The following is a 56630-nucleotide window of genomic DNA, read 5'->3' on the forward strand; positions in this document are numbered from 1 at the left end:
CGGCCCTTAGGCCGCCCTGCTCACGAGACTGGTCGTTGATCCGGCGCGTGCCGGTCAGTGCCCCGGAAGGTAATAGAACTTGAAGACGAACACGACGGCAATGATCCACACCATCACCGGCACGCTGCGCGCGCGTCCCGTCAGCAGCTTGAGCGCCGCATAGCTGATAAACCCGAACGCCACGCCGTTGGCGACGGAATAGGTGAAGGGCATGCCCAGCGCCGTCATCACCGCGGGCACCACCTCGGTGACGTCATTCCAGTCGATCTCCAGCAGTTCGCGCAACATCAGGCACGACACATACAGCAGCGCCGGCGCGGTGGCATAGGCCGGCACCGTTCCCGCCAGCGGCGCGATGAACAGTGCCGCGAGAAACAGCACGGCCACCGTCACCGCGGTCAGGCCGGTACGTCCGCCCGCCTGCACGCCCGAGGCGCTTTCGATATACGCGGTGGTGGACGAGGTGCCGAGGAACGAGCCCGCCATGATGGCGGTGCTGTCGGCCATCAGCGCCTTGTTGAGCCGGTCCATCTTGCCGGCCTTGAGCAGTCCCGCGCGGTTGGCCACGCCCATCAGCGTGCCGGTCGCATCGAACAGCTCGACCAGGAAGAACACCAGCACCACGTTGATGATGCCGATCGACAAGGCCGCGGTGATATCGAGCTTGAACAGCGTCGGGCTCAGCGACGGCGGCGCGGAAAAGACACCGTGGAAGGTGTTGCCGGCGAAGGCGAAGCTCAGCAGCGTGGTGAGCAGGATGCCGATCAGGATGGCCCCCTTCACGCGCAGGTGGTCCAGCGCCACGATCACGAAGAAGCCGACGATCGCCAGCACCGCCGAAGGCTGGTGCAGGTCACCGATGGTCACCAGCGTGGCCGGGCTCGCGGTGACGATGCCGGCGTTCTTCAGCGCAACGATGGCCAGGAATAGGCCGATGCCCGCGGTGATCGCCACGCGGATCGAATGCGGAATGCCATTGACGATCATCTCGCGCACGCGGAACAGCGTCACCAGCAAAAACAGGCAGCCCGAGATAAAGACCGCGCCCAGTGCCGCTTCCCACGGGAAGCCCATGCCCTTGACCACGGTGTACGCAAAATACGCGTTCAGGCCCATGCCGGGCGCCAGCGCGATCGGATAGTTGGCGTAGAAGCCCATGATCAGCGTGCCGATCGCCGCGGCCACGCAGGTGGCAACGAACACCGCGTCCTTGGGCATGCCCGCATCGCCGAGGATGGAGGGATTGACGAAGATGATGTACGCCATCGTCAGGAACGTGGTGATGCCGGCCAGGATCTCGGTACGGATATTGGTATGGTGCTCGCGCAGCCTGAATACCCGCTCGAGCAGCGACGGTGCGGCGTGGGGCGCTGCGGGGGTGGACGTGCCCGGCTTGGAAGCGGGATCCGGCATCGACATGAATGGTCTCCTGGTGTCTTATCGTGTCCGCGGCAACTGGACCCCGTGGGTCAGTCCCGGCGCCGGTCGGGGCTGGGGCTGGCGCGGCGCCTGCCCCGAGCGGCAAGCGTACTCTGTACCGCCCGGCCCGGCGCCGTCACGGCGGTCACGAATAAGCAACATGCAAAAGGCGTGATGATCCCACGACGCGCACGCGGCGGGCCAGTCCGGCACGCGCGCGGGCGGCAGGGCATGGGGCCGCCCCCATCTTGACGCTGACCGCAATCCCCCGTATAAACGCGCCTAGATTCAAGCGACGAGGCAACAGTTCATTCGTTAGCCACCGTCTGGTACTTCGGTTGTCCATGGTGTCCTTTCCTTGAGTTCCCCGTGTCGGATGACGGGTTCGTCATGCGATCTTTTTTGTCCTTTTTCTGGAAAGCAAATCATGCAAACCGGTATCGTCAAGTGGTTCAACGACGCCAAGGGCTTCGGCTTCATCAAGCCGGACGCGGGTGGTGACGACCTCTTCGCTCACTTCTCGGAAATCCGTGCCGACGGCTTCAAGTCGCTGCAGGAAAACCAGCGCGTGCAGTTCGAAGTCAAGAATGGCCCGAAGGGCCTGCAGGCCGCGAACATCACCCCGCTGTAAGCCTTGACGCCACGGCGCACCTGGTGTGCGCCACACAGCGTAAGAACCCCGCCCCTGGCGGGGTTTTTTGTTTTCTGTCGCATCACGGGCCGGCCCCGGTTCCCCTTCCCCATCCCCTTCACCCACCGCTTTCTCGTCCTTTCACGCGTCTCGCACTGATGGGTACGCAGCGCTTCGCCGCGTATCCCCTTTCGCAGAAACGGGTACGCAATATTGCAGCGCAGGGCGACAGGCCCTTGACCAGCGCACGCAGAAACGGGTACGGGCTATCCCCCTGAGCCTCACCTCTTCCGCCGAATAATCACGCAGAAACGGGTACGCACTCGCCGGCTGGCCCACCCTGGGCGTCCCTGCAGTACGCAGAAACGGGTACGCGGTGAAAATTTTTTGTGCCCCCGTCGACCCTTCCCAACGCCGTCCAACCCCTGACCTATCCACATCCCAGGCTCCGGCGAGCCGCCGCAGAAACGGGTACGCGCCGTGTTGCAGCGCAGAACCGGGCCTTTGGTGCCTCCCGCTGACGGCAGTTCGCAGAAACGGGTACGGATTTGAGCCGATGGGCTGGCAGACGCCTTCGCAGAATCAGGTACGCACCGACGCAGCGTTTTCGTGGGGCAAGTCGCGGAGGGCAGGACGCCCTTCACCGGAGCCGCAGAATTGGGTACGCCGCTGCCAAGCCCCTCGCATCACGTATACGTTGGGTGTGAGTACTAGCTTTTGTTGTAGCGCTCATGTATAATGGAAACTTGGTGGAAGATGCGCCCGAATCCTGGGCAGAGTTGGCGCAGAATCGGGTACGCCCTGCCGGGCCGCTTCAACATCCGGGCACGCAGAAACAGGTACGCTGGCGATAAGTACCGGGCGCGAAGCTCCGATCGCAGAAATGGGTACGCCGCAGAAACAGGTACGCGAGCGAATCCAGAAGCTGGCGACCTGAGGTCGGCGCAGAAACGGGTACGCTTTGGCAGGGGTTTTCGCAGAAATGGGTACGCGGGCTCGGTTCGAGGTGCCGGTTGTGCACCGGCGCGCGAACCTGTTTCTGCGTGGATAACCGCCTGGCGGCGCAGTTATCCACCGTTTTCGGGCGGGAACCGGCGCTCCAGCGCACGTGGGGGCCGGGGACGTCGCAGAATCGGGTACGCTTTGCAGCGTCTGGCCTGTGGAGAAGCCTGTGGGCGACGGCGGTTATCCCCGCAGAATCCGGTTCGCGCCGGCCGCAGATACAGGTTCGGGTAGTCGCAGATACGGGTTCGGCCCTTCGCTGAATCGGGTACGGATCGCCGCAGAATCGGGTTCGCGGGGCGGTGATTTCCCCTTACGAATCAATGGGCTTGGCTTCACGTATACGGTTTACAAGTAGTTAACCCGTATCGGTATCGTTTACTGGTAGCTGATGGCTGGCGAACCGTGGACAACCCTGCCGGGTTGCCCACCGTCCGCCACCATGCGACCAGCCATTAGATCCTCCCGGCTGGCAAGAACCCCGCTGGCAATGCGGTCGCTTGTGTACCTGTTTCTGCGTGACAAGCTTTGCGGCTTCGAGTACAAAGGCGGGTAATCCGAAGCAAGCCACTATGCCCATCAAACGCTCCCCGGCCGCCACGGGGGATCGAAGCGTCCTCGACCTGGACGCCGAACCCTCCCGCATCATTGTTCCCGGCAACGAGAACAACCTGGTTCCGTCCGAGAAATTCCAGCGCCTGTTCGACGAAGCGCAGGCCATGGAGCGCGAAGACGCCTGGCAAAGCGGCGAGGTCGGCTTCCTCAGCCGCGCCAGCGTCCAGGTCACGCTGCCATACCGCGCGCCCAAGGGCGCGCCGCCGGTCTGGACCCGCACCAGCGGCAATATCTCGCTGATGATCCAGCCGGGCTATTTCACGCAGCAACGCTCCGAGCGCGCCGCCAATGGCCGCCAGAAGCTGGTGTCGGAGACGGTGTCGCTGGGATACCCGTATGGCTCCTATCCGCGCCTGATGCTGGCCTGGATCGGCAAGGAGATCATGGCGAAGAAAAAGCGCGGCGAATTCACCGGCACGGTGGAAGACCGACGTATCTCGCTTGGCAATTCGCTGTCGGAGTTCATGTACAACCTCGGCATCCCGATGGCCACCGGGGGCAAGCGCGGCACCATGACGCTGGTACGCCAGCAGATGATCCGCCTGTTCTCGGCGACCATTGCCATCGTGCAGAACAAGTCCACGCCGAGCCAGAACCAGAATCCCAACCACGAGCCGCTCTCGATCGATCGCGTGGGCTACCTGCTGGCCGACCAGCTGTCGACCTGGTGGGATCCGATGCAGCCCGGACAAGGATCGATGTTCGAGAGCTTCGTGGTGCTGTCCGAGCCGTTCTTCAACGAGCTGGTCAACCGGCCGGTGCCGGTGGACATGCGCGCGCTGAAGGCCCTCAAGCAGTCTCCCTTCGCGCTCGACGTGTATTCGTGGCTGACTTATCGGTTCTTTACGATTCAGCGCCGCACCGAGATCCCGTGGGAAGCCCTGCAGATGCAGTTCGGCACGGAAACCGAAAGCGAACGCAAGTTCCGGGCACTGTTCCGCAAGGCGCTGAAAGACGTGCTGGTGGTCTACCCCGGTGCCAAGGTGGACGCCGATTCGTCCAAGGCGCTGATCCTGCAGCCGTCGCGCACGAGCGTGCGCAAGCTGGGCTGATTCGCACACGGGCGGACCGGCCCGGACGCAAAAAAGGCAAGCGTGAAACGCTTGCCTTTTTTGTTACCCGTCGCGAACGCGTCGCGGCGGGCGAGGGGTCAGCCGAGGCTGGATCAGGCCGGCTTGATGGCCGAAGCCTGCAGGCCCTTCGGGCCTTGCTTGACTTCAAACGTCACGCGCTGCCCGTCCTTCAGGGTCTTGAAGCCCGAGCCCTGGATCTCCGAGAAGTGCGCGAACAGATCTGCACCACCGTCGTCCGGGGTAATGAAGCCAAAGCCCTTGGTCTCGTTGAACCACTTGACCGTACCGGTTGCCATAGGAATTTCCTTTTCGAAGCAAGTTCTTGTACACAACGCAAACAACCGTTCAAGCACGTTGAGTTCTCGTAGATACCGAACGGAAGCCGACGAGGTGACACGACTTGACTCGACTGTAGCGCGCATCATAACCACTTTGGATTACGGTGTCATGTGCGGCGTAATGCGCACTACAGATACTTTAGGCACATTCCGGTCCGATTTTCAAGCAATTTTACCGACTTGCGTGATTTCCCCCGTCTTAAGGACAGTTCCCCGCCCACAGTCAGGAAACACATTTTTTGTTAAATTGGAAAACGGTTGATGCGTCACCTGGTTTTGGCTAAAGTTGCGCCTTAAGAAACAACCGCGCTTTCAGCGCTGAAAGAGAGGTCGCAGTGCCAGCCAAAATCATTACGGTCTTCAACCAGAAGGGCGGTTGCGGCAAGACGACGGTCAGCATGCATCTTGCCGGCACGCTGGGTCTGCGCGGTGCGCGTTCGATGCTGGTCGACATGGACGAGCAAGGCACGGCCACCCGATGGGCGGCCCAGGCCAGCGACGAGCGGCCATTCCCGGCCTCGGTCATCGGGCTGGCGCCCTCCGGCGGCGCCATGCACCGCGAGGTTCGCAAATTCGTCCAGGATTATGACTACATCGTTGTGGATTGCCCGCCGGCAGTCCATTCGGCGGCGCCATCCAGCGCGTTGCTGATTTCCGACCTCGCCATCATTCCGGTCGTGCCGTCGCCGCCCGACCTGTGGGCGGCGGTGGCCGCCAAGACGCTGGCCCAGCACGCGCAGGTCCAGAACGAATCGCTGCTGATCCGCGTCATGGCCAATATGGTCCAGCGCCGGGTGTCTATTGCCCGCCAGGCGATCGAAATTCTTGGCGATGATGGCGACGTCCCGCTGTTGAATTCGATGATCGGCTCGCGTTCGGCATTTCGCGAATGCCAGGCGATCGGCTGCACCGTCCATGGCGTGGCTGGTGCGCGCGAGGCGGTGCAGGAGGTCGACATGATGGTCGATGAAGTGTTGTCTTTGATTGAGCAATAGGCATGGCTACCAAACTAAAAAGCCTGAAGGCCGGCATGCTTGCCGGCATGGCGGCCGAGAAGAGCCGGAACGATACGATGGACCGCTTCGCGCGGGCGGAAGCGGCCATTTCCCAGCATCCCAACGGCCTGCTGCAGGGCAGGGGGGCTGCCGAAACGCCGCCCGGTTTCAGCGCTGAAAGTCTCGACGACGTCGCCGCGGGCCGGCAGCTGATCCGGATTCCACTGACGCAGCTGCATGACAATCCGCTGAATGCGCGCCGCATCTACGATCCTGCCGTTGTGCAGGAGCGGGCCGCGTCCATCGCCACGCATGGCCAGAAGACGCCGGGCCTGGCGGCGCCGGATCCGGCGCGCCCGGGCCACTACATCCTGATCGACGGTCATTACCGCAAGCGAGCCCTGGCATCCGCCGGCAAGCTCGAAATGGAATGTTTTGTCGAGAACGACCTGAGTGACCTGGATTTCTACCGCCTGTCGTTCATGCTGAACGAGCAGCGCTCGGACCAGTCCGCGCTCGACAATGCCATTGCCTGGCGCCAGCTGCTCGATGAAGGCAAAGTCCAGAAGGAAGAGGAGATCTGCGAGCTGACCGGCATTTCCGCGGGCACCGTGAACAAGACCCTCGCGTTGCTGCGCCTGCCGGAGTCGGTGCTGGGCGTGATGCGTGAATGCCCGAGCGCGATCGGCATCGCCGCGGGCTACGAGCTGACGCTGTACTTCAAGCTGGCGGGGGAAGAGCGGACCCGCGAACTGGCGGGACGCATCATCCACGACGGGCTGTCCAGCCGCGAGGTCGAGGCGATCCGCAAGCAGGCGCAGGAAGGCAAGGCACGCAAGGTCAAGGAGATCAGCCGCCAGTACAAGATCCGCACTGACAGCGGCCAGCTGCTCGGCACGATCAAGGAATGGGATTCCGGACGCGTGATGCTGGACGTGCAACTGACCGACCGCAGTGCGCGCGAGGCGCTGGTTGAAGCTTTGAAGTCTCGCTTCGGACTCGACAAGACGTTGCTTTGATACTCTGAAACGGGTGGCCGCCGGTTCGCCGCCGCGGTGACGCGGGCGCCGACATGCCAGGCGGACAGTATGCGGGGGCAGTGGCGACACTGCCCCCCATTGTTTTCAGGCCATCAGATCCCGTGGCGAACGTGCCGCGAATGCCGGATCACAGCGCTTGCGATAGCGCTCCAGCATGGCCGACAGCAAGGCATGCAGGCCGCGCACCGAATACCCGCCCAGCGGTTGTGCCGCGCGCTTGCGGCGGGCTCGCCCGGTGGGCGGCGCTGTCGCCGGGCCGATCAGGCATGCGTCTGCCATGCCTGGTCCCTCCCATTGCAGATTGCGGTCCTGCCAGTGGCGCGCCAGCGCCGTCCGTGTCGCGGGCGCAAGGCCGTTGCCCGGGCAGGGCGCGTGCGCGTGATCGCCGAAGGTTGATGATTCGATGGCCATGCCGTCTGCGGGTCCGGCTAAGGACAGCGATCGCAGCGTCGCCGATGACAACTGATCCAGGCTGAGCCCTTGCTCGCGCAACAGCAGGATGGCGGCGTGCGCGGCGCGGTAGCGCTGGCCGTCGCTGGCCTCGGCTTGCGATGCCAGCCATGACAGGAAGGCGGCGGCGCTGTCTTCCGGCAGCGGAGCGCGGACGGACGGCGTAGCCGCCTCTGCGTCCGGGGCCGTCGCCATTTCGGCCCCGATCTGTGCCGGCCAGCGCGCCGCGCAAGGGTAGCCGTTATCGTGCATCCACCGGAACAACGCGGCCAGCACGCGCAGACTGTGGCGCTGGCTGGCCGCGCCCAGCGGGCCCGTCAGCGGCCGCCAAGCGGCCTGGTTTCGAGGCGCGCGCGGCCCGCACCAGCGGCTCGCGGGTTCGGGGCTGGCCAGGAACCCCAGGTAGGCCTGGCGGTCATCCAGGTCCAGTTGCGACAGTCCCTTGCCGCGCTCCAGCGCCGCCCACAGCAACAGCCGCTCCGCCTCCTTGCGATACGCGGCAAAGGTGCTGCCCTGGCCGTCGGTGGTATCGCGCAGCCAGGCCTTGACCACCGTTACGCCGTGGCTGTACGGACAGGCATCATCGGGGCCGGCAGCCGCCGGCGCCTCGCTCAGCCACTCGAGCGGCAACGGCTGGCGCAGCGCCGGACTCAGCGCCGCCGCTTGCAGCGGCGCCCGGTTGCCGACGTGCGCGCGCAGCAGCGGCGCGCCATCCGCACCCTTGAAAACCGTGCGCTGCTCGCCCAGCCAGCGGTTGATGGTGGTGCCGGCGAGCGCGCCAATGCGCGGCACGCCTCGCCACCAGGCGGTACCGCGCTGATTGGCCAGATCCAAAAGAGATTTAAGCGTCACAATATTGGCATTGCGCAGACGCCGCGCCAGTGCCGGAGCAAACCACAGTTCCACACTGTGCTGGGCCTGCGGAGCCGCCGTGCCCAGTCTTTCGAGTTCGCCGAGCGCCTCCACCCGACGATCCATGCCGCGGTTCGAGCGCCCGGGGCCGGCCAGCAGCAGTTCGGCCAGGTCCGCGCGCCCGTGCAAATGGGCCAGCTGGACCATGCGATCGCGCAAGGCCAGCAGGATGCGCAGTGCCGACTCGGCGCCGGCGTCATCGTCATCCGTGTCGTCGGCGAGATAGCGGGGCACCACCATCGCGGCTGGCATGCCCTGGACATAGGCACGCACGGCGGCGAATTCGCTTCGGGTCAGGCTGACAGAGGGCGAGGCAGGAATCATTCGACAGCTTGCGCAGTATCGCTAACTTATTGATTTATAAGGCACTCGGGCGGAGGCAGAAATCGTCCGACCCGAAATGCATAGCAAAATGCAATGCCGATAATTCTATGCGCGATGACGCAAGCTGCACAGGCCCGCGAGCACGGTTTCATCCATATGCTGCAATCAGCCGGCATCAGACCGGCGGGCGTGGCGCAAAGCGCCGGTTGGGGATTACCCGCTGCAGCGCACCATTACCTTGCATTCGCGGGGCACGTTTCATATGCTGCAGCTCAGGAGTTATAAATACTTAGATCAGACTTCAGCCGAATCTAAGGCTCTTGCAACAGAAGCGTTTCACACGCACACCGGGGCGATCCGGTATCTCCAGGGAAAGGATGACCTGCAGCCAGACGGGAAGGCTGTGCGGCGTCCCCGGAGCACTGGCGGATCGTAGGGAGGTGCAACCGCAGGATAGCGGGGCACGTCCGACAAGCAAGCACGGATTTTCGCGGGGTCCGCGCTTGCCGCAATAATAAGAGAGCGGCCATGGCCACCATCCTCTTGATCGAGCCTCACCCCCTCCTGCGCCTGGGTCTGCGCCACCTGCTGGCCCAAGCACACCTCCACGGCGACCTGCTGGACCTCGATCCGCTGGCGCCCATCGATTCCGACCTGTGGCTCAACGATGCCGACCTGATGGTCTACGGACTGCCGTCCGACCAGGCCAGCGGCTGGTCCATGCTGGAAGAACTGTGCCAGCGGCTGCGGCCACAGCGGGTGCTGATCCTCAGCGAGCAGGCGATGCCGGCGCTGCCCGAGGGCGGCCTGCCGGAGCCGGTGCGCGGCTGCGTGCCCAAGCATTGCAGTGCCGACGCGCTGGATGCGGCGGTGCGGCTGGTGCTGGCCGGCGGCGAATGCTTCCCGGCGTCGAGCCAGCCGTTGCCGGGCCGGCACGCCGGCACGGACGCTGCCGCGGCACGCCTCGCGCCGGCGGCTCCGGGCGATGCCAGGGTGGTGACGCTGCGCCCCGGTGTGGACGATGCCGGTCACGACAGCGCGGCGCCGGTGGCGCAACGCCAGTTCGCCGCGCACGCCACCGCGTACGAAACGCCCTCGGCCGGCGCGCACCTGCTCAACATCACCGAGCGCCAGTACGAAGTGCTGGCATTGCTGGCGCGCGGCTATCCGATCAAGACCGTCAGCCGCATGCTGAATATCTCGATCGCCACCGCCAAGACGCATGCCTGCACCCTGTATCAGCGCCTCCATGTGCGCAACAAGGGCGAAGCGGTCTACGTGGCGCTGCAAAGGGGGGCCACGCTCAACTGGGCGGGACCGGACCCGGCTGCCGCGCCGGCGCGCATGCCGCCGGTAGGCCAGGCGGCCTGAGCCGGTGGCGCGCGCCCGTGCGCCTCATCCTTCTGCTGCGTGATGCTCCGCCAAAAGCATGAGGCAGGGGTGGCAGCGGCTTGCTACCTTCTGAGGGAAGACATCCGCACAGACCGACGCCGGCGGTTGGCGCTGGTGCGATGTCCTCCGCGCCGGGCCGCCCGCAGCCCGGCTCCGACCGCGCGGCCGATGCCATGGCCGCCCGGGTTGCCGCCGGATCGAGTCAATGCCGACCTACCTGATCGCCAGCAATGAAATGATGTGCCGGGTGCTGGCACGACGCCTGCACGCGCTCGACCTGCCCAGGCCGATCAACTGCCGCACGCCGCAATGGCTGCGGGCCCCGGCGCACGCCCCGTCATCGGCTGCGCCGGCGCAGACCGCAACGCACGACCTCCAGGCCGATCCCGGCCATACGTCCACGCAGGCTGGCGCGCAGCTGCCGCCGGATCCTGCGGATATTGCCGTGATCGATTGCAGCGGCCTCGAAGGCGATCCGCGCGCATGGCTGGACCAGCTGCACGCGCGCCTGGCGCCGCGGCGCTGGCTGGTGTTGTCGGACCGCCTCGATCCCGCGCTGATCCTGCATGCCGCGCTGCTCGGCGCCAGCGGCTGTCTCGCGTTGCCCGCGGCGATGGACCTGGTGTGCGCGGCCACCGCGCTGGTGTGGGCCGGCGGCCAGTGTTTTCCGCGCATGGCGTTGTCGCTGGGCGGGGCGCGTGCGCCTGCGCCCTCCCTCCTTTGTGCGACCCGTCCTACAACCACCGGATGAGGGCGCAATATTGCTGATGGCCTATGCTTGATTCGCCCGGAGGCAGAAGCTGGCCCTCATTTGCAGGCTGGCCGTCCCGGGAAGAAGGGGGTCGTATGGAGGCCGGACTTGAGTTCCTCGTGGTGCGCGGCTTTGCGGTGCGCGAGGGCCGGGGAAAGTGGGCGTGCTGCTTCGAGATCAGGCTCGCCGCCCATCATGAGCAAGGTTGCGGCGCGGATGGCGCCGCCGGCAGCGATGAGCCGCTGCTGTACCGGGGAGAACTGCACGGGCGCCAGTTCGATTGCGAGCTGGCCGCCGCCGATGCCGCGCGCGCGGCCGGCGAGCGCGAGGCCTTGCTGCGTGTGGAAAGCCTCAAGGCGCTGATCATCGCGCAGCATCGGCACCGCGTGCCGCCGTCACTGGTGAGCTGAACCTGCAGGCACGCGCAGCTGTTGTGCAGCGGCACCCGGCGCGAGCGCCCGGTGCCGCTGTGCGTTTGTGCGTTTGTGCGGGTCGCATTGGGTTGGCGGCATCGGTTGGCGGCATCGATTGGCGGCACGGACGGGCAGCACGGATGAGCCGCATTGCCTGGGCCGCATGGGTGTCGTCCGCATGATCTCGCCGCTGCTGCCGCCGTCTCGATCATGCCTTCCCGGCGGGCAAAAAAAGAAGCCCGCCGACCGGGGGACCATGCGGGCTTTGAAAACGCTGCCCCGATGATGCAAGGGCAGCGATCCCGATTGAACATATCGAATTGCGCAAAGACTCTCTATCCACCAGACGGCCAATGCAGTCATGCACTCTCAACCTGTCTGCACCCCGACCGGCGCCGGCCGGGGCCGCGTTGCGCGCGCGGGCGGCGCTGGACCAAGCGGTCGATGCCGCCACGCGCGAGGCGGTGGTACCCTGCCGCACCAGACCCTGACGCTTACCGCATGCGCCTGCCCATGAGCCACTGGCATCTCGTATCCCTGTTCGGCGAATCCGCGTACCTGCTGCCTTGCGCCGTGTTCCTGGCGTTGTGGCTGTACTGGCGCGGCGCGCCCGGCAGCGCGCGCCACTGGGGGCTGGCGTTCGCCGCGGCCGCGCTGCTGGTGCTGGCGTCCAAGCTCGCGTTCATGGGCTGGGGCATCGGCAGTGCGGCGCTCAACTTCACCGGCTTCTCCGGCCACGCGATGATGGCGGCGTCGGTGCTGCCGGTGCTGCTCTACCTGGCGGTGCCGGCCGCGTGGCGGCGCCTGGGCTGGCTGGCGGCGGCCGCGGGCGTGGGCCTGGCGTTGCTGGTGGGGGTGTCGCGTCTGGCGCTGCATGCGCACTCGGTGTCTGAGGTGGCGGGCGGCCTGGGCGTGGGCCTGTGCGTGAGCCTGCCGTTCATCCTGCGGCGCACCACCCCGCACGGTCCGCTGGCGATGGTGCTGGCGAGCGTGGTGCTGGCCACCGCGCTGGTGATGCCGATGACCGGCACCGTGGGCGCCTCGCACGGCCTGATCCAGCAGCTTGCCATGCTGCTGTCCGGCCGCGACCGCCCCTTCCAGCGCGGCGAATGGGCCATGCACGGACGCGCGACCGGGTACGCCAAGGTGCACGCCGGCCCCTCCCTGAGCGCGGCCGCGCGCTGATTTCCCTGCCACAGGCTGTGTGCGCCCGCCAACAGACACTGGCGGGCGGCTCGGCAACCATCGCTGCATCGAGTATTGCATTCGCGGTGGGCAGCCATGGCATCCAGTTCGACCTTTGCGGCAGAGCGCCACACGGCGCTGCACTTGTTGTACCGGCTGGCCGACGCGGTGCTGGTCGGCGTGTGCGCGGTGATGATCGGTGCGCTGTACTTTCCCGAGGGCATCCGCGGCGCCGCGCCGGTGCACGGCTTTCTTGCCGCGCTGTGTTCGATCGGGGTGCTGGCGGTGTTTCCCGCCTTCGGCATCTATGAATCGTGGCGCGGCCGCAGCCGTGCGGCGCTGGTGCTGCGCCTGCTGGCCGCGTGGGCCACGGTGTTTATCGTCGGGCTGATGACGGCGTTCCTGATGCACCAGATCGCCGCGGTGTCGCGGGTCTGGTCGCTGGGCTGGTTCGGTTCCAGCCTGCTGGCGCTGGCAGGGGTGCGCGCCGTCATGTTCCGCATGCTCGGCAATGTGCGCGAGCAGGGCATCAACGCCAAGCGCGTGGTGATCTTCGGCTACGGGCCGCTCGGGCGCGAGATGTACCTGCGCGTGGACCAGATCCGCGCCGCGGGCTATCGCGTGGTCGGCATCTACCATGAAGAGCCGATCGCGGTGCCCGACGGCGTGGTCTCGCTGCGCACCATGGAAGAGGTCAACCTGTTCGTGCGCAGCCAGGCGGTCAGGGAGATCTGGCTGACGCTGCCGATGGTGGCGTGCCGCGACCTTTACGACGTGGTGCGGCAGTTCCGCAACGAGTTGATCGACATCCGCTGGATCCCCGACGTGATGTCGGTGGAGCTGCTCGGCCATCGCTTCAGCGAGTTCCTGGGCCTGCCCGTGATCGACCTCAACAGCCCGCCGGTGTCGGGCATCACCGGCCTGCTCAAGGCCAGCTTCGACCGCGCCTTCGCGCTGGCCGCGCTGATCGGACTGGCGCCGCTGCTGCTGGTGGTGGCGGTGCTGGTGAAGCTGTCGTCGCCCGGGCCGGTGCTGTTCCGACAGCGGCGGCTGGGCATGGACGGGCGCCCGTTCGACGTCTTCAAGTTCCGCACCATGCGCCAGCACGCCGACGTGGGCGTGACGCAGGCGGTACGCGGCGATGCGCGCGTGACGCGGATCGGCGCCTTCCTGCGCCGCACCAGCCTGGACGAGCTGCCCCAGTTCTTCAATGTGCTGCGCGGCGAGATGTCGGTGGTGGGACCGCGCCCCCATGCGATGGAGCACAACGAGCTCTACAAGGAGCTGATCGACCGCTACATGCTGCGGCACCGGGTCAAGCCGGGCATCACCGGCTGGGCCCAGATCAACGGCCTGCGCGGCCAGACCGATACCGTCGAGAAGATGCGCCGGCGTATCGAGTTCGACATCTACTACATCCAGCACTGGTCGTTCCAGCTCGACCTGCAGATCATCCTGCGCACCGCGCTGCACGGCTGGACCGGCGCCAGTGCGTATTGAGGGCAGCTGCGGCGGTGCCGGGGGGCGCATGGATTGGTGCGCAAACGTACCGAAGCCGCAGCCGGTTAAGCGTGCAATAGGCCGCACTCATAAAAACCGGAGGTGTTCCATGAAAGCAACCATCCGCAGCATCCTGGGCGAAGTTGCCCGGCTCGATGTGCCGCTCGCCGACCTGGCAGACAGCGATGACCTGTATGCCGCCGGCCTGTCGTCGCTGGCCACCGTGCACGTGATGCTCGCGCTCGAGAACGCTTTCGACATCGAGATCCCGGACCAGATGCTGACGCGCCAGCTGTTCCGCAGCATCGATTCCCTGGCCGCCGCGGTCGAGCAGATCCGGCAGCAGCAGGAGGCCGCATGATCCCCGTGGCCAGGGTGGCACTGGCGCATTCCAGCGCGGGCGCCGTGCGCGCGCGCGCCGACGCGCTGCTCGCCGCCGCCGAGGCCGCTGCCGCGGTTGCGCAGGCGCACGCCGACGCCGTCGACCGCGACGCACGCTTTCCGCAGGAAGCCTTAGAAAGCCTGCGCGAGCACGGCCTGATCGGTGCCATGGTGCCGGCCGCCCAGGGCGGTGCCGGCGCCTCGCTGGCGACGGTGGCGGCGATCTGCCGCGTGCTCGGCGCGGCGTGCGCGTCGACCGGGATGATCTACGCCATGCACCAGATCCAGGTGGCCTGCGTGCTCGAACACGGCACCGCCAGCCCCTGGCACCAGGGCCTGCTCGCGCGCATTGCCGCCGAGCAGCTGCTGCTGGCTTCGGCCACGTCCGAGGAAGCCATCGGCGGCGCACTGCGCAGCAGCGGCTGCGCGCTCAACGTCGACGGCGAACGCTTTCACCTGCTCAAGATGGCGCCGACGATTTCGTATGGCGCGCATGCCGACGGCATCCTGATCACCTCGCGCCGCCATGCCGACGCCGGGCCCTCGGACCAGGTGCTGGTGTGCGCGCTCAAGCCGGACTACACGCTGCAGAGCCTGAACACGTGGGACACGCTGGGCATGCGCGGCACCTGCAGCAACGGCTTCCGGCTCGAGGCCAGTGGCGCAATGGCGCAGGTGCTGCCGGTGCCGTTCGGCGAGATCGCCGACGCCACCATGACACCGGTGTCGCACATCCTGTGGAGTGCGCTGTGGCTCGGCATCTGCAGCGATGCGGTGGCGCGCGCCAAGACCTACTTCCAGGGGCAGGCACGCGCGCGGCCAGGCGCGCTGCCGCCGTCGGCGGCGCGCGTGGCCGAAGCGGTCAGCCTGCTGCAGCTGATCGAAGGACGGCTGGAGCTGGCGCTGGAGCAACAGCGTCGGCGCCATGCCGAGCCGCCGGTGGCGAGCGCGTTCGCGCTGGCCGCGGGCATGAACGGGCTCAAGACCGCGGTGTCCATGCTGGCGCTGGAGGCGGTGCAGCAGGCCATGCTGGTGTGCGGCATGGCGGGGTACAAGCACGGCACGCCGTTCAGCCTGGGCCGCCACTTGCGCGATCTGTGGTCGGCGCCGCTGATGATCAACAACGATCGCATCCTGACCAACACGGCCAATCTGTTGCTGGCCGATCGTTCCTGAGGGAGATCGCATGGACCTCCATACCCTGACCGACGGCACCGCCCAGGGTGGCGCCGCGGCCGAGCCCGGCCCCGCCACGCGGCACGGCAAGCCGGCGCCGCACGCATCGGGCCCCACGTTCCTCGAGCAGCTGGTGGCCGAGGGCCTGATGATTCCGACCGGCGTGCCCGGTCTGTATGGCCGCAACACCACCTTCGAATCGATCTGCGAAGGCATGAACAACGTCATGACGCACCTGGGCCAAGGCCTGGGCGCGGAAACGCTGCACTTCCCGCCGGCCATGGGCCAGGCGGATTTCGAAACCAGCGGCTACATGAAGAGCTTTCCGCAGCTGGCGGGCACCATCCACAGCTTCTGCGGCGACGACAAGGGCCACCGCCGCCTGCTCGCGCGTCTGGAGGACAAGGACGACTGGACCGACCAGCAGCAGCCGACCGGCGTGGTGCTGACCCCGGCGGCGTGCTATCCAGTCTACCCGGTGATCGCGCGGCGCGGCCTGCTGCCCGAGGACGGCAAGGTGGTCGACGTAATGTCCTACTGCTTCCGCCATGAGTCCTCGCTCGAGCCGACGCGCATGCAGCTGTTCCGTCAGCGCGAATATGTCTGCCTGGGAACCCCGCAGCGCATCGCCGCGTTCCGCGAGCAATGGCTCGAGCGCGTGCCCGAGCTGGCCACGGCGCTGCAGCTGCCGGTGGAGATCGACGTCGCCAACGATCCGTTCTTCGGGCGCGGCGGCAAGCTCGTCGCCGAAAGCCAGCGCGAGCTCAGGCTCAAGTTCGAGCTGCTGATCCCCATCAACGACGGCGCGCCGCCCTCGGCGTGCATGAGCTTCAACTACCACATGGACCACTTCGGCCATATGTGGGACCTGCGCAGCGCGGACGGCGCCACTGCGCACACGGGCTGTGTCGGCATCGGCGTCGAGCGCATGGCGCTGGCGCTGCTGCGCCACCACGGGCTGGATCCGGCACGCTGGCCCAAAACCGTCCGCGACACGCTGTGGGGGGGGTAAATGTACGGCGACGGCAGGGCCAGGGTTCGCGCAGGCCGCTCCACCTGGCATGGCGGCAATCCGGTCTGGTCTCATGCGAACCAGCAGATCGACCTGTGGGTCGAGCTGCTGCAGGGCTGGGACCTGGAACCCATTGCCGCGCTGCCGTTCACCGTGGCGCAGGATTTCGAAGGCGACCAGTTCACGCTCTCGGCCTTCCCCGCCAACGACCTCGAGCGCCTGTACGGCATCGTCACGCACGAGCTGTCGATGTATGACCGGCTCGAGGCGCACGTGGCCACCCAGACCGCGCGCGGCAACGTGGTGCTGCTCGAAGTCGACAGCTACCAGTTGCCGCAGCCGGCCGGCACCTACCGCCGCCAGCATATGCGCTCGTGCATCGGCATCGACGTGCTGGTGCCCGAGGCGGCCGCCGTCGGCTATTTCCATGGCGACGGCTACCACACCGCCAGCGGCGAGGACTATGCCGCCATCTTCCGCCCGGCGACCGTGGGCTATGGCGAGGTGGCCGCGTTTCCGCATGCGTCGGTGGCGCGGCGGCGCTTTGCCGCGCTGACCGATGCCGCGCTGATGCGGACCTCGCTGGAGCTGCTGCGCCATCACCTGTCGCGCCGCCCGCAGCACAACCCGATCAGCGTGTTCCGCATGGCGTTCCCGGGGCATCTCGAACACCTGATGGCGCGCGGCGAGCCCAACTTCCAGGTTTATGCGGCCAGCGTGCTGCGCCAGCTGGGCGTCAATTTCGAGCTGCTCGGCCGCTACCTGCGCTGGCTCGTGCTGCACGGGCACTCGCTGCCCGATTGCATCGGCGAGGCCTGCTACACCATGGCCTCCGAAGCCATGGTGATGCAGTTCCGGCTGATGCGCGCGGTGATCAGCCGCAAGTCCGACCCCTGCCAGGACTGCCTGGACCAGCTCGAGCAGGCCTACCAGGGCACGGTGCCGGCGCTGGCCTCGCACTTCGGCGCGAGCGTGGCATGAGCGCGCGCGACCCGGCGGCACTGGCGCCAGGCCAGGCCGCGGGAATGCCCGGTGCCAACGCCGCCGCCCCATCCCTTGCCGCCGCCTCGACCGACCTGGCGCTGGCTCCCGGCGTGGCCGTGGGCCCGTGCGCCCTCGCCGGCGAATGGTGCTGGCTGGAAACGCTCGCGGGCGCGGCACGGGCGCCGGCCGACCTGTCGCCCGATGCGCCATGGCTGCCCGCGCCCGTGCCAGGCACCGTGGCCGCAGCCATGCGGGCGGCGGGCCGCTGGGACGACAGCGCGCCGCCGCCGCTGCACCGGCACGACTACTGGTACCGCGTGCGCTTTGCCGGCAGCGGCGTGCGCATGCTGCGCTGCAATGGCCTGGCGACGCTGGCCGAGGTGTGGCTCAACGGGGTGCTGGTGCTGACCACGCGCCATATGTTCGCCGCCCACCAGGTGGCGGTGCAGCTGGCCGGCGACAACACCCTGCACCTGTGCTTTCGCGCCTTGCACCCGTGGCTGCGCACGCAGCGCGGCCGGGCCCGCTGGAAGCCGCGCATGATCGTGCCGCCGACGCTGCGCGCGGTCCGCACCACGCTGCTGGGCCATATGCCGGGCTGGTGTCCGCCGGTCCATGCGGTCGGTCCGTGGCGCAGCATCGAACTGCTCGATCCGGCCAGCGCCGATCCGCTGCACGGCGTGCGCGCCGAGGTCAGCACGCAACTGGACGGCCCCGACGGCATCATCGCGCTGGCGCTGCATTTCCCGGGGCCCGCGCCGGCGCAGGCGCGCTGGCTGGCAGCGCATGGCGACAATGAAACCTGGGGCAGCCTGGCGCGCACGTCGGAGCAGGTGCTGGCCGGCACGCTGCGCGTGCCGCACGCGCGCCTGTGGTGGCCGCATACGCATGGCGAGCCCGCACTGTACCGGGTCGAGGCCCGCCTCGGCACACGGGCGCTGCAATGCGCGCAAGTGGGCTTTCGCACCGTCGAGCAAGACCGCGACGCCGAGCCCGGCGCCTTTGCGCTGCGCGTCAACGGCGAGCGCATCTTCTGCCGCGGCGCCTGCGTGTCCAGCCATGACCTGCCCGGACTGGCCGACAGCGACGAGGCCGTGGGCCGCTGGCTGCGGCTGGCGCGCGACGCGGGCATGAACATGGTGCGGGTCAGCGGCGTCACCTGCTACCCCGGCGAAGCCTTCTACCGCGGCTGCGACGCGCTGGGCCTGCTGGTGTGGCAGGACTTCATGTTCGCCAATTTCGACTACGGCGCGGACGGGCAAGCGTCGCGGGGCCTGATGGACGATGCCGCGCGCGAAGTCGGCCAGTGGCTGCAATCGACGCGCGCGCATCCGGCCATCGCGGTGCTGTGCGGCGGCAGCGAAGCCGAGCAGCAGGCGGCCATGCTGGGCACGCCGCGCGGCGACTGGCGCCAGCCGCTGTTCGACGAGCTGATCCCCGGCCTGGTGGCGCGGCACCGCGCCGACGTGGTCTATGTGCGCAACTCGCCCAGCGCAGGCGCGTGGCCGTTCCAGCCCGACACCGGCGTCACCCATTACTACGGCGTCGGTGCCTACCAGCGCCCGCTGGCGGATGCGCGCCTGGCCAATGTGCGCTTTGCTTCCGAATGCCTGGCCTTTGCCAACGTGCCGTGCGCGCGCACGCTGCGCGAATACGGCCTGACCCAGCCGCTGCACGATCCGCGCTGGAAGGCGCGGGTGCCGCGCGATGCCGGCACGGCGTGGGATTTCGAGGATATCCGCGACTTCTACCTGCGCGCGCTGTACCAGGTCGATCCGCCGCGCCTGCGCTATGAACGCCCGGCGCGCTACCTGGCGCTGTCACGCGCGGTGGTGGCCGAGCTTATGACCGAGGTCTTCAGCGAGTGGCGCCGCGTGGGCTCGACCTGCGCCGGCGGGCTGGTGTGGCTGTTGCAGGATCTGCTGCCCGGGGCGGGCTGGGGCATCGTCGACGCGTGCGGGCGCCCCAAGTCGCCTTGGCATGCCTTGCGCGCGGTGTGGCAGCCGCTGCAGGTGCTGCTGACCGACGAGGGCCTGAACGGCCTGCATGTGCATGTCATCAATGAAACCGCGCAGCCGCGCACGGTGCGTCTGACGCTGCGCTGCCTGCGCGACGGCGAGGTGGTGGCGGCGCAGGCCCAGCAGGTGCTGACGCTGCATCCGCGCGAATCGTGCCGGATCGCGGCGGCGGCGATGCTCGACCGGTTCTTCGATTTCACCTACGCCTACCGATTCGGGCCGCCCGCTCACGACGTGGTGCTGGCCACGCTGCATGCCGATGACGACAGCACCGGCACGCCGCTGAGCCAGGCGGTCTACCTGCCTGACCGCAGCGCCGCCGCGCTGCCGGCGCCCGAGCTGCATGGCAGCGTCGAATGCGTGCAGGGCCAGTGGTGGCTGCACGTGGCCACGCGCCGCTTTGCGCGCTGGGTGCATATCGAGGATCACGCCTTCCTGCCGGACCAGGACTGGTTCCACCTTGGCCCCGGTGAAACGAGGCTCATCCGCCTGATGCATGAGAGCGGCGCGGCCACGGCGGCCGGCGCCATCCCTTCGGGCGAGATCTACGCCATCAACGCCGACCGGCCCGCCAGCTACGACGCACCGTCCGCATAGGGCGTACAGGCCCCACCAGCCCCCACCGCCGACCGGTTCCTCCGTTGTCATGACTAGCCTGGCAGCGTGTCGCCGCCTGGCCGACGCCGGCATGCCGGCGCCCGGCTACTTGCATTCGCCGCCAGCCGCGGGCGCCACGCCGGCCTGCTACCAACCAACCAAAGGATGAACGAGTACCAACCGTCTGCCTACTGTCGCTTCAGTGCGCCATAGCACTTAATACAGTCAAACGACGAGGCAGGCACACAGCGCACCGCAGGGCTTGCGCGTCGGGACGGAAAGCGGATCGTGGCCGTCATCAGTCAGTCATATGCGGTGTCAACAAGTCGGTAAGCATCAGTCACGGGTGGAGCGGTACAGCCGGGCTTTGCACCACGCAGCCAGTGCGCGAGCGGCGGCCCAGTGCCGGTCCCGGGTCAACGGGGAGAATCAGCATGATCACGCAACGGTCGGACCTGCATGTCAATCATCTGCTCAATGCCCTGCCGCGGCAGGAATGGGAAACGCTGTCGCGCCACTTTGAACTGGTCCGGCTGCGTGCCGGCGAACTGCTGACTGACACCAGCCAGCGCATCGTGCATGTGTATTTCCCCACCACCTCGGTGGTGTCGCTGCTGTCGCTGCTCGAGGACGGCGCCACGGTCGAGTTCGCCGCGGTGGGCAATGAAGGCCTGGTCGGCATTCCGGTGGTGACGGGCGGCGATACCATGCCCAGCCGCGTCGAAGTGCGCAGCCCGGGCTTCGCCTACCGCATTCCCGCGCGCGCGCTGCGCGCCGAGCTGTCCTATCTGCCCACCCTGCAGCGCGTCACGCTGCTGTATGTGCAGGCGGTGCTGACGCAGATCGCGCAGACCGCGGCATGCAACCGCCACCATTCGCTGAACAAGCAACTGTGCCGCTGGCTGCTGCTGGCGCGCGACCGCATGAACTCCAACGAGCTGGTCATCACCCAGCAGGTCATCGCCAACATGCTGGGCGTGCGCCGCGAAGGCGTTACCGAAGCGGCCGGCAAGCTGGAAAACCTGGGGCTGATCCACCACAGCCGCGGCCATATCACCATCCTCGATCATTGCGGGCTCGAGAAGCATTCCTGCGAATGCTACAAGCTGGTCAAGCGCGAGTACGACCGCCTGCTGCCTGCGCTGGCACACGCCTGAAGCGCCACGGGCGCGCGGCCCGGCAGCGGCCGTGCGCCAGCGGCGCTTGCCGTTGGCGTCAGGCACGGGCCGGCTGTGCGGGATCGGTGGCGCCGAACGACGACAGCAGGCCGGCGATGACCGTTTCATAAGCGGACTCCATGGTGTCCAGGCACTCGCTGCAGCGGTCCGGACGGCCGCGCGCGGTGGCCCGGGCCAGGCGGAACTGCAGCACCTTGCTTTCCGCGGCGATGCCGTTGGCCGCCCGTGCGACGCGCGCAGGCACATCGTAACCATGCTCGCCGAACCAAGCGAGGCAGTGATGCAGCATCTCGAAGTTCGCCCCCAGCTGGCGCGGCAGGTTGAAGCCGTAGTGCTGGAAGTAGGCATCGCCGCGCGCCAGTATCACCGCGAGATGCTGGTCGAAGTCGGCGCGCCAGCGCGTGACCGGGTTCAGCGCGGGACGGCGGCCCAGGTGGTGGCGCATCAGTGCCGCGGCGGCATCTGCCGCGGCCGCACCCCGCAGCGGCGCGCGCACGCGCTTGGCGTATTCGGCGTACGGGAACAGGATGTTGCCGTCGCGCAGTTCGGGCGTCAGCCGCAGCAGGCCGCGATAGTCGTCGCCGGCGGCGGTGTGGTAGCCGAGGCTGTGGTAGTAGCACAGCCGCTGCGCCGCGGGGTCGATCCGGTCGATGGCAACGGTGGTCTTCACGTGCGCCTGGCGGTAGGCGGTGGCGCGCGTGTCGGGCAGGTAGTAGCTGTCCATCTCGACCAGCACCGCATGGCCGCGCCCGACCTGTTCGACCAGGTGGGCCTGGAGCGTGTCGTAGACCGCCATCTCCTGCACCACCGTGCCGTACAGCAGCTCGATGTCCGCCGGGGGGTACTTGAAGAAGGTGAAATGGTCGCCCTCGTAGTCCTGCGCCACGGTGAACGCCAGCGCCGCGCGCGGGTCGAGCCCCCAGCCGTACAGCAGCTCGATCCACAGGTCCATGTAGCAATTGCTCTCCTGCCAGACCGAGGCTTCATCGTGCAGCCGTCGCTGCACCGGCCTGGCCACGCGGCACGGCGACTGGCGCGTGTAGTGGTAGCCGCCGCGGTCGGTGGCCGTGGTCGCCGTGCTCGTTGCCATTGGCGCGATCGTCGCCGTCGTTGCCACCGCCCGCTCCATGTCGTTCCTCCGCAGTGCGCGCATGCCGCCGGGCCGCGATCGCAGGCGCTGCGCCTGCACGGCCCACTGTATTGCAACGCCGGCGGCCGTGGCTATCGGTGCGTTCTCCAACAGAGTGCGCGCGATCGCAAGCTAGTGCGGCACGCCTGCGCGCGGCCTGCCGCGGCGGCGCAAGTAGCGTGTGCGGAATCGAACAGATTGCGCCAGAGCGCCTGCCTAGACTGGCTGGCATCCCCGTCATGGCGGTCAGGGACCGCTGCCGGGCGTACCCGTTTCTGCGAGACCGCCGCGGTGGTTGCACAGGGCCGGGCCTCACGCGCGGGTAGCGCGGGAAACTTGGAACCGCCGACACGCCAGGAGGCATGATGCGAATTCGGACCCGGGAAGAGAACCAGACGCCGCCGCCGGTCAACGGCGAAATCCATGCAGCGCTGCAAGGGCTGGGCGACAGGGCGGCGCATTGCGCCGCGTTGCCGGTGGTGCAGCCCGTGATCCTCGCCGGCGGCGCCGGTACGCGCCTGTGGCCGCTGTCGCGCGAGCAGTTCCCGAAGCAGCTGCTGAACCTGATCGCCGAAGACACGCTGCTGGAAGCCACCGCCAACCGCCTCGCCGGCGTGGCCGCGCTCGCGGGCCGCCCCGACGGCATGGAAGCGGCGCAGATCGTGGTCTGCGGCGAAGAGCACCGCTTCATGATCACCGACATGATGAAGCGCGCCGGCAAGCCGGCGCGCGTGCTGTCCGAGCCGTGCGGGCGCAATACCGCGCCGGCGCTGACGGTGGCCGCGCTGCATGCGCTGGCGGCTGCGGGCGAGGGTGGCGATGCGGTGCTGGTGGTGACGCCGGCCGACCACAGCGTGGCCGACGTCGCGGCCTTCCGCGAGGCCATCGCCACGGCGATCCAGCATGCGGACCACGGTGCCATCGTCACGCTCGGCGTGAAGCCGGTGGCGCCCGAGACCGGCTTCGGCTACATCCGCGCGGCCGGCGGCGCCGACCAGGGCGCCTTCATGCTGGACCGCTTCGTCGAGAAGCCGCATCTGGAGCTGGCCAAGCACTATGTCGAGTCCGGCGAGTTCTGGTGGAACAGCGGCATCTTCGTGGTGCGCGCCTCGGTGTGGCTGCGCGCGGTGGCCGAGCTGCAGCCCGAGATGGCGCGTCAATGCCGCGCCGCCTACGCGGCAAGCGAACACGCCGCCTGCGCCGGCGAGGTGCTGTGCCTGGGCAAGGAAGCGTTCCACGCGTGCCCGTCCGACTCGATCGACTACGCCGTGATGGAGAAGCTCGAGACCCTGCCGGATATCGCCGGCATGCTGGTGCCGCTGGACGCCGGCTGGTCCGACGTCGGCTCATGGGCGGCGATCTGGGATATCGCACCCAAGGACGCCAGCGGCAATGCCGGGCGCGGACGCGTGCTGTTCGACGGCGCGAGCTCTTGCCTGGCGCATTCCGAAGGCCGCCTGATCGCGTGCGTCGGGGTGCAGGACGTGGTGGTGGTCGAAACCGCCGACGCGGTGCTGGTGGTGGACAAGGCCCACGTGCAGGACGTGAAGAACATCGTCCAGCGCATCCGCTCCGAGCATGGCAATGAAGTGGTGAACCATCGCAAGGTGCGCCGGCCCTGGGGCTGCTATGACTCGATCGACCGCGGCGACCGCTTCCAGGTCAAGCGCATCGTGGTCGAGCCCGGCGCCAGCCTGTCGCTGCAGATGCACTACCACCGCGCCGAGCACTGGGTGGTGGTGCGCGGCACCGCGCGCGTGACCTGCGGCGACAACATCAGCATTCTTTCGGAAAACCAGTCGACCTATATCCCCATCGGCACCCTGCACCGGCTCGAGAACCCGGGCAAGACGCCGCTGGAGATCATCGAGGTGCAGTCGGGCGCTTATCTGGGCGAAGACGACATCGTGAGGTTCGAAGACAACTACGGGCGCAAGTAAGGGGTCGGCGGCCAGTGCAGGCAAGCGGGCGCCGGCAGGCGCGCGGGGGCACGCACCGGCCGCTGCATGACGGGTGTGAGGCAGCGTTTGGCGGGAGAGATGTCGTGAGCAGAATGTCATTTGCCGGAGCCGTACCGGTACCCGACCAGGTGTCGCCGCGCAGCGGCGCGAACGCGCGCGTGCTGCTGGACCACGCAGGCTGGATCCTTGCCGCCGGGCTGACCGGCGCGGCCCTTGCCTGGCTGGCGTGGTTGTCCACCCCTGACATGTACCGTGCCAAATCGCTGGTGCAGCTGCAGACCCGCGACGCCGCCGGCCGCCTGGCCACGCCGCAGCTCGACCTGGGCATGCTGAAGAGCCGCGCCGTGGTCGGCCCGGTGGTCGAGCGCCTGCACCTGGACATCGAGATCCAGCCGCTGCGCGCGCCGCTGCTGGGCAGCCTGGTCAACCACTTTGCCGAGCCCGGCAAGCTGCGCGGGCCGTGGCCGGCGGAGCTGGGCTATGCGTGGGGCGGCGAGCGCGTGGCGGTGGAGCGCCTGAACGTGCCGGCGCGCCTGCTCAACGTGCCGCTGACGCTGGAGATCCTGCCCGACAACGGCTTCCGGCTGAGCGGGCCGGACGCGCAGCTCGAGGGCCGCGCCGGCCAGGTCGCCGAGGCCGGTGGCATCTCGGTTCTGGTGGGACGGATCGAGGCGCGCCCGGGCACGCGCTTCCTGGTCACAAGGCGCGACCTGACGCTGACCGTCGATGCGGTCACGCGCGAACTGCGCGTCGACAGCGAATCGAGCGAAGCCACCACGCTGCGCATCAGCTGGCAGAACCGCGACCCGGCCACCGCGGCCGCGCTCGTCAACGGCATTGCCGATTCCTATATCAAGGGCCAGGCCGAGCAGCGCCAGGACGACACCGCGGCGACGCTAGCCTTCCTGTCGGGCGAACTGCCGCGCGTGAAGGCCGAGCTCGAGCGCGCCGAGAGCGCGCTGACACGCTACCGCTCGCGCTCGGGCTCGCTGGCGCCGAGCCAGGACGTGCAGTCCTACCTGAACGGCAGCATGGAATACCAGCGCCAGATCGCGCTGCTGCGGCTGGAGCGCACCAAGCTGCTGCAGCGCTTCACCACCGAAGCCAACGAGGTCCGCACCGTCGACAGCCAGATCCTTCAGCTTACGCGCGAGCGCCAGGAGATGGATGCGCGCATGCAGAACCTGTCGGCGTCCGAGCGTGAATCCGTGGCGCTGACGCGCGACGTCAAGGTGGCCGAGGACATGTACATGACGCTGCGCAACAAGGTCGAGCAGCTGTCGCTGGCGCAGCTCGACCGCACCGGGCAGGTGCGCATCGTCGACAACGCGCTCACGCCCACCGTGCCGGTCGGGCTGGGGCCATGGACGCCGGCCGCGGGCGGCGGCGTGCTGGGCATGCTGCTGGCGGTCGGGGCGCTGACGCTGCGCCAGCGCGTGCGGCCCACCGTGGCCAGCGCCAATGACGCCGAGGACAAGCTCGGCATCACCATGCTGGGCGACATTGCCTTCAGCCGCGAACAGGCCGCGCTCGAGCGCATGGTGTCGGCCAAGGCTTTGCTGGGCGTGGCCGCGGGCTACGCCGCGCCGCCGTCGGCGCGCCTGGAGCGGCCGCGGCCGTCGAGCGCGGTGATCGACGTGTCAGACCTGGAGGATGACAGCGCCGAGCGGATGCTGCGGCTTGGCCTGCACGACCAGTTCCTGCTGGCGCGCAACGCGCCGCACTCGCTGGCGGTGGAAGGGCTGCGCAATATCCGCGCCGCGGTGCATTTCGCGCTGCGCAGCGCGCCCGACCATGTCATCGCCGTTACCAGCCCGGCCCCTGGCGCGGGCAAGACCTTTGCATCGGTCAACCTGGCCGTGCTGTTCGCGGAAGCCGGCCAGCGCGTGCTGCTGATCGATGCCGACCTGCGCCGCGGCCGCGTGGCGAGCTGGTTCGACCAGCCCGCCGAATCCGGGCTGGCCGAACTGCTGACCGGGCATGTGCCGCTGTCCGCCGCGGTGCGGCCGACGGTGGTCAACGGCCTGTCGATCCTGCCGGCGGGTTTGCCGCCGCCGAATCCTTCCGAACTGCTGATGCGCCCGGGCATGGCCGAAGCGCTGCGCCAGTGCGCGGCCCGCTTCGACCTGGTGCTGATCGACACGCCACCGGTGCTTGCGGTGGCCGACGCCAGCCTGGTCGCGAACCTGGCCGGTTCGACCCTGGTGGTGCTGCGTGCCGATACGACGCTGCCCGGCCAGGTCGATGAAACGCTCAAGCGTCTGCAACGGGCCGATGCGCGCCTGCTCGGCGGCATCCTCAACTGTGTGATTGCCAAGCGCAGCAACCGGGCCGAGTTCAACAGCGTGAATCCTTACCTTGGCATGCCGGCGACGGCACCGATTTCGCGCCGGATCGGGCAGGCGCTGCACCGCGAAGAGAAAAAAGAATAAGGGGGACGCGGAAGCGGGCAGCGCCGCCTGAGCGTACCCGTTTCTGCGTGCAAAGGCGGGTCTGGCTCCAGCCGCTCGGCGGCTGGCCATCCGCTCGCCAGGAGGCGACATGAGGCGGCTTATGTTTGAAGGCTGTGCCGGCTGGCTGCACGAGGCACAAGGAAAGACCGGGGTGGTACTGTGCGCCCCGCTGGGCCACGAGGCGATGTGGTCGCACCGGGCATGGCGGCATCTTGCCGACGATCTCGCCGCGGCCGGCATGCCGGTGCTGCGCTTTGATTATCCCTGCACCGGCGATTCCGCCGGCGCCTGCGAGGCCGCGCATTTCCTGGGCCGCGCCGCCTCGAGCATCGTCGCCGCGGCCGCGCAGCTGCGCGCGCTGGCCGGCGTGGAGCGCATCGTGCTGTGCGGGCTGCGCGCCGGCGCCAGCCTCGCGGTGCAGGCCGCCGAGGCGATGCGCTCGCATCCGGCATGGCAGGGCGGCGTTGCCGCGCTGGTGCTGCTCGCGCCCGTGGTCAACGGCCGCGCCTACTTGCGCGAGCTGCGCGCGCTGCATCTGAACTGGCTCAACAGCGTCGGGCCGACCGAGACGCCGCCACCGCCGCCGGCCGGCGCGCTCGACGTGCTGGCCTTCCGCTTCAGCGCCGACACCGTGCGCGACCTCGAGGCGCTGCGGCTCGACCGCGGCGCCAACTGCCCCGCGCCGCGCGTGCTGGTGCTCGACCCCTGGCCGGGCTCCGCCTCCGCGGCCGGCGCGCTGGCGCAGTACTACACCGATGGCGGCGCGAAGGTCGATGCGGCCGCGTTTCCCGACTACGCCGACATGATGCAATCGGCCGAGTTTGCCGGGGTGCCGGCGCAGACGTGGCGGCAGCTGGTGCAGTGGCTGGCGCCGACACCCGCAGCGGCCGCGCTGTCGGCCGCATTGCCGGCGGCGCGCCGGCACCTGCCCGGTGCTGCGTCGCTGCGCGTGGCGGTCGATGGCGTGGTCGAAGAGTCGGTCTGGCTCGGCGCGCGGCGCCAGTTCGGCATCCTCTGCCTGCCGCGCGACGAGGCGCCCGCGCCGGTCGCGGTGATCTTCCCGAATACCGGCGGCAACCACCATGTCGGCGATGGCCGCATGTTCGTCACGCTGTCGCGACGGCTGGCAAGACTGGGCGTGGTGTCGCTGCGGCTGGACGTGTCCGCGCTCGGCGACAGCCCACGCGCGCCACGCAGCATGAGCATTTCCAAGATCTACTCGCCGGGGCCGCGCGCGGACGTAAGCGCCGCGGTCGACTGGATGCGCGCGCGCGGCTTCCGTTGCATCGTGCTGGCGGGGGTTTGCTCCGGCGCGTTCCTGAGCCTGCACGCCGCGCTGGCCAACCCCGGCGTGAACGGCCTGGTGCTCGCCAACCTGGTGAAATTCCGCTGGGACCGCGCCGACGACCGGAGCGCGGGCAAGGGCGCACGCTCGTGGCAAGGCTGGCTCTCGGCCGCGCGCCGCGGCGGCAACTGGCAGCGGGTATTGCAGGGGCAGGTGCGGATCGCCCCGCTCGCCGCGGCCATGGCGCGCCATGCATACCGGCACGCCACCGAACGCGTGGCGTTCCGCTTGACGCGGCTGCGCGGAGGCGAAGACCTGGCCTCAGCCACGGCTTACGCACGGGCCGCGATGCGGAGCCTGAATGAGCGCGGGGTGCGGACGGACATGCTGTACGGGTCCGAGGACATGGGGCTCGATGAGGCTCAGCTGCGCTTTGGCAGGGATCTGGAAGCGCTGGCGGCGTTCACGCATATCACCGTGCATCGGCATGCGTGTATGGACCATGCGTTGTTTCTGGCGGAGGGGAGGCAGGTTTTTTGTGACCAGGTGGTCAAGCATGTGGTGGCGAGATTGGGGGCGATGGAGGCGGTGGGGGAGGGATTGTTGCGGGGGGTTAAGGTGTGTTGAGGGGGTTTTTGGTTGGGCGCTGTTGGTGACATGCTGTCGGCTGTTGAACCGCGTGGTTCCGCCCTGCTGGGCGGGTCACTTTTTGGCCGAGCGCCAAAACGTAACCAAAAAGCGCGTTTACTGCCCTGCGGGCGGCATGTCTTATCGTAGTGTGCCCGGGGCCTGTCAGTTTTTTTGTGTGCAGGGCAGGTAAGGCTCACCGCTAATTCGACGGTGAACCAGCATTATCTCAGCGATGCGGATGGATGAAGCGTTCCTCATAGAGGATCGCAAACTGGTTCATGGCAGCCTTCCAATCGTGCGTGGAACTGCCCCACTTACCGGTGATGTTGCGCAGGGCCAGCCACAGTAGCTTGGTTGCTGCCTCATCACTGGGAAAGTGCCCTCGCGTCTTGATGATCTTGCGCAGCTGCGCATTGATACTCTCGATCGAATTTGTTGTGTAGATGATCTTGCGGATCGCCGGCGGGAACGTAAAGAATGGGATCACTTGATCCCAGGCGCGATGCCAGGACGCGGCGATCGGCTTGTACTGCTGCCCCCATTTTCCTTGCTCGAAGGCCGCCAGCTCGGCCAGCGCTGCCTCCACGGTGGGCGCCGTGTACACGGGCTTAAGCGCCGCGGCTACCTCCCGGCGCTCCTTCCAGCTGACGTACTCCAGGCTGTTCCGGATCAGATGCACGATGCAGGTCTGCAGCGTCGTGTGCGGGAACACCGCGTTCAGGGCTTGCTCCATGCCCTTGAGCCCATCGGTTACCGCGATCAGAATGTCCTGCGTGCCGCGGGTCTTCAGGTCATTGAACACCTTCATCCAGAACTTGGCGCCTTCGGTGTTCTCGATCCACAGGCCCAGGATGTCGCGGGTGCCGTCCGGCAGCACGCCCAGCGCCAGGTAGACGGCCTTGTTGCGTACCACCCCATCCTCACGCATCTTGACCCGCAGCGCATCGAAGAACACCACCGGGTACATCACCTCCAGCGGGCGGGCCTGCCAGGCAGTGACCTCGTCCATCACGGCATCCGTCACCGAACTGATGAACTCGGGTGAGACTTCGGTGCCGTACTGCTCGGCCAGAAACGCCTGGATCTCGCGCACGGTCATGCCACGGGCGTACATGGCGATGATCTTGTCATCGAACCCGGTGAAGCGCCGTTCGTGCTTGGGGATCAGGATTGGCGCGAAGCTGCCGTCGCGGTCGCGCGGGATGTCCACCCGCAGCGGACCGTCCTCAGTCAGGACGGTCTTGGCGCTCTTGCCGTTGCGCTGGTTGGCCGTGCCGGCCGGGCGCTCGGCACCCGGCTGGTAGCCCAGATGATGACCGAGCTCAGCGCCCAGGGCGCGCTCGATCAGCGCCTTCTTGAACGCCATCGAGGCGTCCTGAACCGCCTCGGCGGTCATCGGACCCTTAACGAAATGGGCGATCAGGTCCTCGGGAATGGCCGGCAGTTCACGGTCTGCGGCTTGGCTGGTCTTCGTCTTGCGTGGCATACATGCTCCTTGGCGACATGTTATGCCCTAAATACAAAATTTATGACAGGCCCGTGTGCCCGGGGGTTTTCGTACGGGGCTGGGCTTCCTCGCATAGCGGGACTGCCTGCCGCAGGGTGCACCACGGTGGCGGGGGCGTTGAAGTGGTGATTGAACGAGCCCAGAGCGCGGAGTGGTCCCTGCTGCGGGCCTTACCGTAGGAACGCCTACGGCTGCGCTTCGCGCCGGCCCTATCGCGCGGCGTGGGCCCTGGCACTGGACGCATCGCTGCGCTCGCTTGGCCCATGCGGTGCGCGCACGTGATTCCGATTCCCGTGGTGTGTGTAGGCCAGCCGCCAACATCAACCCGGGACGCCTGCAGATGGATTACGCCGGTTGCACGTGGCTTACGGAATTCAGAATCCGACGGGCGTGGTCCCTGCAGCGCCGAGCGAGCGCAGCGACGCGTTCAGTGCCGGTGCCCAAGCTCCGCGATAGGGCCGGCGCGCAGCGCAGCCGAAGGCGTTCCTACGACAAAGCCAGCAGCAGGGACCACTCCGCGCTCTGGGCTCGTTCAACCATCATTCCAACGCCCCACCCACGGTGGTGCCCCCCGCGGCAGGCAGTCCAGCTATGTGAGGAAGCCCAGCCCCGTACGAAAACCCCCGGGCACACTACGATAAGACATGCCGCCCGCAGGGCAGTAAACGCGCTTTTTGGTTACGTTTTGGCGCTCGGCCAAAAAGTGACCCGCCCAGCAGGGCGGAACCACGCGGTTCAACAGCCGACAGCATGTCACCAACAGCGACCAGCCCAACAGGCCCCAACAACAACAACAACGACCACCTCATGCCCTCTTAGAACTAGCCCCCCCATACTGATTCATATACCGATACTTCCCAAAGTGATAATGCGCCCGATACCACCGCCCCTCCACCTTCAGGCCATTGAATATCACCCCCTTGATATCACTCCCCGCCTGCACGATCGCGCGCCGCGTGGCCTTGAGTTCTGATGCGGTACTGGCATCGGCCCGCGCCACCAGGAACACCGCCCCGGCCTTGGTCGCGAGCACGCCGGCGTCGGACGTTGCCAGCACCGGCGGCGTGTCGAGCAGCACCACGTCGTAGCGGTTCCTGAGCGTGGCCAGCAGCGTATCCATGCCGCGCGTCTGCAGCAGGTCGGCAGCCAGCGGCGGTTCCGAGCCGGTGGCGATGAAGTCGAGTCCCGGCACCACGTCGCGCTGCAGCACCTGCTCCAGCGGCGTGCCGGTCAGCAGCTCGGTCAGTCCCGGCACGCGCGGCTTGCCGAAATGGTGGTTGAGTCCGCCGCGGCGCAGGTCGGCGTCAACCAGCACCACGCGACGGCCGGCGGTGGCCAGCACCGTGGCGAAGTTGGCCGAGATGAAGGACTTGCCGACTTCGGGCGCCGGCCCGGTGATCACCACCACGTTGTTGCTGTCGCTGTTGAGCAGCGCGAACTGCAGCGAGGTGCGGAAGCTGCGCAGGCTTTCCACCGCCGGGTCGTCCGGCATGCGCCTGGCGAGCAGCTTGTCGATATCGCGCCCGCCGCGCAGGCGCGACTGCGCAGCGCTGTAGGGCACCGTCGCGTACACCGTCATGCCGGTCTCGCGCTCGATCTCGTCCGCGTCGGCGACGCCGCCATCGAACAGCCGGCGCAGCACCACCACCGCCGTGCCGGCCAGCAGGCCCAGCAGCACCGAGGCCGCGGCGATCAGCTTGCGGTTGGGCTTGACCGGGCGGATCGGCACCTCGGCCGGGTCCACCAGGCGCGCCGTGCCGATCTTGCTGGCCTTGACCAGCCTGAGCTGCTGCACGTCGTTCAGCAGCGACTGGTACATCTCGGTGCTGACCCGGACGTCGCGCATCAGCCGCAGCACGTTCTGCTCGATATCCGGCAGGCGCTGGATCTTGCCGCCGACGGTGCCGATCTCGGCGTTCACGTCGGCGATCTGCTTGTCCATGATCTCGATTGCCGGATGGTTGGGCGTGAAGCGCGCAATCAGTTCCTGGCGCCGCTGGCGCAGGTCCGCCAGCTTGGTCTGGGCAGCCACGGACTGCGCCAGCACCAGCCGCGATTCTTCGTTTAGGTCGATGGTGCCGCGCTGGTTGCGCATGGCGTTGTAGCGCGACTCGGCGCTTTCCAGCTGCTGCTTGAGCTGCGGCAGCTGCGCTTCCAGGAAGGCCAGCGACTTCTCGGCCTCGGCGGCCTTGCGGCGCAGGTTCTGCTCGACATACTCGTTGCCGATCTCGTTCAGGATGGCGGCGGTCTTTTCTGCCGAAGTCCCCTCCAGCGCCACGCCGATCACGCCGCTCTGCTTGCCGCGCTCGGTGATCATCAGCTGGCTCTGCAGGTCGGCAATGGCCACCGCGCGCGGCACGCGCGAGACATGGAACACCGCGCCGGGTCGGCCTTCGAGCTGGCTCAGCTCGATCGTGACCTTGCCGCTGCGGGTCGCCACCGTCAACGGCACGCCGACGCGGCCTTCGGCCACGGCATCGTCGCTGGCGAAGGCCAGCCGGTACTTGTCATTGCCCTGCGCGGTCACCGTGATCAGCCGGCGCTCCATCGCGGGCGGCACCTCCAGGCGCGATACCGCGATCGCTTCGCTGCCCCACGCATAGCCGCCCCGGCCGAACAGCCCCGGCTGCGACAGCTCGCGGTTAAAGCCGGCCACGGCCCCGCCGATCACCGGGAAATAGTATGGCGACGCGGATATGTCCAGTTGCAGCGCGTCGACCGCCTTGCCCACCACCATGCGCGAGCGCAGCAGCTCGATCTCGGTGGAAGGGGCGGGCCTGGCGTCGTATACCGGCGACACCGTGGCGGTGGGCTTGTTGGTATTGTTGACGTTGCCGGCGTTCTGGTCCTCTACCTGCACCAGGATGTCGGCGCGGTAGACCGGCTTGGACAGCAACGCGAACAGCAGGCCCACGGCCATCACCGCCGCGGCGACCGCGAGGAAGGTCCAGCGGTAACGGATCAGCACGTCGACATACGAAGTCAGGTCCGACGACTGCTCGTCGCCTTCGGGGGCCTGGGCCTCGTAGTCACGCAGGTTCTTGATGTTGCTCATGTTGCCTCCCCGTAGCGGGTTGCCTGTGCTTCGGATTGAATCTGTGCCGCCCATGCCTGCACGCCCTCGCGGATCAACCCCAGCACGATCAGGAACATCGCCTGCGAGCCGCCGTAGGGATCGGGAATATCCGCCTGCGCGGCCTCGCACAGCCGGAAGGTCTTGCCGCGCGCGCGCGGGTAGCGCTGCTCCAGCCATTCGCGCTGCTCGCTGTCCATCACCAGCACCAGGTCCGCGTCGTCGACCATGTCGTCATCGAGTTCGCGCGCGCGGTGCGCGGCCAGGTCCAGCCCGTCCTTGGCCAGCAGCCGGATCACGCGCGGATCGGCGCCGGCGCCGACTGGCGGCGCCAGCCCCGCGGAACCGATGCGGCAGTCGGGCAAGGCCTGGCGCAGCAGGTCGGCGGCCATCGGACTGCGGCAGCGGTTGCCCAGGCACACCACCAGGATCGAGCGAATCATCGCGGCTTCATCGGAAATCAGGGTCGGCGCCGGCAGCATGGCTCAAGGTCGGGTAGCGAGACTGTTGACGCCCACCAGCGGGCTCACCACCAGGGTCATGACGCGGCTCCACCGCACCACTTCGCGGGCATCCACGTAGACCACGTCCTTGGGCTCCAGCTCGAAGCCTTCGGCAATCGCCAGCGCCACTGGCGAGGTGCCGTCGAGGTGGAACACCTTCGGCGCATCGCTGGCGGTCTTGCGGATCACGTAGATCTGCTCGGCGTTGGCGGAGTTGGGGTTCACGCCGCCGGCGTCGCCGAGCGCCTCGTTCAGCGTCATGCGCCCGTTGCGCATCAGCAGCGAGGTCGGCCTGACCACTTCCCCGGTGACGAAGACCTTGCTGTCTTCGCGCTGCTCGACGCGCACGATGTCGCCCGAGCGCAGCAGGATGCGTGACGGGTCGACGCCTCTGGCCAGCAGCGCGGGGATGTTCACGTACCAGCTGCGCTCGCCGCGGGTCACGCGCACGCGGCTGTTGTCGCCGGTGTTGTTGAGCACGCCGCCGGCGCGGTTGAGCGCCTCGACCAGCGTCATCGGCGCGTCGTCGATGGCGAGCATGCCGGGGGTGCGCACTTCGCCGTCGACATAGACGCGCTGGCTGCGGAAGCCCAGCACGCGCACCGTCATCTGCGGATTGCGCACCACGCGCGAGAGCACGCGCGCCATTTCGTCGCGCACCTGGTTGGCGGTCTTGCCGGAGACCTTCATCACGCCGGCATACGGGAACTGGATGTCGCCATTGGGGCTGACCACATAACCGGGCATGTTGGAGCCGCCGGTGGACGCGGGGACCTCGAAGCCCGCGCCGATGCTGTAGGTCTGCGTCGGGAACACCAGTTCCGGGTGGTCCCACACCACCACCGAGATGATGTCGCCGGGGCCGATCACATAGGGCTTGGGCGTGGCGAACAGTTCTTCGACGCGGTCATTGGTGGGCTTGCTCTTGGCGCGCAGGTCGCGCACCAGGTCCATGGTGATGGGGGTGATGTCCGGCTTGGCGTCCGGGCCGACGGCGTCGACGTTCGCGGTCGGGCTGAAGTGCATCCCCGGCGACGCGGCGCAGCCGCCCAGCAGCAGGACGGCGCCGAGCGCGCACAGGCCTGGCAGCGAGCGCCGGCGCGAGCGGCGAGTGCGATCGGTAGGGCAAGCGGTGCGGCATTGACTGGTTTCCACGACATTGCTCCTGCGTATTTGGCTGGGCCGGCGCCGGGACGGCAGGCCCCTGATGCTCCCAGCCTAGGGCGGCGGGTAGCGTGAATCGGTGCGCTCTCGCACACTGCCATGGGCGCCTTGGGTGGCCTGCCGCGCACTGGTCGAATGCGCCGCGGGCATGTTGTCCGACGCCTGGCTCATGGCTGCGGACGGCGCTGGCCGATGGGCCGCGCGGGCGTTCCGCCATACACCGTCCACGCCTCGCGCAGCGGTTTGGTGACCACCGTGCGCGGCGCAATCACCGCGCCTTCGGGCAAGGTCACGCCTGGCGAGATGAACGCTTCGGCGCACACCCACACATGGCGTTCCAGCGTGATCGGCGACGCAATCAGCTGGAAGGTTTCGCTGTTGTAATCGTGCGAGCCCGTGCACAGGTGCGAGCCTTGTGACACGATGGCGTAGTCGCCGAGCGTGATCGGACTGATGTTGTAGAGGGTCACGCCGTCGGCGACGGCGGTGTGCTCGCCCATCACCAGGTTCCACGGCGCCCAGACCCGTGCCGCGGGGTAGACTCGCGCATCGCGGCCGAGGCGGGCGCCGAACAGCCGCAGCAGTGCGGCGCGCCAGGCATGCATCGGGCGCAGGCTGGGGCGGAACAGCCACAGCCATACCCAGTTCCATAGCTGCCGACGCACGCGGTTGGACAGCGAAAACGACGGGCCGGAGGTGCGGTGGGTGTGCTGAATGATCATACGGAGCGTTTCCGGGACGGCGGACATTGCGGCGATGCTCGCGCGAAGCCGTGCCGGGTATCGGTGCGCCGCGCCACAGAAGCCGGGCGAGAAGCTCCGCTACTTGCCGCGGCCGCCATCACGCTCCACACAGGTGCGCCAGCGCACGGAGCGGCACCCGGTGCTGGCGCATGCTGCAGGCAGGACGCCGTGTGCACAGATCTGCTTGCACGCGGTGCGACCGGAGCCATGACGCGATGATGCATCCCTCGCAGCTGCGCGAGCCCCCTGCGCCGCTGCCCAGCATCCTGATCTACAGCGCCCCCTTCCATCCGTTGATCGGCGGCATGGAGCGCTTCGCCGAGGAGTTGGCGAGCGGGCTGACGGAGCTGGGCTATCCGGTCGAAGTGGCCACGCGCACGCCGGCCGCGCCGGGCGACGCCACGACCTTCCCGTTCACCGTGACCCGGGTCAGCGGCAAGCTGCAGCTGGCGCGCGCCATGCTGCGCCATCGGCGCGTGCTGTTCGTCGGCCTGACTTTTTACGACGTCATGCTGGCCAGCGCGCTGCGCCGTCGCATCGTGCTGACGCACCATGGCCCCTACGTGGTCCATGGCCACAAGCGCGGCACCTGGACCGGTCCGATCAAGCGCTGGCTGTCGCGCTTCTACGACGGCATCTGCGTCAGCCACTACCTGGCCGGCTGGCTGCCAGGCCAGCCACTGGTGATCCACAACGGCTATCGCGACGAACTGTTCGCGGCGGCGCCGCCCGCCGACGCGCGGCCGCCGGGCAGCTTTATCTTCGTCGGGCGGCTGGTGTCCGAAAAAGGCGTGGACCTGCTGGTGCGCAGCTTCGCGCGCCTGCACGCGCGCGAGCCGCATGCGCGCCTCACGATTGTTGGCGACGGGCCCGAGCGCGAAGCCTTGGCACGGCTGGCCGACAGGCTTGGCTGCGCGGCCGCGGTGCACTTTGCCGGCTGCCAGTGCGCCGCCGGCGTGGCGGCGCTGCTGGGCCGGCATCGATGCCTGGTGGCGCCGTCGCTGGGCTATGAGTCGTTTGGCATCGTCGCGCTGGAAGGCCTGGCGGCGGGCTGCGAAGTGATCGTCAGCCAGCGCGGCGGCCTGCCCGAAGCGGTCGGCGACTTCGGCTGGGTCGTGGAGCCGGCGCCCGAGCCGCTGCACGCGGCCATGGCCGCGGTGCTGGGCGGCGCGTCGCGCCGGGACGAAGCCGGCACGCGCCAGTTCCTGCGCGAGCACGAACGCAAGGCGGTGGCGCAGCGCTATGCCGAGGCCATCGCGCGCTTCACGCAGCATCCCAGCGAGCCGCGCGAGCCCGTGCCGTTCAACCCCGAGCAGCAGGGTTCCGAGGCTGGCCGCTAGGCTTCGCGCCAGCGGTCCTCGTGCGCGGTCAGGCATTTGCGCAGGAAGCCGAACATGCCGGTGGCGCAATAGACGCTGACGCGGGGCAGGCCGAACGGGTCGTCGCTGGCGCGGGCCAGCCCGCGCGCCGTGATGGTGGCGTTGGCGTAGCCGGCCTCGCGCACCATTTCCCGGTGCGCGGCGTCCTGGCTGCCGTAGGGATAGCAGAAGGCGGTCACCGGTACGCCGAGCCACTGTTCCAGCTCGTCCTTGGACGCGGCGATCTGCCGGCGCGCCTCATGCGGCGCCATGCGGCGCAGGTCGACATGGTCCAGCGTATGCGAGCCGACCTCGTGCCCGCCCTGGTGCCATGCGCGCATCTGCGCCACGCTCATCAGCGCCGCGGGGCGGATGCCAAGATCCCGGTCCCAGACATTGCTGCCCGACAGCTGGCGCGAGACAAAGTAATTGGTGGCGGTGAAACCGAGCGCGTCCAGCGCGGGCATGGCGTGCTCGAACACGTTGCGGAAGCCGTCGTCGAAGGTGATGCCGAACACCTTGCCGCTGCGCTCGCCGTGCAGGTACGGCATCAGGTCGCGCATGCTCAGGCCGCGATAGCCAAGCCGGTGCATCAGGCGCATCTGGCGGCGAAAGCGCGCGGGCGGCACCCACAGCCCGCGCCCTGGCGAGCGGCGTGGCGGCGGCGCGTCGATCTGGTGGTACATCAGGATCGGAATCGGCATGGCAGGGACCAGGTGCGCGCCATGCAAATGGCGCCGGTGCGGACCATTCTGGTGCGCTGCGGGGGCCGGCTCGGTGCGCTGGTCCACATTGGCCCGGCGGCGCCGGCACTGGCCGGCGCGGGTGTGTGGCAGCGAACAGAGGCCGCGGGCGCGCTGGCTCATGCTGCGGGCACGAGGACGTAGGGCCCCGCTTGCCAATGGCGCCAGCCGGGGAACCAGTGCCAGGCACACAGCGGGCACGACGCGCGGATTCCGGAGATCGCCCTGCACCATGAGATTGCTGCACGTCATACCCTCCATCGACCCCACCGGGGGCGGGCCCATCGAAGGCATCCGCCAATTGCGCCAGCCGCTGCGCGAACGCGGCGCCGAGATCGACGTCTGCTGCGGCGATGCCCCCGACGCCCCGTTCGTGCGCGCCAGCGAGATGAACGTGGTCGCACTGGGCCCGACCTCCTCCAAATACGGCTTCAATCCCGGCATGCTGGCGTGGCTGCGCGCCCATGCGGCCGACTACGACGCAGTGCTGGTCGAAGGCCTGTGGCAGTTCCATGCGCTCGCCACCTGCCTCGCGCTGCGCGGCAGCGGGGTGCCGTACTTTGTCTATACCCACGGCATGCTCGATCCGTGGTTCCGCGAACGCTATCCGCTCAAGCACGTCAAGAAGAGCCTGTACTGGCTGCTGGGTGAGTACTGGGTGCTGCGCGGCGCGCGCGCGGTGCTGTTCACCTGCGAGGAAGAGCAGCGGCGTTCGCGCAACGCGTTCTGGCCCTATCGCTGCCGCGAGCTGGTGGCCGGGTACGGCACCGCGCAGCCACCCACCGCGGCCGTGCCGTTGCGCGAGGCGTTCTTCACTGCGTTTCCGGCACTGCGCGGCAAGCGCATCGTGCTGTTCCTCGGCCGGATCCATGAAAAGAAGGGCTGCGACCTGCTGGTCGAAGCCTTTGCCGGCGTGGCCGGTGCCGACCCGCGGCTGCAGCTGGTGCTGGCTGGGCCGGTGGAGGCGGCGCTGCGCGAGCGGCTGGCGCGCCAGGCCGAACGCCTGGGGCTGGCGCAGCGGCTCAGCTGGACCGGCATGCTGTCGGGCGACCTGAAGTGGGGCGCTTATCATGCGGCCGAAGTCTTTACCCTGCCGTCGCACCAGGAGAACTTTGGCGTGGCCGTGGCCGAGGCGCTGGGCTGCGGCGTGCCGGTGCTGATTTCGGACAAGGTCAATATCTGGCGCGAAATCGTCGCCGACGGCGCCGGGCTGGCGGGCGCCGATACCGCCGAGGGCACCGGCGCGTGCCTGCGCCAGTGGCTGCAGGCCGATCCCGGCGCGCAGGCGCGCATGCGGGTGCAGGCGCTAGCCTGCTTTCAGCGACGCTTCGAGGTGCGCCAGAGCGCGCAGCGGCTGCTCGACATCCTGGGCGAGCGGCCGGTGCCGGCGCCGGCCGCCGATGTCGCCGCCACCAGCGCCACGCCGCGCGGCACGCCATGAAAGCGCTGCGCATCTTCGTCTTCGCGGTGCTGTCGCAGGGACTCGGCGCCATCACCGGCCTGCTGCTGGCGCACTGGCTCAGCGTCGGCGACTACGCGATCTATACCGTCACCGGCGCCATTGTCGGCGCCATGTCGATCGTCACCAAGGGCGGCATCCATTTCGGGCTGAATGCCATCCTCGGGCGCACCTGGCCAGACCGAGAGCGCGCGGCGCAGGCTACGCGCGCCGCGCTGGCGCAGCGCAAGCGCATCTCGGCCTTCCTGCTGCCGCCGCTGCTGATCATCGCCGGCGTGCTGATGTACCGCAACCATGCCTCGCTGGCGTTGATCGCCGCCTTGCTGCTGACGCTGCTGACGATGTGGTATTTCGACATGCAGTCGCGCGTGGTGGACCAGGTGCTGCTGTTCGCCAACCGCGCGCCTGCGCTGCAGGCGCTCGATGCCGGCCTGTCGGGCGCGCGGCTGCTGCTGTCATGGGGCGTCTACGTGCTGGGGCTGCAGAGCGCGCTGGCCGCCAGCCTGGTCAACACGCTCTTCGCCGGCCTGCGCGTGCCGTTCGTGCGCCGCTGGCTGCGCCGCGAACTGCCGGCGCGGGCGGCCGAGCCGGTGGCCGAGGACCAGCGTTCGATCCGCGCCATCACGCGCCGCCAGATTCCCATGGACGCGTTCTTCTGCCTGCAGTCGCAGTTCGCCTTCGCCATCGTCGCGTTCTACGGCGCGGTCAGCCAGACCGCGGCGATCGGCGCGCTGTCGCGCATCGGCCAGCTGCTGGTGCCGGTCAGCATCGTGGTGGGCGCCTATGTCGTGCCGCGCTTCGCGCAGGCGCGCGATCACGTGCTGCGCCAGTACCTGGGCTGGCTGCTGCTGGGGTCGATGCCGGCCGGCACGCTGGTGCTGCTGGCCTGGTTGTGGCCCGGGCTGCTGCTGCGCCTGGTGGGGGCCAACTACGCCGGCCTGACCTCGGAGCTGCTGATCGCCTGCCTGGGCGCCGGCGCCTACAGCATCGCCGGCGTGGCCTGGGAACTGCTGGCCAACCGCGGCCTGAACCACTTCAACTACATGCAGGTGCCGGTGGTGATCGCGTGGTGCCTGGTTGCGCCCCACCTGCTGGACCTGACCACGCTGCGGGGCGTGCTCTGGTTCGAGGCCGGCCTGGCTTCCGGGCTCGGTGCCGCGGTGCTGTGCGAGCTGGCGGGCGCGATCCGCGCCGGGCGGCTGCTGCCGCCGGCCGTGCTGGGTGTCGACGGGAGCCGCCCATGAAAGTTCTGGTCACCCACCCCGGCCTGCAGCATTCGCACCAGATGGCGCAGGCGCTCCACGAGCAGGGGCTGCTGTGCCAGTACTGGTCCGGCGTGCCGGTGCGCGGGCCGGGCGAGCCGGTGCCGTGGTGGCTGCCGCCCGCGCTCGGCGCCAAGGTGCGCGAGGTCGGCATCCCGCGGGCCCTGCGCCGCCACCCGCTGTGCTTTCCGGCCATGCTCAAGGTGGGGCTGCACCGCCGCGTCGGGCTCCACCGCTATCTGCGCATGTCGCAGTCGGCCTATGCGCACCGCGTGTTCCACCTGTTCGATGCGTGGGCGGCGCGGCGCGTCGAGGCGCTGCGACCCGACGTGGTGGTGGCCTACGAGAACTCGGCGATGCAGACCTTCGAGGCGGCGCGCCGGATCGGCGCGCGCTGCGTGCTCGACGCGCCGGCGGTGCATCGCGCCACGGCGGCGGCGCTGCTGGGCCTGCAGCCTGACCCGTACCTCGCCTGCATCGACGCACGCAAGGACCGCGAGGTGGAGCTGGCGGACCTGGTCATCACCTGTTCCGAGTTTGCCGCGCAGACCTACGCGCAGGCCGGCGTGCCGGACGCCAAGCTCAGGCCGATCCTGCTCGGCGCCAGCCTGCCCGGCAACGTGCAGCGCCGGCGCACGCGCGCCGGCACGCGCTTCCTGTATGCCGGCGGGCTGACCACGCTCAAGGCGGTCGACCTGCTGCAGCAGGCCTTCGCCATGGTGCGCGCGCGCGTGCCCGAGGCCGAGCTCGCGGTGGCCGGCGGCGGCGCCGAGCCCGCGCTGGCCGCGGCACTGGCGTCGACGCCCGGGGTCACGCTGCTCGGCGCGCTGCCGCAGCCGGCGCTGTACCAGGAGCTGGCCGACGCCGATTGCCTGGTGCTGCCGTCGCGCTTCGATTCGTTCGGCATGGTGGTGGCCGAGGCGCTCGCCTGCGGCACGCCGGCGCTGGTGTCGGAGCGGGTCGGGGCCAAGGAGATCCTGCAGGAATTTCCGCGCGCGGGCTGGGTCGTCCAGGTCAGCGCGCAATCCTTGTATGACCGCATGCTGGAGCTTGCCACGGTACGCGCCAGCCTGGACGAGGCGCGCCCGTACGCGAGCCTGGCCGGGGAGAAGTACACCTGGGCCAGGTATCGCCGCGCCGCGGTCGCAACCATCGCGACGCTATGCTGAGCCACTCCGCCGCACCCCTGGCGCCGCCGGCGCGCTCGCGCATCCGCCGGCAGGCCCGCACCACCTTCGGCACCGTGTTCCTGCTGGTGTTCCTGGTGGCCGTGCTGGAAGGCGCGGCGCGCAAGTGGGTGGCGGGTTCGCTGAGCCTGCCGCTGGTGCTGCTGCGCGACCTGCTGGCGGTCTATGGCATCTACTACGCCATGCGCTATGGCGGCTTCACGCCGGCGCGGCCGGCGATGCGGCTGCTGCTGCTGTGGAGCGCGCTGGTGCTGGCGTGGGGGCTGGTGCAGACCATCGCCGGCGACGGCACCCTCGCCATCATGCTGGTCGGGCTGCGCTTCTGGCTGCTCTATGTGTGGTTCGGCGTGGCCGCGGCGCTGCTGCTCGAGCCCGAGGACGTTGCCGCGATCTGCAAGACCGCGCTGGTGCTGATGGTGCTGATGGCGCCGCTGGTGGTGCTGCAGCACTTCCTGCCGCCCGGCAGCTTCCTGAACCGGCAGGTCGACGGCGACGAGGACCGCGTCTTCATGATGGTCGGCGACATCGTGCGCACCACCGGCACCTTCTCGTTCACGCTGGGCTACACCACCTTCCTGGCGATCACCATGCCGATCGCGCTGCAATACGTGCTCGGCGGCGAGGGCAAGCGGCACTGGCTGTATGCGCTGGTGGTGCTGGGCAGCCTGCTGGTCAGCGTGCTGGTCAGCGGTTCGCGCGCCACCGTGCTGCTGCTGCCGGGCCTGTTCGCGGTGGCGGCGCTATGCACGCTGATGTTCGGGCGCACCGTGGCCAGGCGCCGCGTGCTGGTCTGGGTCGGCGTGGCGGTGCTGATCGGCGCGGTGGGCATGGTCGTGTTCAGCGCGTCGGTCGAAAGCACGGTGCAGCGTTTCCATGACGCCGCCGAAGACGAAGACTTCGGCGACCGCGTCGGCACCATGTTCCTGGGCGAGAGCGAGGCCTATGCCAAGCCGACCCTGCTGGGCGTGGGGCTCGGGCGCGGCAGCAACCTGGCCAGCTATCTCGAGCGTGGCGAAATCACCTTCATGCTGTCCGAGACCGAAACCGGGCGCACCATCGAGGAGGCCGGCCTGCTGGGCTACCTGTACGTGGCGCTGAAGTTCGCCGTGTGCGTGGCCGGCATGTGGCTTGCGATCGGCGCGGCGCGCCGCACCGGCAACTGCTTTGCCATCCTGCTGTGGCTGGTGAGCACGCTGTGCCTGCTGACGTGGTCGCTGATCGGCCAGCTGACCGCCAACGTGCTGGGCTTTCTCTTTGTCGGCTTCACCATGGCGGTCACGCGGCTGGAGCGGCAGGGGCGGCTGACGGGCGCGAACAAGCGCGCCCGGCCGCGCCGACGGCACGCGCGCTAGCGGCAGGCTGCGGCCACGCAACGTACCGGACATCTGCATCGGGCATCCACATCGATCCGCGAAGAAAAGCAATATGAGGCTCATCCTGTTCGGTCATCCCGTCTTTTTCGGCAGCCACAGCATGGACCGCTTCGCGGCCATGATCGTCGAGGGCATGCGCGAGCGCGGCCACGAGGCCCAGCTATGGACCCCGCCCGCCGTGCTGGTGCGGCTGTCGACGCGCCCGGGCCTGCGCAAGTGGCTCGGCTATGTCGACCAGTACATGCTGTTCCCAGCGTGGGCGTGGTGGCGGCTGCGGCGCGAGGGCGCGGGCGCGCTGGTGGTGCTGACCGACCATTCGCTGGGCATGTGGATGTGGCTGCTGCATCGGCGCCCGCATGTAATCCACTGCCACGACTTCATCGCGCAGCGCACCGCAGCCGGCGAATTTCCCGGGCGCCAGCTGTCAGCCAGCGGGCGGCTCTACCAGGCGCTGATCCTGCGCGGCATCGGGCTGGGGCGGAACTTTGTCGCGGTGTCGGAGAAGACCGCGCACGACCTGCTGCGCCTGCATCCGGGGCCGACGCCGCGCGTGCGGGTGGTGCACAACGGCCTCAACTACCCGTTCCGCCCGCTTGCGCCGGATGTTGCCATGCGCCGGCTGCGCGCCGCCAGCATCGACGAGATCGAGCCCGGCATGCTGGTCCATATCGGCGGCAACCAGTGGTACAAGAACCGCGAAGGCGTGCTGGCGCTATACCTGGCCTATTGCGAGGCCAGCCATGCGGGCGGCGGCACCGGTGCCGCCGCGGCGCCGCGCCCGCTGTGGATGATCGGCCCCGAGCCGACCCCCGCCATGCGCGAGCTGGCCGCCGACGCGGAGCGGCTGGGCGGCAAGGTGCGCTTCCTGGAAGGCATGTCCACCGCGGCCGTGCACGCCGCCTATGCGCTTGCCGCGGTGCTGCTGTTCCCGAGCCTGGAAGAGGGCTTCGGCTGGCCCGTGATCGAGGCCATGGCGTGCGGCATCCCGGTGCTGACCACGGCGCGCGCGCCGATGCAGGAGATCGGCGGCGGGCTGGCGCTGCTGATGGAGCCGATGGAACCGGGCCAGGCGCAGGCCTGGGCCCGGCGCAACGTGGGCGTGCTGCTGGAGCTGCTGTCGTGGCCGCAGGCGCGGCTCGACCAGCTCTCGGCCGACTCGCTGGCGTGGGTGCGGCATTTCTCGGCGGAACGCGCGCTGGACCAGTACGAGGCCATCTACCTGGCCGCGCTGGCCCCGGCCTCGGCCACTGCGACGGCGGAGGCCGAGGCCAGTTGAGAGCAGTCGATATCAGCAGAGAGCGGCGGGGGCCGGGACCAGGCCCCCGCCATGCAACCGGTGCGCGGGCACCGGTTCAATGCAGGGTGTAGGCGACGGTCTGGATCACGCCCGCGCCTTCGCGCACCTCGCACAGCACGCGGCTGTGCACCGGCTTCAGGTTGAACGGCGGCGCGGTCAGCACCACGCCGCTCGGCACCATGCGTGCCAGCCGCGTCGAAGCCCCCAGCCGCTTCTTGGCGTTGGGCGGAAAATCCGGCGCCAGCGGCAGGTGTTCGGTCAGCACCAGCACCTGGTAGCGGTGCAGCTTGGCCAGCACGCGCGCGATCCTGTCGTTGTCCAGGTGCTGCAGCACCTGGCGCAGGAACACCACGTCGCCGGCGGGCAGCTCGTCGCCGGCAATGTCGAGGCAGCGGAAATCCACGTCGAGATGGGCGTAGCGTGCGCGGTTGGCCGCGATCAGCGGCGCCACCACGTCGCAGGCGACGTAGCGCCCGCAGGCCGGGCGGATGTGGCTGCCGATATGGAAGTCGCCGCAGCCCAGGTCGACCACGTCGGGCTTGCGCGGCAGCTCGCGCAGCAGCGCGGTGACCGCCTCGGCATAGGGCTCGACGATGCGCGGATCGTGCGAGCCGGTGCCGCTGAAGAAGCCGGGCTCGTCGGCCTCGCCCCACAGGCTGCTGTGGTAGACGTCCGAGAACACTTCGCCCGGTGGCTTGGCGCCGTAGCGCGCGTCATGCTGCTGCTCGCGGCGCACGTGGTAGTAGTTGCGCAGCCAGGCGGGCACCAGGGGTTTGATGGTTCGCATCAGGCGTTGCAACAGCGCGGGGTGCGTGGTCGCGGTTCCAGGACTCATGGCGGGTTCCCCCTTGGTCGTTGCGTTGGCCGCGGCGGCGCTCAGGCCACCGCGGAGGCGTCTTGCGCGGCAGGCGGCGATACCAGTGCCTGCAGTGCGGATTCCAGTTGCGCCAGCACCGCGTCGCGGGCCAGATGGGCTTCGGCCCAGGCGCGGCCTGCGGCGGCGTGCATGGCGCGCCGCTGCGGCTGGCAGGCGAGCGTGGCAATGGCGTGCGCCAGCGCGCTGCCATCGCCGGGCGGCACCAGCACGCCCACGCGCGCCACCAGGCGGCCCAGCTCGGTATCGGGCTGCGCCGTGGCAATGACCGCGCGCCGGCTCGCCAGCATGCCGGTGAGCTTGGATGGCATCACCAGGTCGGCGGCATCGGCGCGCTGCGGCAGCAGGTGCATGTCCGCGGCCGCCATCATGGCGTGGAACTGCGCCTGCGGCTGCAACGGCAGGAAATGCACGCGCGCCAGCCCGGCGCAGCGTGCCTGCAGCGCGGCGCGGCCGCTGCCGTCGCCGCACAGCACCATGTGGATGCGCGGGTGGCCCTGCAGCGCCTGCGCGGCATCGGCCAGCACTTCCAGGCCCTGCTTGTTGCCCATGTTGCCGGCGTACAGCGCGACCACCGCTTCGGCGGGAATGCCCAGGCCGTGCCGGAACGCCAGCGCCGCGTCGGCCGGGGCCTCGTGCAGGTCGGCCCAGTTGGGCAGCAGTTGCAGGCGAGCGGGGCTGACGCCCTTGGCGCGCAGCGCGTCCGCCATCGCCTGCGAAATGGTCGAGACGCGCTGGTAGCGCGTGGTCAGCGCGCGCTCCATGCGCGTGGCCAGCCGGCGCAGCAGCGGATGGCGCAGCACCCCCAGCGCGAACGCGGCATCGACTTCCAGGTCCTGCACGTGCAGCCAGGTGCGCGCGCGCGTGCAGCTGCCCAGCAGCAGCGCCGCCGGGCTGCACATCAGCGTGGGCTCGACCGCGAAGATCACGTCGGGGCGCCAGCGCAGCTGCGCCGCCATGCACGGCACGCTGCTCAGCGCAAAGCTTATCAGGTGCAGGATGCGCAGCAGTCCGGACGGCTTGCGCGGCACCCACACCGGTGCGCGGTAGACCGTCACGCCGCCGTGCGTCTCGCGGGCATAGCGCCAGGCGCTGTAGCCGTCGCTGACGCGCCATGCGGGGTAGTACGGCGGGGCGCACACCACGCGCACCTCGTGCCCGCGCGCGGCCAGCCATTGCGCCTGCTCGCCGGTGTACTTGCCGATGCCGGTCAGTTCGGGCGCGTAGTTCTGGCAGTAGATCAGGATCTTCATGGCCGCTCCGCGCGCGCTTGGGTCAGGCCAGCGCGGCGGCAATGCCGCCGGGCAGGGTGCCGGTGCGGCAGGCCTCTTCGTAGACGCCGCGCAGGCCGTCGCGCAGCGCAATGCGCGGGCGCCAGCCGGTGCGCATGATGGCGCTGCTGTCGAGCCGCTTGCGCGGCGTGCCGTCGGGCTTGTCGGTTTCGAAGGCAAGGGTGCCGCGATAGCCGGTGACCTGCGCCACCAGTGCCGCCAGCGCGCCGATCGAGACCTCGTCGTCGCTGCCGACATTGAGGAAGCCCGCGGGCGCGGCCTCGCGGTAGGCCGGCGTGGACAGCGCCATCACATGCAGGCAGGCACGCGCCAGGTCGTCCGCGTGCAGGAATTCGCGCAAGGGCTTGCCGGTGCCCCACACCGACACGCGCGCGCTGCCGGCCACGCGGGCGTCGTGGAAGCGGCGCACCAGTCCGGGTATCACATGGCTGTTGTCGGGGTGGTAGTTGTCGCCGGGCCCATAGAGGTTGGTCGGCATCACGCAGCGGTAGTCGGTGCCGTACTGGCGGTTGTAGCTGTCGCACAGCATGATGCCGGCGATCTTGGCGATGGCGTAGGGCGCGTTGGTCGGCTCCAGCGCGCCGGTCAGCAGCGCGGCTTCGCTGATCGGCTGCGGCGCCAGGCGGGGGTAGATGCAGCTCGATCCGAGAAACAGCAGCCGCAGCACGCCGGCCTGCCAGGCGGCATGGATCACGTTGGTGGCGATGGCGAGGTTCTGGTGGATGAACTCGGCGGGATACGTGTTGTTGGCATGGATGCCGCCGACCCGCGCGGCGGCCAGGTAGACCGCGTCGATGCGCTGGCTGGCGAAGAAAGCCCGCACCTGCGCCTGGTCGCACAGGTCCAGCTCGGCGTGCGTGCGCGTCACGATGTCGGCGCCGCCCTGCGCGCGCAGCGCGCGCTCGATGGCCGAGCCGACCATGCCGCGGTGGCCGGCGACAAAAATGCGCGGGCGCGCTGCCAGGGCCTGGTTCATGGGATCCTCGCGGTGGCCGTGCACGCGGCTACTCAAGATGGTTGAAGGCCTGGAAACCGGCCAGCCTCACCAGCGCGTCGCGGCGCGCGGCGGCGTAGTCGGCCTCGATCATTTCCCGGACCAGTTCGGCAAAGCCGATGCGCGGGCTCCAGCCCAGGCGCTCGCGCGCCCGGCTGGCATCGCCCAGCAGCGTTTCCACCTCGGTCGGGCGGAAGTAGCGCGGATCGACCCGCACTACGATCTCGCCCGGCTTGCACGCCGGCGCGATCGCGCCGCCGGGCGCGGGCGGATCGACATGCTCGACGATGCCGACCTCGTCGACGCCGCTGCCATGGAAGGTGATGGTGATGCCCAGCTCGCGCGCCGCGCGCTGCACGAACTCGCGCACGCTGTGCTGCTCGCCGCTGGCGATGACGAAGTCCTCGGCCGCGGGCTGCTGCAGCATCAGCCACTGCATCTCGACGTAGTCGCGCGCATGGCCCCAGTCGCGCAGCGCCGACAGGTTGCCCAGGTACAGCGTTTCCTGCAGGCCGAGCGCGATGCGCGCGATCGCGCGCGTGATCTTGCGGGTGACGAAGGTCTCGCCGCGCACCGGGCTTTCATGGTTGAACAGGATGCCGTTGCAGGCGTACATGCCATAGGCCTCGCGGTAGTTCACCGTGATCCAGTAGGCATAGAGCTTGGCCGCGGCATACGGGCTGCGCGGATAGAACGGCGTGGTTTCCTTCTGCGGGATCTCCTGCACCAGCCCGTAGAGTTCGGAGGTGGAGGCCTGGTAGAAGCGCGTGAGCTTTTCCATGCCCAGGATGCGGATCGCCTCGAGCAGGCGCAGCGTGCCGATGGCGTCGGTGTTGGCGGTGTATTCGGGCTCTTCGAACGAGACCTGCACGTGGCTCTGCGCGGCGAGGTTGTAGATCTCGTCCGGCTGCGCCTGCTGCACCACGCGCACCAGGCTGGCGGTGTCGGTCATGTCGCCGTGGTGCAGGATCAGCCGGCGTTCCTGCGCCTGCGGGTCCTGGTACAGGTGGTCGATGCGCTCGGTGTTGAACAGCGAGCTGCGCCGCTTGATGCCGTGGACTTCATAGCCCTTGCCCAGCAGCAGTTCGCACAGGTAGGAACCGTCCTGCCCGGTGATGCCGGTGATCAGCGCGCGCCGGATGCCGTTGCGCCCGCGTGGCGCGGCCCGCTCCGGTCCGGTGGCGGTGATATGACCGAGTGTGTCCAGCTCGTTTGCGCCCATGGCTCTGATCCGTTAGCAAGTGGGGCGACTGTAGCGCTGTGCTGCGGCGCCGCACCGTCTGCTACCCCACACAACGGCGGCTGGCAGTGTGGGCGCTGCGCCACGGATCAGGTGCGCGGCATCGGTGTCGTGACCTCGCTGCGGGCGCGTTCCGCGGCGTCGTCATGGCCAGGCGCAAGCCGCAAGTGCTGCCATAGCAGGCGCGTGGTGGCCCAGAACGGTGCCACGCCGCGCCAGCCGCTGCGGTGCAGGTGCTGGCCCAGGTTGTGCGGCAGCGCCAGCATCAGGAACAGCGCGGCCTTGTCGTGGCGGTGCTGGCTGCGGCCGTAGCGATGCAGCATGGTGACCATGCGCGCGGCATCGGCGCTCGGGCTGCCGGCGCATGGCGGCGGCCGCTGGCCCTCCAGCTGGTTGATCGCGCTCGGAATCAGCTCGATGCGGCAGCCGCAGCCGTAGACCGCGCGTCCGGTCAGGTCGGCGACGTCGTAGTCGGCATCGAGGCACTCGTCGAACGGCAGCCGCTCCAGCAGCGCGCGCGGGAACACCGTGCTGGACAGCACCACCGCGCACAGCGGCCGCGCCCGCGCGGCGCGGCGCGGCGGCTGGCGCAACGGTTGCCCGAGGAAATCCTCGCGCTGCGGCCGCAGGCATTGGCCCGCGCACATCGCCGTGCCGGTCAGCACCAGCGCGTCGGCGTTGCCGCCCGCGGCGACCCGGTAGATGAAGTCGTCGGCGAGGCGCTCGCCCATCTGCTGCAGGAAGGTCGGTCCCAGCGTGACGTGGTCGTCGAGAAACAGCACGTGCGTGCCGGTGGCCGCGCGCAGCAGGCGGTTGCGGCTGGCGGCGGCGCCGCGCCGGGGACCGTCCAGGCAGGGTATGTCGGGGTAGGCATCGCGCATCAGCGCGCGCGTGGCGTCGTGGCTGCTGTCGTCGCAGACGATCAGCTGGTGCGGCGGCATGGTCGAGGCCGCGATCGACTGCAAGGTCCGGCGCAGGCCGTCCGGATGGTCGCGCGTGCTGACGCACACGGAAAAGCTGGGCAAGAACGTGCTGGCTTGCATGATGACCCCTCCCGTCCGGCAAGCGCCGGGTTGGCGCCGGCCCGTCTGTGCGGGCGCGGCGCGCGGCAAAGCTTCAGGCCGGCATCAGACCGCCGGCCGGACCGCCTGGCACGGCGGTTCGTTGCGCCTTGGCGCGACTCCGGCGCCATTGGTTTCGCGCGTGATGCGTTCGTCGCCGCTGACCCATTCCAGCGTGGCGCCGCGCTGCAGGGCGGCGTAGACCGCTTCGCCCTTGTTGCGCACCTTGAGCCGCTGGTACAGCGTGCAGGCGTGGCTCTTCACCGTCGCCACCGAGATGTTGAGCATGCGGCTGACGGTCTTGATCGGATAGCCGCGCGCCAGCAGCACCAGCACCTCGTACTGGCGCGGCGTGATCTTCAGCATCTCAGCTTCGTCGTAGCCGGGTTCTTCCTCGGTCAGCGGCATGGCAGCGGGTGTGGGCGAGACCGCCGCCGGGGCCGGTGCGGACAGCGGCTGGCCGGGCCGCAGCTCGGTCAGGTCGCGCAGCGCCACGGCGGTACGCAGGGCGGCGCGCGGGATGCTGGCGCAGGACGCCAGCGGCAACTGCTCCCCCGGCGGTTGGGCCGGATGCGCGGCGCTGAGCGGCAGCGGCGCAGCCGAGGCGAGTGACTGCGTGGCCGGCATCGCCGAGCGCGATGCCGAGGGCAGGGTGCCGGTCTCGGCAGTGAAGAGCAACCCCTGTACGCCCGACACGGCCATGCGGATGGCGGCCTCGATCACCGCCAGCGAAGCCGACTTGGGCAGGCAGCCGCAGATGCCGCGCGCGCTGTCGGCGGTCGGCACATGCAAGGGCAGGGTGTCGGCCAGGATCAGGATGCGTTGCGGCGCGAGCGTCTGCCGGGCCTGGTCCAGCAGCATCCAGCCGGGCGCGGGGTCGGCGGGCATGCCGAACACGAGCAGGTCCGCGTTTTGGTGCCGGGCGTCCAGCCTGGCCATATCCGCCGGTGCAATGGCTGCCACCTGCGCGGATTCCTGGATGTTCTCGAGCATCTGCAACAGCCCGAGCCGGAGCAGCGGGTGCTCCTCGATCAGCAACGCATTCATGGACTTCACTCCCCGTTTTTACCCGGGAGGGACTGCGGGGCACTTTGCGTATGGAAGACGTGACAGGACCGCCGTCACCGCCGTGGCTGGTGACTGGTGGCTGGCTCTGTGGCTGACCCCCATGCTTCCATGCCGGGCGGTTCCGTTGTTGTGGCTGGAACTTGCCCATGGCTGGAAGGATGACCCTGAATCCGACTCCGGGTGCTTGTTACTCCTAAATCAGTTGGAATTCATCTTATGGGGTGGGGGAGGGGAATGCAAGCAAGAGGGTCCGAGGTGGAATGAGGGAGGGAATGAAAGGACCTTCATAATCCTTTCAAATATATCGTATTTACCCCTGCCAGGTTCCGGAAACGCCGCGCTGGCGCCGTTCCCGGTGGTTTCATCGGTGTGACATTCAGAATTAAATTGGTTGCAAATCTGAAACAGATTCTATTATCTTTTGCCGGATATGACGGTTTTATAACCCTATTGAGGGGTGTCCGGAATACACCATCAGCGGTGCTGCTCCAATTATGAAACGCGCCCCGGAAATGTTGGTTGCGAAATCAATCCGGCAGATTTGCCGGCACTTCGCGCACATGGTCTAGTGCTTCTGGATGAGGCGTGGCTACCACCATGGATGAGCGCTGCGGCGCCGGCGCCACCGGCCGCGACGGGCTTGCCACCACCCATCGGTGGGGAGCAAGGCCTCAAGGCGGAATGATGGCGTCGGCCGTCCGGCTCAGCGTACCCAGCGGCCCGGGCGCATGACCCAGCCGTGCGGGCCGCGGACCCAGCGCTCGGGCACATAGCGGTAGCCCACGCGCTGCGGCTGCCAATAGCCGCCGCGCCAGGCGTAACGCCCGCCGCGGGCTTCCCAGTGGCCCGGCACCCAGACCTGGCCGCGGCGCGCGGCCGGGTGCGGCTCGTAGCGCGGCGGCGGCGGCGGATGGCCGTAGCCGCGGGCGACCGGCGCCTGGTGGGCTTCGGCGGGGGCGGTCAGGCCGAAGGCGCCGCCCGTGGCAAGGACGGCTGCAGCAAGCAGGAGTTGGCGTTTCATGGAAGGGCTCCTTTGGGCGGTGGCGGAAATCAGTAGTGATGATGGTGGTGGCGCGGCGGCGGGCCGCCGCGCGGGGGCACCACGATGCAGGCGGAAAGCAGTGCGGCGGTGGTGGACAGCAGCACCACCAGCGCGAGGGCTCGTTTCATCTTGGCTCCTGGCGGGATCGCGTTGGACACGGCTGCAATGTAGCGGCCGGCTGCCGCGCTGCGCGCTTGCACTTGTAAGCCGGTCTCACAAGGGCCACGGCACGAGCCAGCTGCCGCGGCGTCCGCCCGTCCCTCCGGAATCCTTTGACAGGCAAGGCTTGCCGGGCAACACGGCGGACCCGTCGAGCGGCCCGCGGGCACCCAGGCGAAGGTAATGTGACGTTACATGGGAAATAAATCTCGCAAGGCGGCGCTGGCTGCGCGCGCTTGCCATGGTGTCCGGCCGGCCGGGCGGGCACGCAGAAACGGGTACGCCGTGGCAACCCGGCGCCTCGGCATGAGGCGCCGCGCGGACGCGATGGGCTATACCAGTGAGAAGTGGCCACGTATGCGGGAAGGAGGCGCCATGCCGGTCATGCTTATCGTGCTCGCCCTGCAATGGCTGCAGGGCCTGTCGCCGCCCGCCGCGGCGTTGTTCGCCCTGCCGCAGGAGCCGGTGCCGGCGGATGCCACGGCCGTGGTGGAGGCCGCGCCGGCCCGCTGACGCGGGAGCCCGCGCCGGCTGGGGGCCAGACTGGTATCAGCCGCGCGCCGTCAGCGCGGCCGGGCTGGTCTCATCCAGCCCGCCGCGCGCAGCCGGCGGGCGCCGGCAACGCAAAGGAGGCGCCGTAGCGTGCCGGGTCCAGCCGCATGGTGAGCACGCCGACCACGGCCGCGCACGCAAGGTGGTACCACCAGCCCGCGGCGAAGCTGCCGGTGCGGGCCTGCAGCATGGCGGTGATCCACGGCGCCAGCGACGCCAGCAGGAAGCCGCCGCCCTGCATCACCGCGCTCAGCGCTCCCGCGCTGTCGGCGTCGGGCAGGTGGTCCAGCGCCACCACCAGGTACAGCGCAAAGCAGCCGCCCAGGCCGGCGCCGCCGATCACGGCCCAGGCATGCGGTGCGAGGTCCGGCCACAGCGCCAGCCCGGCGAAGCCGGCAACCTGCAGCGCCAGCGCCAGCGCCATCCACGCGCGCCGGTCAAGGCGGCGCGCCGCCAGTGCCGGCAGCAGCAGCGCCGCGGCGGCCTGCGCCACCGCCATCAGCGCCACCAGCGAGCCGCTGGCCGGCGCGCTCCAGCCGTGGCTCTGGTAGAACGGCGCCAGCCACGCCACCAGCGAGGCATAGCCGCCGTTCATCACGCCGAAGCTGATCATCAGCAGCCAGGTGCGCGGACGCCGCAGCAGCGCGCGGGTCCTGCCGGCGGCGACGGGCGAGCGGCCAGGCGGCGCGGCCGGCAGCGATGCCTGCTGGCGCGCCGGGCCGCGCGGCAGTGCCACCCACGCCAGAGCCAGCGCCGCCAGCGCGGGCACGGCCCACAGCGCCAGCGCCTCGCGCCAGCTGCCGGCCAGCTCGGTCACATAGGGCGACAGCTGCGCGCCGAGCGCGCCGCCGCCCATCAGCGCGGCCGAATACAGTCCCATCACCGGCGCCACGCGCGCCGGGAACTCCTGCTTGACCAGCCCCGGGCACGCCGCCTGCACCACCGCCACGCCCAGCCCGCACAGCGCCGCCGAGGCAATCAGCCAGGTCCCGCCGGCCACGCCCAGCCGCACGGCGCAGCCGGCGCCCAGCAGCGCCAGCGCGCCCAGCACCGCGGTGCGCGCGCCCAGCCGGGCGCGGATGGCAGGGCCGAAGAACGCCCCCACCCCCATCAGCAGCATCGGCAGCAGCGTCAGCCACGCCATGCCCTGGTAGCTCAGGCCGGTGCCGCCGCGGATGGCGGGCGCCAGCGGCCCGACCGCGGTCAGGAACGGCCGCAGGTTCAGGCCGATGCCGGCCACGGCCGCCAGCACCAGCCAGCGCGGCGGCTGGGGCCGCACCGGGCGCGCGCCTTCAGCCACGGCGCGGGCGCATGCCGTAGAGCTGCGCGGCGGAGAGGTCGACCGGCACCCGCGTGAGCGGCAGCGGTGGCGGGTCGAGCGGCAGGCGCAGCGCCTGGTAGGCGGCCTCGCTCGACATGCCGTAGGGCGCGGCATCCTGGTTGTCGAAGGCGTAGTAGACCGCTTGCACCCCAGCCATGGTCATCGCCGCCAGGCACATCGGGCACGGATGGCCGCTGGCATAGACCACGCTGCCGCGCAGGTCGGGACGGCCCAGCTTGCGCGCGGCGGCGCGCACTGCCTCCATCTCGGCATGGGTGGTGGGATCGTGGCTGTGGACGATGTCGTTGACGCCGGTGGCGACGGCTTCGCCGTCGAGCACCAGCACGGCGCCGAACGGGCGCGCGCCGCGGTCACGGTTGGCCGCCGCGAGGCGCACCGCCTCGCGCATGAATTCCTGGTGAGTGCTCATGGTTGGCAGAAAAGTGGGTACATGCTCGCGTGCAACGCGGCATGGCGCGTGGAGTCGGGGCGATGGCGCCCGGACGCAGGCCGGGGCATCGTGCCGAAACTCTACGCCGGCGCTTGGTAATTGGAAAATTAAATGATGAAATCGCCGGCAGTGGAAAAACCAATGGATACGCCGCCATGCAGGACCCCCGCCTCGACCCCGTGCTGCTGCAGAGCTTTGTCGCCGTCGCCGAAAGCGGCAGCTTCACCCGTGCCGCGCAGCGCGTGCACCTGACCCAGTCGACCGTCAGCCAGCAGGTGCGCCGGCTGGAGGAGCAGCTGGGCTGCGTGCTGCTGGACCGCGGCGGGCGCTATGTCACGACCACGCCGGAAGGCGAGCGCCTGCTGGGTTATGCGCGCCGGCTGCAGCAGTTGATGGCGGAGGCCGTGGGGCAGCTGCGCCAGAGCGCCGGCCAGGGCGAGATCCGGCTGGGTGTGCCCGAGGACTTTGCCGCGCGGCCGCTGACGCCGGTGCTAGCCGGGTTTGCCGATGACTGGCCGGGCATGCGGCTGGAAGTGACCAGCGGCATGAGCCACGAGCTGTGGCAGCGCTTCCAGGACCGCGAGCTGGACCTGGTGCTGGTCAAGCAGCGCACCGGCCAGGCGCAGGGGCTGGCCAGCTGGCCCGAGCCGCTGTGCTGGATCGACAGCCGCAGCCGTCCGGCGGTGGCCCGCGACCCGGTGCCGCTGGTGGCGTTCCCGGTGGGCGGCCTGTACCGCGGCGAGATGACGCACGCGCTCGACGCCGGCGGCCGGCGCTGGCGCGTGGCCTTTGTCAGCGCCAGCCTGGCCAGCATCCTGGCGGCGGTGGCCGATGGCCTGGGTGTGACGCTGCTGCCGCGGCGGCTGGCCACGGCGCACCACACCGTGCTGGAGCACGGCTGGCCCGCCACGGTGCCGGATGTCGAACTGAGCCTGCACGCGCAGCCGGACCTGCCGGCCGCGGCGCGCGACATGGCGGCGCGGCTGGCCGCGTTGTGCGAGACCGTGATGGCGGCCGGCGCGCCGCCCGGGCTTCAGCCGAAGAATTCGTTGTAGTAGCGGGTGCAGGTGCCGGCCGGGCGGAAGGTGTAGGGCAGCTCGGCCATTGCCGCGGCTTCGAGCGAACCGAACGGAATGTCGGGAGCGGCGAGGGGGGAGACGTCTGCCGCGGCGTCGGCTTGGGAATGCGCCGTGGCGGCGCGGGCGGGGGAGGGCGTGGTCATGTCTGGGCTCATGCTTTGGGCCGGGGCGGGCACGGCGGCCTGTCCGGCAATGTCGGTCTGGCGTTGTCAGCGCCAGCGGCCATCGTAATGCTGCACTGCGGCGAAGTCAGCCACCCCGGGCTCAACACACTGTTGCACGAGCGCGCCTAATGGCGCCGGAGCGCGCTGGCTCGCCTTGGAAGTGGCCCGCGGGCCGCCGCGGCCGCCAGCGCCAGGGTCTATATTTGGCGGAGGGACGCCTGCGCTGGCCGTCCTGCTCCGATGGAAACCGCCATGTCCCTGCCTCCCTGCTTTGCCGACCGCCGCGAGGCGGGCCAATACCTCGGCCGCCACCTGGCCGGACTGGGCCTTGGCGCCGCGCAGCTGGGCCAGCCGCCGCTGGTGCTGGCGTTGCCGCGCGGCGGCGTGCCGGTGGCGTTCGAGGTGGCGCGCGCGCTGGACGGGCAGCTGGACGTGCTGCTGGTGCGCAAGATCGGCGCGCTGGGCTACCCGGAACTGGCGCTGGGCGCGGTGGTGGAGGGCGATGCCGCCGGTGGCGGACCGCACACGGTGGTCAATGACGATCCCTGGGCCCGCCGCGCGGTCGACAGCGGCAGCTTCGATGCCGAGCGCGGCCGCCAGCTCGACGAGATCGCCCGGCGCCAGCAGCGCTACCGCGGCGGCAGACCGGTGCCGGCCCGCGCCGGACGCGTGGTGATTGTCGTTGATGACGGCGTGGCCACCGGCGCCACCATGCGCGCCGCGCTCGAAGGCGTGCGCATGGCCGGCGCGGCGCGCGTGATCGCGGCCACCCCGGTGGGCTCGCAGGACGGGCTGGCCAGCCTGGCCGCGGCCGCCGACG

Annotated in this window: 47 protein-coding genes (1 of these 47 only partly in view); 27 read left to right on the forward strand and 20 right to left on the reverse strand. The window is 69.2% G+C overall.

The genetic code is table 11. From position 1 onward, the window contains the following. Positions 1-54 precede the first annotated feature (54 nt). Positions 55-1419, reverse strand: a complete 1365-nt coding sequence (locus CBM2588_RS19545; RefSeq protein WP_115682069.1) for an NCS2 family permease — start codon at positions 1417-1419, stop codon at positions 55-57. 427 nt (positions 1420-1846) lie between these two features. On the opposite strand from CBM2588_RS19545, the gene CBM2588_RS19550 reads away from it, so the two are divergent. Both CBM2588_RS19550 and CBM2588_RS19555 read left to right on the forward strand, forming a co-directional pair. Further along, positions 1847-2050, forward strand: a complete 204-nt coding sequence (locus CBM2588_RS19550; RefSeq protein WP_010811149.1) for a cold-shock protein — start codon at positions 1847-1849, stop codon at positions 2048-2050. A 1574-nt stretch (positions 2051-3624) separates the two neighbouring features. After that, a complete protein-coding gene (locus CBM2588_RS19555; protein WP_012354866.1) occupies positions 3625-4719 on the forward strand; it encodes a replication protein RepA in 1095 nt (364 codons plus the stop codon). A gap of 113 nt (positions 4720-4832) precedes the next feature. Here CBM2588_RS19555 and CBM2588_RS19560 read toward each other — a convergent pair whose 3' ends face one another. Further along, positions 4833-5036 (reverse strand): cold-shock protein, encoded by a 204-nt coding sequence (locus CBM2588_RS19560; RefSeq protein ID WP_006159056.1) that lies wholly within the window; start codon positions 5034-5036, stop codon positions 4833-4835. Positions 5037-5413: 377 nt separating this feature from the next. Between CBM2588_RS19560 and CBM2588_RS19565 the strand changes: the two genes are divergently transcribed. Continuing rightward, positions 5414-6073, forward strand: a complete 660-nt coding sequence (locus CBM2588_RS19565) for an AAA family ATPase (protein WP_012354867.1) — start codon at positions 5414-5416, stop codon at positions 6071-6073. A 2-nt stretch (positions 6074-6075) separates the two neighbouring features. After that, entirely contained in the window at positions 6076-7092 is a 1017-nt protein-coding gene (locus tag CBM2588_RS19570) for a ParB/RepB/Spo0J family partition protein (RefSeq protein WP_115682070.1), read from the forward strand. A gap of 105 nt (positions 7093-7197) precedes the next feature. On the opposite strand, the gene CBM2588_RS19575 is transcribed toward CBM2588_RS19570, so the two are convergent. Then, entirely contained in the window at positions 7198-8799 is a 1602-nt protein-coding gene (locus tag CBM2588_RS19575) for a phage integrase family protein (protein ID WP_115682071.1), read from the reverse strand. 528 nt (positions 8800-9327) lie between these two features. Between CBM2588_RS19575 and CBM2588_RS19580 the strand changes: the two genes are divergently transcribed. The 11 genes from CBM2588_RS19580 to CBM2588_RS19630 all read left to right on the forward strand — a co-directional run bounded on the left by CBM2588_RS19580 (position 9328) and on the right by CBM2588_RS19630 (position 21365). Then, positions 9328-10170 carry a helix-turn-helix transcriptional regulator gene (locus tag CBM2588_RS19580; RefSeq protein ID WP_115682072.1) on the forward strand — a complete coding sequence of 281 codons (843 nt, stop codon included), beginning with the start codon at positions 9328-9330 and terminating at the stop codon, positions 10168-10170. A gap of 226 nt (positions 10171-10396) precedes the next feature. Then, positions 10397-10942: a response regulator transcription factor gene (locus tag CBM2588_RS19585; protein ID WP_115682073.1), complete on the forward strand. Its 546-nt coding sequence runs from the start codon at positions 10397-10399 to the stop codon at positions 10940-10942. Between the two features lie 95 nt (positions 10943-11037). Further along, the gene (locus tag CBM2588_RS19590; RefSeq protein ID WP_111520817.1) at positions 11038-11352 is read left to right on the forward strand and encodes a hypothetical protein; all 315 of its coding nucleotides are present in this window, start codon (positions 11038-11040) and stop codon (positions 11350-11352) included. A gap of 516 nt (positions 11353-11868) precedes the next feature. Further along, entirely contained in the window at positions 11869-12540 is a 672-nt protein-coding gene (locus CBM2588_RS19595) for a phosphatase PAP2 family protein (protein WP_115682074.1), read from the forward strand. Positions 12541-12636: 96 nt separating this feature from the next. Continuing rightward, the gene (locus CBM2588_RS19600; protein ID WP_115682075.1) at positions 12637-14040 is read left to right on the forward strand and encodes an undecaprenyl-phosphate glucose phosphotransferase; all 1404 of its coding nucleotides are present in this window, start codon (positions 12637-12639) and stop codon (positions 14038-14040) included. Positions 14041-14149: 109 nt separating this feature from the next. Then, positions 14150-14401 carry an acyl carrier protein gene (locus CBM2588_RS19605; protein ID WP_012354876.1) on the forward strand — a complete coding sequence of 84 codons (252 nt, stop codon included), beginning with the start codon at positions 14150-14152 and terminating at the stop codon, positions 14399-14401. Continuing rightward, complete coding sequence (locus tag CBM2588_RS19610; protein WP_115682076.1) at positions 14398-15597, forward strand: acyl-CoA dehydrogenase family protein; 1200 nt, start codon at positions 14398-14400, stop codon at positions 15595-15597. The genes CBM2588_RS19605 and CBM2588_RS19610 overlap by 4 nt, the downstream gene beginning before the upstream one ends. 10 nt (positions 15598-15607) lie before the next feature. Then, positions 15608-16609 carry an amino acid--[acyl-carrier-protein] ligase gene (locus CBM2588_RS19615; RefSeq protein ID WP_115682077.1) on the forward strand — a complete coding sequence of 334 codons (1002 nt, stop codon included), beginning with the start codon at positions 15608-15610 and terminating at the stop codon, positions 16607-16609. Then, positions 16610-17590, forward strand: coding sequence for a DUF1839 family protein (locus CBM2588_RS19620; RefSeq protein WP_111520823.1), 981 nt, complete (start codon positions 16610-16612; stop codon positions 17588-17590). 44 nt (positions 17591-17634) lie between these two features. After that, positions 17635-20208, forward strand: a complete 2574-nt coding sequence (locus tag CBM2588_RS19625) for a glycoside hydrolase family 2 protein (RefSeq protein WP_172583697.1) — start codon at positions 17635-17637, stop codon at positions 20206-20208. A 434-nt stretch (positions 20209-20642) separates the two neighbouring features. Beyond that, positions 20643-21365, forward strand: coding sequence for a Crp/Fnr family transcriptional regulator (locus CBM2588_RS19630; RefSeq protein WP_012354880.1), 723 nt, complete (start codon positions 20643-20645; stop codon positions 21363-21365). Between the two features lie 58 nt (positions 21366-21423). Here CBM2588_RS19630 and CBM2588_RS19635 read toward each other — a convergent pair whose 3' ends face one another. Then, complete coding sequence (locus CBM2588_RS19635) at positions 21424-22476, reverse strand: DUF1839 family protein (protein WP_231942214.1); 1053 nt, start codon at positions 22474-22476, stop codon at positions 21424-21426. Between the two features lie 404 nt (positions 22477-22880). On the opposite strand from CBM2588_RS19635, the gene CBM2588_RS19640 reads away from it, so the two are divergent. From CBM2588_RS19640 to CBM2588_RS19650, 3 genes are all read left to right on the forward strand, one after another. Then, positions 22881-24455: a mannose-1-phosphate guanylyltransferase/mannose-6-phosphate isomerase gene (locus CBM2588_RS19640; protein WP_439897453.1), complete on the forward strand. Its 1575-nt coding sequence runs from the start codon at positions 22881-22883 to the stop codon at positions 24453-24455. 113 nt (positions 24456-24568) lie between these two features. Beyond that, positions 24569-26908, forward strand: coding sequence for a polysaccharide biosynthesis tyrosine autokinase (locus tag CBM2588_RS19645; RefSeq protein WP_115682080.1), 2340 nt, complete (start codon positions 24569-24571; stop codon positions 26906-26908). Between the two features lie 109 nt (positions 26909-27017). Further along, entirely contained in the window at positions 27018-28841 is a 1824-nt protein-coding gene (locus CBM2588_RS19650; RefSeq protein ID WP_172583636.1) for an alpha/beta hydrolase, read from the forward strand. Positions 28842-29070: 229 nt separating this feature from the next. Here CBM2588_RS19650 and CBM2588_RS19655 read toward each other — a convergent pair whose 3' ends face one another. The 5 genes from CBM2588_RS19655 to CBM2588_RS19675 form a co-directional block, all read right to left on the reverse strand. Next, positions 29071-30330 carry an IS256-like element ISRta2 family transposase gene (locus tag CBM2588_RS19655; protein ID WP_115682082.1) on the reverse strand — a complete coding sequence of 420 codons (1260 nt, stop codon included), beginning with the start codon at positions 30328-30330 and terminating at the stop codon, positions 29071-29073. Between the two features lie 826 nt (positions 30331-31156). Next, the gene (locus CBM2588_RS19660; RefSeq protein ID WP_115682083.1) at positions 31157-33406 is read right to left on the reverse strand and encodes a polysaccharide biosynthesis tyrosine autokinase; all 2250 of its coding nucleotides are present in this window, start codon (positions 33404-33406) and stop codon (positions 31157-31159) included. After that, positions 33403-33867, reverse strand: a complete 465-nt coding sequence (locus tag CBM2588_RS19665; protein ID WP_231942215.1) for an arsenate reductase/protein-tyrosine-phosphatase family protein — start codon at positions 33865-33867, stop codon at positions 33403-33405. Before CBM2588_RS19665 ends, CBM2588_RS19660 begins: the two co-directional genes overlap by 4 nt. Positions 33868-33909: 42 nt before the next feature. Continuing rightward, entirely contained in the window at positions 33910-35082 is a 1173-nt protein-coding gene (locus CBM2588_RS19670; protein WP_172583637.1) for a polysaccharide biosynthesis/export family protein, read from the reverse strand. A 176-nt stretch (positions 35083-35258) separates the two neighbouring features. After that, positions 35259-35813 carry a putative colanic acid biosynthesis acetyltransferase gene (locus tag CBM2588_RS19675; RefSeq protein ID WP_115682085.1) on the reverse strand — a complete coding sequence of 185 codons (555 nt, stop codon included), beginning with the start codon at positions 35811-35813 and terminating at the stop codon, positions 35259-35261. A 236-nt stretch (positions 35814-36049) separates the two neighbouring features. Between CBM2588_RS19675 and CBM2588_RS19680 the strand changes: the two genes are divergently transcribed. Further along, complete coding sequence (locus CBM2588_RS19680; protein WP_115682086.1) at positions 36050-37174, forward strand: glycosyltransferase family 4 protein; 1125 nt, start codon at positions 36050-36052, stop codon at positions 37172-37174. Here CBM2588_RS19680 and CBM2588_RS19685 read toward each other — a convergent pair. Then, the gene (locus tag CBM2588_RS19685; protein WP_115683662.1) at positions 37171-37896 is read right to left on the reverse strand and encodes a polysaccharide deacetylase family protein; all 726 of its coding nucleotides are present in this window, start codon (positions 37894-37896) and stop codon (positions 37171-37173) included. The two genes, CBM2588_RS19680 and CBM2588_RS19685, sit on opposite strands and share 4 nt — an antisense overlap. Before the next feature lie 271 nt (positions 37897-38167). On the opposite strand from CBM2588_RS19685, the gene CBM2588_RS19690 reads away from it, so the two are divergent. The 5 genes from CBM2588_RS19690 (at position 38168) to CBM2588_RS19710 (ending at position 44492) form a co-directional block, all read left to right on the forward strand. Further along, on the forward strand, positions 38168-39376 hold the full coding sequence (locus CBM2588_RS19690; RefSeq protein WP_115682087.1) for a glycosyltransferase: 1209 nt from the start codon (positions 38168-38170) through the stop codon (positions 39374-39376). Beyond that, the gene (locus CBM2588_RS19695) at positions 39373-40638 is read left to right on the forward strand and encodes a hypothetical protein (RefSeq protein WP_115682088.1); all 1266 of its coding nucleotides are present in this window, start codon (positions 39373-39375) and stop codon (positions 40636-40638) included. The genes CBM2588_RS19690 and CBM2588_RS19695 overlap by 4 nt, the downstream gene beginning before the upstream one ends. Further along, complete coding sequence (locus CBM2588_RS19700) at positions 40635-41825, forward strand: glycosyltransferase family 4 protein (RefSeq protein ID WP_115682089.1); 1191 nt, start codon at positions 40635-40637, stop codon at positions 41823-41825. Before CBM2588_RS19695 ends, CBM2588_RS19700 begins: the two co-directional genes overlap by 4 nt. Beyond that, positions 41819-43195, forward strand: coding sequence for a hypothetical protein (locus CBM2588_RS19705; protein ID WP_115682090.1), 1377 nt, complete (start codon positions 41819-41821; stop codon positions 43193-43195). Before CBM2588_RS19700 ends, CBM2588_RS19705 begins: the two co-directional genes overlap by 7 nt. Before the next feature lie 73 nt (positions 43196-43268). Continuing rightward, entirely contained in the window at positions 43269-44492 is a 1224-nt protein-coding gene (locus CBM2588_RS19710; protein WP_115682091.1) for a glycosyltransferase, read from the forward strand. Positions 44493-44568: 76 nt separating this feature from the next. On the opposite strand, the gene CBM2588_RS19715 is transcribed toward CBM2588_RS19710, so the two are convergent. From CBM2588_RS19715 to CBM2588_RS19745, 7 genes are all read right to left on the reverse strand, one after another. Next, a complete protein-coding gene (locus tag CBM2588_RS19715; protein WP_115682092.1) occupies positions 44569-45348 on the reverse strand; it encodes a class I SAM-dependent methyltransferase in 780 nt (259 codons plus the stop codon). Between the two features lie 41 nt (positions 45349-45389). Continuing rightward, positions 45390-46640 (reverse strand): glycosyltransferase WbuB, encoded by a 1251-nt coding sequence (locus tag CBM2588_RS19720; RefSeq protein ID WP_115682093.1) that lies wholly within the window; start codon positions 46638-46640, stop codon positions 45390-45392. A 22-nt stretch (positions 46641-46662) separates the two neighbouring features. Further along, entirely contained in the window at positions 46663-47655 is a 993-nt protein-coding gene (locus CBM2588_RS19725) for a GDP-L-fucose synthase family protein (RefSeq protein WP_115683663.1), read from the reverse strand. Between the two features lie 28 nt (positions 47656-47683). Next, positions 47684-48895, reverse strand: a complete 1212-nt coding sequence (gene gmd / locus CBM2588_RS19730) for a GDP-mannose 4,6-dehydratase (protein WP_172583638.1) — start codon at positions 48893-48895, stop codon at positions 47684-47686. A gap of 107 nt (positions 48896-49002) precedes the next feature. Continuing rightward, positions 49003-49956 (reverse strand): glycosyltransferase family 2 protein, encoded by a 954-nt coding sequence (locus CBM2588_RS19735; RefSeq protein ID WP_115682094.1) that lies wholly within the window; start codon positions 49954-49956, stop codon positions 49003-49005. Positions 49957-50040: 84 nt separating this feature from the next. After that, entirely contained in the window at positions 50041-51021 is a 981-nt protein-coding gene (locus tag CBM2588_RS19740) for a helix-turn-helix transcriptional regulator (RefSeq protein WP_115682095.1), read from the reverse strand. A 724-nt stretch (positions 51022-51745) separates the two neighbouring features. Then, a complete protein-coding gene (locus CBM2588_RS19745; protein WP_092314860.1) occupies positions 51746-52063 on the reverse strand; it encodes a YXWGXW repeat-containing protein in 318 nt (105 codons plus the stop codon). 555 nt (positions 52064-52618) lie between these two features. On the opposite strand from CBM2588_RS19745, the gene CBM2588_RS19750 reads away from it, so the two are divergent. Beyond that, complete coding sequence (locus CBM2588_RS19750; RefSeq protein ID WP_172583639.1) at positions 52619-52756, forward strand: hypothetical protein; 138 nt, start codon at positions 52619-52621, stop codon at positions 52754-52756. 70 nt (positions 52757-52826) lie between these two features. On the opposite strand, the gene CBM2588_RS19755 is transcribed toward CBM2588_RS19750, so the two are convergent. Beyond that, the gene (locus CBM2588_RS19755) at positions 52827-54095 is read right to left on the reverse strand and encodes a cyanate transporter (protein ID WP_115682096.1); all 1269 of its coding nucleotides are present in this window, start codon (positions 54093-54095) and stop codon (positions 52827-52829) included. Continuing rightward, a complete protein-coding gene (locus CBM2588_RS19760; protein ID WP_115682097.1) occupies positions 54088-54546 on the reverse strand; it encodes a nucleoside deaminase in 459 nt (152 codons plus the stop codon). Before CBM2588_RS19760 ends, CBM2588_RS19755 begins: the two co-directional genes overlap by 8 nt. A 176-nt stretch (positions 54547-54722) precedes the next feature. Here CBM2588_RS19760 and CBM2588_RS19765 point away from each other — a divergent pair, with 176 nt between their 5' ends. Beyond that, positions 54723-55622 (forward strand): LysR family transcriptional regulator, encoded by a 900-nt coding sequence (locus tag CBM2588_RS19765; RefSeq protein ID WP_115682098.1) that lies wholly within the window; start codon positions 54723-54725, stop codon positions 55620-55622. On the opposite strand, the gene CBM2588_RS19770 is transcribed toward CBM2588_RS19765, so the two are convergent. Beyond that, positions 55601-55789, reverse strand: a complete 189-nt coding sequence (locus CBM2588_RS19770) for a hypothetical protein (RefSeq protein ID WP_115682099.1) — start codon at positions 55787-55789, stop codon at positions 55601-55603. The two genes, CBM2588_RS19765 and CBM2588_RS19770, sit on opposite strands and share 22 nt — an antisense overlap. A gap of 273 nt (positions 55790-56062) precedes the next feature. On the opposite strand from CBM2588_RS19770, the gene CBM2588_RS19775 reads away from it, so the two are divergent. After that, a protein-coding gene (locus tag CBM2588_RS19775; RefSeq protein ID WP_115683665.1) for a phosphoribosyltransferase crosses the window boundary here: on the forward strand, positions 56063-56630 show its 5' portion. 125 nt of this gene lie beyond the right edge of the window; 568 of the gene's 693 nt are visible here — the first part of the coding sequence; the start codon lies at positions 56063-56065; its stop codon lies beyond the right edge, outside the window.

This window comes from Cupriavidus taiwanensis (assembly GCF_900250075.1).
GTDB lineage: Bacteria > Pseudomonadota > Gammaproteobacteria > Burkholderiales > Burkholderiaceae > Cupriavidus > Cupriavidus taiwanensis_C.

Bases quoted from the DNA above. Each gene is read 5' to 3' on its own strand.
- CBM2588_RS19545 (WP_115682069.1), bottom strand. From the start codon at position 1,419: ATGTCGATGCCGGATCCCGCTTCCAAGCCGGGCACGTCCACCCCCGCA.
- CBM2588_RS19550 (WP_010811149.1), top strand. From the start codon at position 1,847: ATGCAAACCGGTATCGTCAAGTGGTTCAACGACGCCAAGGGCTTCGGC.
- CBM2588_RS19555 (WP_012354866.1), top strand. From the start codon at position 3,625: ATGCCCATCAAACGCTCCCCGGCCGCCACGGGGGATCGAAGCGTCCTC.
- CBM2588_RS19560 (WP_006159056.1), bottom strand. From the start codon at position 5,036: ATGGCAACCGGTACGGTCAAGTGGTTCAACGAGACCAAGGGCTTTGGC.
- CBM2588_RS19570 (WP_115682070.1), top strand. From the start codon at position 6,076: ATGGCTACCAAACTAAAAAGCCTGAAGGCCGGCATGCTTGCCGGCATG.
- CBM2588_RS19575 (WP_115682071.1), bottom strand. From the start codon at position 8,799: ATGATTCCTGCCTCGCCCTCTGTCAGCCTGACCCGAAGCGAATTCGCC.
- CBM2588_RS19580 (WP_115682072.1), top strand. From the start codon at position 9,328: ATGGCCACCATCCTCTTGATCGAGCCTCACCCCCTCCTGCGCCTGGGT.
- CBM2588_RS19585 (WP_115682073.1), top strand. From the start codon at position 10,397: ATGCCGACCTACCTGATCGCCAGCAATGAAATGATGTGCCGGGTGCTG.
- CBM2588_RS19590 (WP_111520817.1), top strand. From the start codon at position 11,038: ATGGAGGCCGGACTTGAGTTCCTCGTGGTGCGCGGCTTTGCGGTGCGC.
- CBM2588_RS19595 (WP_115682074.1), top strand. From the start codon at position 11,869: ATGAGCCACTGGCATCTCGTATCCCTGTTCGGCGAATCCGCGTACCTG.
- CBM2588_RS19600 (WP_115682075.1), top strand. From the start codon at position 12,637: ATGGCATCCAGTTCGACCTTTGCGGCAGAGCGCCACACGGCGCTGCAC.
- CBM2588_RS19605 (WP_012354876.1), top strand. From the start codon at position 14,150: ATGAAAGCAACCATCCGCAGCATCCTGGGCGAAGTTGCCCGGCTCGAT.
- CBM2588_RS19610 (WP_115682076.1), top strand. From the start codon at position 14,398: ATGATCCCCGTGGCCAGGGTGGCACTGGCGCATTCCAGCGCGGGCGCC.
- CBM2588_RS19615 (WP_115682077.1), top strand. From the start codon at position 15,608: ATGGACCTCCATACCCTGACCGACGGCACCGCCCAGGGTGGCGCCGCG.
- CBM2588_RS19620 (WP_111520823.1), top strand. From the start codon at position 16,610: ATGTACGGCGACGGCAGGGCCAGGGTTCGCGCAGGCCGCTCCACCTGG.
- CBM2588_RS19625 (WP_172583697.1), top strand. From the start codon at position 17,635: ATGCCCGGTGCCAACGCCGCCGCCCCATCCCTTGCCGCCGCCTCGACC.
- CBM2588_RS19630 (WP_012354880.1), top strand. From the start codon at position 20,643: ATGATCACGCAACGGTCGGACCTGCATGTCAATCATCTGCTCAATGCC.
- CBM2588_RS19635 (WP_231942214.1), bottom strand. From the start codon at position 22,476: ATGGCAACGAGCACGGCGACCACGGCCACCGACCGCGGCGGCTACCAC.
- CBM2588_RS19640 (WP_439897453.1), top strand. From the start codon at position 22,881: ATGCGAATTCGGACCCGGGAAGAGAACCAGACGCCGCCGCCGGTCAAC.
- CBM2588_RS19645 (WP_115682080.1), top strand. From the start codon at position 24,569: ATGTCATTTGCCGGAGCCGTACCGGTACCCGACCAGGTGTCGCCGCGC.
- CBM2588_RS19650 (WP_172583636.1), top strand. From the start codon at position 27,018: ATGAGGCGGCTTATGTTTGAAGGCTGTGCCGGCTGGCTGCACGAGGCA.
- CBM2588_RS19655 (WP_115682082.1), bottom strand. From the start codon at position 30,330: ATGCCACGCAAGACGAAGACCAGCCAAGCCGCAGACCGTGAACTGCCG.
- CBM2588_RS19660 (WP_115682083.1), bottom strand. From the start codon at position 33,406: ATGAGCAACATCAAGAACCTGCGTGACTACGAGGCCCAGGCCCCCGAA.
- CBM2588_RS19665 (WP_231942215.1), bottom strand. From the start codon at position 33,867: ATGATTCGCTCGATCCTGGTGGTGTGCCTGGGCAACCGCTGCCGCAGT.
- CBM2588_RS19675 (WP_115682085.1), bottom strand. From the start codon at position 35,813: ATGATCATTCAGCACACCCACCGCACCTCCGGCCCGTCGTTTTCGCTG.
- CBM2588_RS19680 (WP_115682086.1), top strand. From the start codon at position 36,050: ATGATGCATCCCTCGCAGCTGCGCGAGCCCCCTGCGCCGCTGCCCAGC.
- CBM2588_RS19685 (WP_115683662.1), bottom strand. From the start codon at position 37,896: ATGCCGATTCCGATCCTGATGTACCACCAGATCGACGCGCCGCCGCCA.
- CBM2588_RS19690 (WP_115682087.1), top strand. From the start codon at position 38,168: ATGAGATTGCTGCACGTCATACCCTCCATCGACCCCACCGGGGGCGGG.
- CBM2588_RS19695 (WP_115682088.1), top strand. From the start codon at position 39,373: ATGAAAGCGCTGCGCATCTTCGTCTTCGCGGTGCTGTCGCAGGGACTC.
- CBM2588_RS19700 (WP_115682089.1), top strand. From the start codon at position 40,635: ATGAAAGTTCTGGTCACCCACCCCGGCCTGCAGCATTCGCACCAGATG.
- CBM2588_RS19705 (WP_115682090.1), top strand. From the start codon at position 41,819: ATGCTGAGCCACTCCGCCGCACCCCTGGCGCCGCCGGCGCGCTCGCGC.
- CBM2588_RS19710 (WP_115682091.1), top strand. From the start codon at position 43,269: ATGAGGCTCATCCTGTTCGGTCATCCCGTCTTTTTCGGCAGCCACAGC.
- CBM2588_RS19715 (WP_115682092.1), bottom strand. From the start codon at position 45,348: ATGAGTCCTGGAACCGCGACCACGCACCCCGCGCTGTTGCAACGCCTG.
- CBM2588_RS19720 (WP_115682093.1), bottom strand. From the start codon at position 46,640: ATGAAGATCCTGATCTACTGCCAGAACTACGCGCCCGAACTGACCGGC.
- CBM2588_RS19725 (WP_115683663.1), bottom strand. From the start codon at position 47,655: ATGAACCAGGCCCTGGCAGCGCGCCCGCGCATTTTTGTCGCCGGCCAC.
- gmd (WP_172583638.1), bottom strand. From the start codon at position 48,895: ATGGGCGCAAACGAGCTGGACACACTCGGTCATATCACCGCCACCGGA.
- CBM2588_RS19735 (WP_115682094.1), bottom strand. From the start codon at position 49,956: ATGCAAGCCAGCACGTTCTTGCCCAGCTTTTCCGTGTGCGTCAGCACG.
- CBM2588_RS19740 (WP_115682095.1), bottom strand. From the start codon at position 51,021: ATGAATGCGTTGCTGATCGAGGAGCACCCGCTGCTCCGGCTCGGGCTG.
- CBM2588_RS19745 (WP_092314860.1), bottom strand. From the start codon at position 52,063: ATGAAACGCCAACTCCTGCTTGCTGCAGCCGTCCTTGCCACGGGCGGC.
- CBM2588_RS19750 (WP_172583639.1), top strand. From the start codon at position 52,619: ATGCCGGTCATGCTTATCGTGCTCGCCCTGCAATGGCTGCAGGGCCTG.
- CBM2588_RS19760 (WP_115682097.1), bottom strand. From the start codon at position 54,546: ATGAGCACTCACCAGGAATTCATGCGCGAGGCGGTGCGCCTCGCGGCG.
- CBM2588_RS19765 (WP_115682098.1), top strand. From the start codon at position 54,723: ATGCAGGACCCCCGCCTCGACCCCGTGCTGCTGCAGAGCTTTGTCGCC.
- CBM2588_RS19770 (WP_115682099.1), bottom strand. From the start codon at position 55,789: ATGACCACGCCCTCCCCCGCCCGCGCCGCCACGGCGCATTCCCAAGCC.